61 protein-coding genes (1 of these 61 cut by a window edge) are annotated in these 54,306 nt (G+C 61.7%); 34 read left to right on the top strand and 27 right to left on the bottom strand.

Annotated elements, in window-relative coordinates:
- Positions 1-648: 648 nt before the first annotated feature.
- The 5 genes from B7Y43_RS07685 to sucC all read right to left on the bottom strand — a co-directional run bounded on the left by B7Y43_RS07685 (position 649) and on the right by sucC (position 5,599).
- A complete protein-coding gene (locus tag B7Y43_RS07685) occupies positions 649-2,265 on the bottom strand; it encodes a hypothetical protein (RefSeq protein ID WP_374131041.1) in 1,617 nt (538 codons plus the stop codon).
- Between the two features lie 190 nt (positions 2,266-2,455).
- Positions 2,456-3,385 carry an electron transfer flavoprotein subunit alpha/FixB family protein gene (locus B7Y43_RS07680; RefSeq protein WP_374131040.1) on the bottom strand — a complete coding sequence of 310 codons (930 nt, stop codon included), beginning with the start codon at positions 3,383-3,385 and terminating at the stop codon, positions 2,456-2,458.
- Positions 3,382-4,131, bottom strand: coding sequence for an electron transfer flavoprotein subunit beta/FixA family protein (locus B7Y43_RS07675; RefSeq protein WP_374131039.1), 750 nt, complete (start codon positions 4,129-4,131; stop codon positions 3,382-3,384). Before B7Y43_RS07675 ends, B7Y43_RS07680 begins: the two co-directional genes overlap by 4 nt.
- A gap of 16 nt (positions 4,132-4,147) precedes the next feature.
- Entirely contained in the window at positions 4,148-4,390 is a 243-nt protein-coding gene (locus B7Y43_RS07670; protein ID WP_374131038.1) for a DUF1515 family protein, read from the bottom strand.
- A 9-nt stretch (positions 4,391-4,399) separates the two neighbouring features.
- Positions 4,400-5,599, bottom strand: a complete 1,200-nt coding sequence (gene sucC, locus B7Y43_RS07665) for a succinate--CoA ligase subunit beta (RefSeq protein ID WP_374131037.1) — start codon at positions 5,597-5,599, stop codon at positions 4,400-4,402.
- A 119-nt stretch (positions 5,600-5,718) separates the two neighbouring features.
- Here sucC and B7Y43_RS07660 point away from each other — a divergent pair, with 119 nt between their 5' ends.
- Positions 5,719-6,231, top strand: coding sequence for a beta-carotene hydroxylase (locus B7Y43_RS07660; RefSeq protein WP_374131036.1), 513 nt, complete (start codon positions 5,719-5,721; stop codon positions 6,229-6,231).
- A 171-nt stretch (positions 6,232-6,402) separates the two neighbouring features.
- Here the strand turns inward: B7Y43_RS07660 and B7Y43_RS07655 are convergent, their stop codons facing one another.
- Positions 6,403-6,909: a nucleotidyltransferase domain-containing protein gene (locus B7Y43_RS07655; protein ID WP_374131035.1), complete on the bottom strand. Its 507-nt coding sequence runs from the start codon at positions 6,907-6,909 to the stop codon at positions 6,403-6,405.
- Between the two features lie 48 nt (positions 6,910-6,957).
- On the bottom strand, positions 6,958-7,893 hold the full coding sequence (locus B7Y43_RS07650) for a ribose-phosphate pyrophosphokinase (RefSeq protein ID WP_374131034.1): 936 nt from the start codon (positions 7,891-7,893) through the stop codon (positions 6,958-6,960).
- A 102-nt stretch (positions 7,894-7,995) separates the two neighbouring features.
- Here B7Y43_RS07650 and gltX point away from each other — a divergent pair, with 102 nt between their 5' ends.
- The 10 genes from gltX (at position 7,996) to B7Y43_RS07600 (ending at position 16,547) form a co-directional block, all read left to right on the top strand.
- Positions 7,996-9,327, top strand: coding sequence for a glutamate--tRNA ligase (gene gltX, locus B7Y43_RS07645; protein ID WP_374131033.1), 1,332 nt, complete (start codon positions 7,996-7,998; stop codon positions 9,325-9,327).
- A 108-nt stretch (positions 9,328-9,435) separates the two neighbouring features.
- Positions 9,436-10,092: an energy transducer TonB gene (locus B7Y43_RS07640; protein WP_374131032.1), complete on the top strand. Its 657-nt coding sequence runs from the start codon at positions 9,436-9,438 to the stop codon at positions 10,090-10,092.
- Positions 10,093-10,191: 99 nt separating this feature from the next.
- Positions 10,192-10,539, top strand: a complete 348-nt coding sequence (locus tag B7Y43_RS07635) for a hypothetical protein (RefSeq protein WP_374131031.1) — start codon at positions 10,192-10,194, stop codon at positions 10,537-10,539.
- An 8-nt stretch (positions 10,540-10,547) separates the two neighbouring features.
- Positions 10,548-11,540, top strand: coding sequence for a bifunctional diaminohydroxyphosphoribosylaminopyrimidine deaminase/5-amino-6-(5-phosphoribosylamino)uracil reductase RibD (ribD, locus tag B7Y43_RS07630; RefSeq protein ID WP_374131030.1), 993 nt, complete (start codon positions 10,548-10,550; stop codon positions 11,538-11,540).
- An 11-nt stretch (positions 11,541-11,551) separates the two neighbouring features.
- Positions 11,552-12,190 (top strand): riboflavin synthase, encoded by a 639-nt coding sequence (locus tag B7Y43_RS07625; RefSeq protein ID WP_374131029.1) that lies wholly within the window; start codon positions 11,552-11,554, stop codon positions 12,188-12,190.
- A 43-nt stretch (positions 12,191-12,233) separates the two neighbouring features.
- Entirely contained in the window at positions 12,234-13,535 is a 1,302-nt protein-coding gene (gene ribB, locus B7Y43_RS07620; RefSeq protein ID WP_374131028.1) for a 3,4-dihydroxy-2-butanone-4-phosphate synthase, read from the top strand.
- 49 nt (positions 13,536-13,584) lie between these two features.
- The gene (ribH, locus tag B7Y43_RS07615) at positions 13,585-14,004 is read left to right on the top strand and encodes a 6,7-dimethyl-8-ribityllumazine synthase (RefSeq protein ID WP_374131027.1); all 420 of its coding nucleotides are present in this window, start codon (positions 13,585-13,587) and stop codon (positions 14,002-14,004) included.
- Between the two features lie 4 nt (positions 14,005-14,008).
- A complete protein-coding gene (locus B7Y43_RS07610) occupies positions 14,009-14,434 on the top strand; it encodes a hypothetical protein (RefSeq protein WP_374131026.1) in 426 nt (141 codons plus the stop codon).
- 10 nt (positions 14,435-14,444) lie between these two features.
- Positions 14,445-14,987 carry a GNAT family N-acetyltransferase gene (locus tag B7Y43_RS07605; protein WP_374131025.1) on the top strand — a complete coding sequence of 181 codons (543 nt, stop codon included), beginning with the start codon at positions 14,445-14,447 and terminating at the stop codon, positions 14,985-14,987.
- A 189-nt stretch (positions 14,988-15,176) separates the two neighbouring features.
- Positions 15,177-16,547, top strand: coding sequence for a cytochrome P450 (locus B7Y43_RS07600; RefSeq protein ID WP_374131024.1), 1,371 nt, complete (start codon positions 15,177-15,179; stop codon positions 16,545-16,547).
- A 189-nt stretch (positions 16,548-16,736) separates the two neighbouring features.
- Here the strand turns inward: B7Y43_RS07600 and B7Y43_RS07595 are convergent, their stop codons facing one another.
- Positions 16,737-17,828 (bottom strand): alkene reductase, encoded by a 1,092-nt coding sequence (locus B7Y43_RS07595; protein ID WP_374131023.1) that lies wholly within the window; start codon positions 17,826-17,828, stop codon positions 16,737-16,739.
- Between the two features lie 119 nt (positions 17,829-17,947).
- Between B7Y43_RS07595 and B7Y43_RS07590 the strand changes: the two genes are divergently transcribed.
- Positions 17,948-18,862: a DMT family transporter gene (locus B7Y43_RS07590; protein ID WP_374131022.1), complete on the top strand. Its 915-nt coding sequence runs from the start codon at positions 17,948-17,950 to the stop codon at positions 18,860-18,862.
- Between the two features lie 26 nt (positions 18,863-18,888).
- Positions 18,889-19,554: a COQ9 family protein gene (locus tag B7Y43_RS07585; RefSeq protein ID WP_374131021.1), complete on the top strand. Its 666-nt coding sequence runs from the start codon at positions 18,889-18,891 to the stop codon at positions 19,552-19,554.
- On the opposite strand, the gene B7Y43_RS07580 is transcribed toward B7Y43_RS07585, so the two are convergent.
- Positions 19,539-20,441: a PhzF family phenazine biosynthesis protein gene (locus B7Y43_RS07580; RefSeq protein ID WP_374131020.1), complete on the bottom strand. Its 903-nt coding sequence runs from the start codon at positions 20,439-20,441 to the stop codon at positions 19,539-19,541. The genes B7Y43_RS07585 and B7Y43_RS07580 overlap by 16 nt on opposite strands.
- Before the next feature lie 41 nt (positions 20,442-20,482).
- Here B7Y43_RS07580 and B7Y43_RS07575 point away from each other — a divergent pair, with 41 nt between their 5' ends.
- From B7Y43_RS07575 to ssb, 4 genes are read left to right on the top strand one after another with little or no spacing between them, the layout of a single operon-like run.
- Positions 20,483-20,782, top strand: coding sequence for a helix-turn-helix transcriptional regulator (locus B7Y43_RS07575; protein WP_374131019.1), 300 nt, complete (start codon positions 20,483-20,485; stop codon positions 20,780-20,782).
- A gap of 57 nt (positions 20,783-20,839) precedes the next feature.
- Positions 20,840-21,100 carry a FeoA family protein gene (locus B7Y43_RS07570; RefSeq protein ID WP_374131018.1) on the top strand — a complete coding sequence of 87 codons (261 nt, stop codon included), beginning with the start codon at positions 20,840-20,842 and terminating at the stop codon, positions 21,098-21,100.
- Complete coding sequence (locus B7Y43_RS07565) at positions 21,097-22,962, top strand: ferrous iron transporter B (RefSeq protein WP_374131017.1); 1,866 nt, start codon at positions 21,097-21,099, stop codon at positions 22,960-22,962. The genes B7Y43_RS07570 and B7Y43_RS07565 overlap by 4 nt, the downstream gene beginning before the upstream one ends.
- 10 nt (positions 22,963-22,972) lie before the next feature.
- Positions 22,973-23,521 (top strand): single-stranded DNA-binding protein, encoded by a 549-nt coding sequence (gene ssb / locus B7Y43_RS07560; RefSeq protein ID WP_374131016.1) that lies wholly within the window; start codon positions 22,973-22,975, stop codon positions 23,519-23,521.
- Positions 23,522-23,708: 187 nt separating this feature from the next.
- On the opposite strand, the gene B7Y43_RS07555 is transcribed toward ssb, so the two are convergent.
- Both B7Y43_RS07555 and B7Y43_RS07550 read right to left on the bottom strand, forming a co-directional pair.
- A complete protein-coding gene (locus B7Y43_RS07555) occupies positions 23,709-25,454 on the bottom strand; it encodes a carbamoyltransferase (RefSeq protein ID WP_374131015.1) in 1,746 nt (581 codons plus the stop codon).
- Between the two features lie 205 nt (positions 25,455-25,659).
- Positions 25,660-25,839, bottom strand: coding sequence for a hypothetical protein (locus B7Y43_RS07550; RefSeq protein ID WP_374131014.1), 180 nt, complete (start codon positions 25,837-25,839; stop codon positions 25,660-25,662).
- 53 nt (positions 25,840-25,892) lie between these two features.
- On the opposite strand from B7Y43_RS07550, the gene B7Y43_RS07545 reads away from it, so the two are divergent.
- The 5 genes from B7Y43_RS07545 (at position 25,893) to B7Y43_RS07525 (ending at position 31,443) form a co-directional block, all read left to right on the top strand.
- Positions 25,893-27,047 carry a type III polyketide synthase gene (locus B7Y43_RS07545; RefSeq protein ID WP_374131013.1) on the top strand — a complete coding sequence of 385 codons (1,155 nt, stop codon included), beginning with the start codon at positions 25,893-25,895 and terminating at the stop codon, positions 27,045-27,047.
- On the top strand, positions 27,044-27,736 hold the full coding sequence (locus B7Y43_RS07540; RefSeq protein ID WP_374131012.1) for a methyltransferase domain-containing protein: 693 nt from the start codon (positions 27,044-27,046) through the stop codon (positions 27,734-27,736). The genes B7Y43_RS07545 and B7Y43_RS07540 overlap by 4 nt, the downstream gene beginning before the upstream one ends.
- Positions 27,715-28,833: an NAD(P)/FAD-dependent oxidoreductase gene (locus tag B7Y43_RS07535; RefSeq protein WP_374131011.1), complete on the top strand. Its 1,119-nt coding sequence runs from the start codon at positions 27,715-27,717 to the stop codon at positions 28,831-28,833. Before B7Y43_RS07540 ends, B7Y43_RS07535 begins: the two co-directional genes overlap by 22 nt.
- A 13-nt stretch (positions 28,834-28,846) precedes the next feature.
- Entirely contained in the window at positions 28,847-29,257 is a 411-nt protein-coding gene (msrB, locus tag B7Y43_RS07530; protein ID WP_374131010.1) for a peptide-methionine (R)-S-oxide reductase MsrB, read from the top strand.
- 77 nt (positions 29,258-29,334) lie between these two features.
- Entirely contained in the window at positions 29,335-31,443 is a 2,109-nt protein-coding gene (locus B7Y43_RS07525; protein WP_374131009.1) for a transglycosylase domain-containing protein, read from the top strand.
- Here B7Y43_RS07525 and B7Y43_RS07520 read toward each other — a convergent pair.
- Genes B7Y43_RS07520 through B7Y43_RS07510 form a run of 3 tightly spaced genes read right to left on the bottom strand, consistent with a single transcriptional unit; the run spans position 31,419 to position 33,123 of the window.
- Positions 31,419-32,093 (bottom strand): M48 family metallopeptidase, encoded by a 675-nt coding sequence (locus B7Y43_RS07520; RefSeq protein ID WP_374131008.1) that lies wholly within the window; start codon positions 32,091-32,093, stop codon positions 31,419-31,421. The two genes, B7Y43_RS07525 and B7Y43_RS07520, sit on opposite strands and share 25 nt — an antisense overlap.
- Positions 32,090-32,524: a YcgN family cysteine cluster protein gene (locus B7Y43_RS07515; protein ID WP_374131007.1), complete on the bottom strand. Its 435-nt coding sequence runs from the start codon at positions 32,522-32,524 to the stop codon at positions 32,090-32,092. The genes B7Y43_RS07520 and B7Y43_RS07515 overlap by 4 nt, the downstream gene beginning before the upstream one ends.
- Entirely contained in the window at positions 32,521-33,123 is a 603-nt protein-coding gene (locus B7Y43_RS07510) for an SCO family protein (protein WP_374131006.1), read from the bottom strand. Before B7Y43_RS07510 ends, B7Y43_RS07515 begins: the two co-directional genes overlap by 4 nt.
- Before the next feature lie 85 nt (positions 33,124-33,208).
- Between B7Y43_RS07510 and B7Y43_RS07505 the strand changes: the two genes are divergently transcribed.
- On the top strand, positions 33,209-33,826 hold the full coding sequence (locus B7Y43_RS07505) for an ankyrin repeat domain-containing protein (protein WP_374131005.1): 618 nt from the start codon (positions 33,209-33,211) through the stop codon (positions 33,824-33,826).
- Here the strand turns inward: B7Y43_RS07505 and B7Y43_RS07500 are convergent.
- Both B7Y43_RS07500 and B7Y43_RS07495 read right to left on the bottom strand, forming a co-directional pair.
- Positions 33,821-34,501: an HAD family phosphatase gene (locus B7Y43_RS07500; protein ID WP_374131004.1), complete on the bottom strand. Its 681-nt coding sequence runs from the start codon at positions 34,499-34,501 to the stop codon at positions 33,821-33,823. The genes B7Y43_RS07505 and B7Y43_RS07500 overlap by 6 nt on opposite strands.
- Positions 34,498-35,166, bottom strand: a complete 669-nt coding sequence (locus B7Y43_RS07495) for a YggS family pyridoxal phosphate enzyme (protein WP_374131096.1) — start codon at positions 35,164-35,166, stop codon at positions 34,498-34,500. The genes B7Y43_RS07500 and B7Y43_RS07495 overlap by 4 nt, the downstream gene beginning before the upstream one ends.
- A 21-nt stretch (positions 35,167-35,187) precedes the next feature.
- Here B7Y43_RS07495 and B7Y43_RS07490 point away from each other — a divergent pair, with 21 nt between their 5' ends.
- On the top strand, positions 35,188-35,736 hold the full coding sequence (locus tag B7Y43_RS07490) for a thiamine phosphate synthase (protein WP_374131003.1): 549 nt from the start codon (positions 35,188-35,190) through the stop codon (positions 35,734-35,736).
- Positions 35,737-35,740: 4 nt separating this feature from the next.
- On the opposite strand, the gene B7Y43_RS07485 is transcribed toward B7Y43_RS07490, so the two are convergent.
- Entirely contained in the window at positions 35,741-36,469 is a 729-nt protein-coding gene (locus tag B7Y43_RS07485; RefSeq protein ID WP_374131002.1) for a hypothetical protein, read from the bottom strand.
- Between the two features lie 200 nt (positions 36,470-36,669).
- Between B7Y43_RS07485 and B7Y43_RS07480 the strand changes: the two genes are divergently transcribed.
- The 4 genes from B7Y43_RS07480 to holA are packed head-to-tail and all read left to right on the top strand — an operon-like array spanning position 36,670 to position 41,165.
- Complete coding sequence (locus B7Y43_RS07480) at positions 36,670-37,104, top strand: DUF3576 domain-containing protein (protein WP_374131001.1); 435 nt, start codon at positions 36,670-36,672, stop codon at positions 37,102-37,104.
- Between the two features lie 10 nt (positions 37,105-37,114).
- Positions 37,115-39,637 (top strand): leucine--tRNA ligase, encoded by a 2,523-nt coding sequence (gene leuS / locus B7Y43_RS07475; protein WP_374131000.1) that lies wholly within the window; start codon positions 37,115-37,117, stop codon positions 39,635-39,637.
- A complete protein-coding gene (gene lptE / locus B7Y43_RS07470) occupies positions 39,634-40,149 on the top strand; it encodes an LPS assembly lipoprotein LptE (protein WP_374130999.1) in 516 nt (171 codons plus the stop codon). The genes leuS and lptE overlap by 4 nt, the downstream gene beginning before the upstream one ends.
- Positions 40,146-41,165, top strand: a complete 1,020-nt coding sequence (holA, locus tag B7Y43_RS07465; RefSeq protein WP_374130998.1) for a DNA polymerase III subunit delta — start codon at positions 40,146-40,148, stop codon at positions 41,163-41,165. Before lptE ends, holA begins: the two co-directional genes overlap by 4 nt.
- Before the next feature lie 136 nt (positions 41,166-41,301).
- On the opposite strand, the gene B7Y43_RS07460 is transcribed toward holA, so the two are convergent.
- The 6 genes from B7Y43_RS07460 to B7Y43_RS07435 are packed head-to-tail and all read right to left on the bottom strand — an operon-like array spanning position 41,302 to position 47,038.
- Complete coding sequence (locus B7Y43_RS07460; RefSeq protein WP_374130997.1) at positions 41,302-42,213, bottom strand: ParB/RepB/Spo0J family partition protein; 912 nt, start codon at positions 42,211-42,213, stop codon at positions 41,302-41,304.
- On the bottom strand, positions 42,210-43,001 hold the full coding sequence (locus tag B7Y43_RS07455) for a ParA family protein (protein ID WP_374130996.1): 792 nt from the start codon (positions 42,999-43,001) through the stop codon (positions 42,210-42,212). Before B7Y43_RS07455 ends, B7Y43_RS07460 begins: the two co-directional genes overlap by 4 nt.
- Positions 42,998-43,612 carry a 16S rRNA (guanine(527)-N(7))-methyltransferase RsmG gene (gene rsmG / locus B7Y43_RS07450; RefSeq protein WP_374130995.1) on the bottom strand — a complete coding sequence of 205 codons (615 nt, stop codon included), beginning with the start codon at positions 43,610-43,612 and terminating at the stop codon, positions 42,998-43,000. Before rsmG ends, B7Y43_RS07455 begins: the two co-directional genes overlap by 4 nt.
- Complete coding sequence (gene mnmG, locus B7Y43_RS07445; protein ID WP_374130994.1) at positions 43,609-45,447, bottom strand: tRNA uridine-5-carboxymethylaminomethyl(34) synthesis enzyme MnmG; 1,839 nt, start codon at positions 45,445-45,447, stop codon at positions 43,609-43,611. The genes rsmG and mnmG overlap by 4 nt, the downstream gene beginning before the upstream one ends.
- Before the next feature lie 57 nt (positions 45,448-45,504).
- Positions 45,505-46,800 (bottom strand): tRNA uridine-5-carboxymethylaminomethyl(34) synthesis GTPase MnmE, encoded by a 1,296-nt coding sequence (gene mnmE / locus B7Y43_RS07440; protein ID WP_374130993.1) that lies wholly within the window; start codon positions 46,798-46,800, stop codon positions 45,505-45,507.
- Between the two features lie 4 nt (positions 46,801-46,804).
- The gene (locus tag B7Y43_RS07435) at positions 46,805-47,038 is read right to left on the bottom strand and encodes a DUF6489 family protein (protein ID WP_374130992.1); all 234 of its coding nucleotides are present in this window, start codon (positions 47,036-47,038) and stop codon (positions 46,805-46,807) included.
- A gap of 29 nt (positions 47,039-47,067) precedes the next feature.
- Between B7Y43_RS07435 and B7Y43_RS07430 the strand changes: the two genes are divergently transcribed.
- On the top strand, positions 47,068-47,580 hold the full coding sequence (locus tag B7Y43_RS07430) for a methylated-DNA--[protein]-cysteine S-methyltransferase (RefSeq protein WP_374130991.1): 513 nt from the start codon (positions 47,068-47,070) through the stop codon (positions 47,578-47,580).
- On the opposite strand, the gene B7Y43_RS07425 is transcribed toward B7Y43_RS07430, so the two are convergent.
- The 4 genes from B7Y43_RS07425 to hemE all read right to left on the bottom strand — a co-directional run bounded on the left by B7Y43_RS07425 (position 47,577) and on the right by hemE (position 51,206).
- A complete protein-coding gene (locus B7Y43_RS07425; protein ID WP_374130990.1) occupies positions 47,577-48,272 on the bottom strand; it encodes a YjbE family putative metal transport protein in 696 nt (231 codons plus the stop codon). The two genes, B7Y43_RS07430 and B7Y43_RS07425, sit on opposite strands and share 4 nt — an antisense overlap.
- An 18-nt stretch (positions 48,273-48,290) precedes the next feature.
- Complete coding sequence (gene rho / locus B7Y43_RS07420) at positions 48,291-49,547, bottom strand: transcription termination factor Rho (protein ID WP_374130989.1); 1,257 nt, start codon at positions 49,545-49,547, stop codon at positions 48,291-48,293.
- A gap of 154 nt (positions 49,548-49,701) precedes the next feature.
- On the bottom strand, positions 49,702-50,157 hold the full coding sequence (locus B7Y43_RS07415) for a CopD family protein (protein ID WP_374130988.1): 456 nt from the start codon (positions 50,155-50,157) through the stop codon (positions 49,702-49,704).
- Positions 50,154-51,206 (bottom strand): uroporphyrinogen decarboxylase, encoded by a 1,053-nt coding sequence (gene hemE, locus B7Y43_RS07410; protein ID WP_374130987.1) that lies wholly within the window; start codon positions 51,204-51,206, stop codon positions 50,154-50,156. The genes B7Y43_RS07415 and hemE overlap by 4 nt, the downstream gene beginning before the upstream one ends.
- A 278-nt stretch (positions 51,207-51,484) precedes the next feature.
- On the opposite strand from hemE, the gene B7Y43_RS07405 reads away from it, so the two are divergent.
- The 5 genes in view from B7Y43_RS07405 to dnaQ are tightly spaced (at most 38 nt apart) and all read left to right on the top strand, a layout consistent with a single transcriptional unit that may run on beyond the window.
- Positions 51,485-52,300, top strand: a complete 816-nt coding sequence (locus B7Y43_RS07405; protein WP_374131095.1) for a pyruvate, water dikinase regulatory protein — start codon at positions 51,485-51,487, stop codon at positions 52,298-52,300.
- 38 nt (positions 52,301-52,338) lie between these two features.
- Entirely contained in the window at positions 52,339-52,893 is a 555-nt protein-coding gene (locus tag B7Y43_RS07400) for a nucleoside triphosphate pyrophosphatase (RefSeq protein WP_374131094.1), read from the top strand.
- Positions 52,890-53,699, top strand: coding sequence for a shikimate dehydrogenase (locus tag B7Y43_RS07395; protein ID WP_374130986.1), 810 nt, complete (start codon positions 52,890-52,892; stop codon positions 53,697-53,699). The genes B7Y43_RS07400 and B7Y43_RS07395 overlap by 4 nt, the downstream gene beginning before the upstream one ends.
- A complete protein-coding gene (gene coaE / locus B7Y43_RS07390) occupies positions 53,696-54,289 on the top strand; it encodes a dephospho-CoA kinase (protein WP_374130985.1) in 594 nt (197 codons plus the stop codon). The genes B7Y43_RS07395 and coaE overlap by 4 nt, the downstream gene beginning before the upstream one ends.
- An 8-nt stretch (positions 54,290-54,297) precedes the next feature.
- Positions 54,298-54,306, top strand: the beginning of a protein-coding gene (gene dnaQ / locus B7Y43_RS07385) for a DNA polymerase III subunit epsilon (RefSeq protein WP_374130984.1). It continues 681 nt past the right edge of the window; only the first 9 of its 690 coding nucleotides appear in the window; the start codon lies at positions 54,298-54,300; its stop codon lies off the right edge, out of view.

Here is a 54,306-nt window from a genome sequence, read left to right as displayed (position 1 = left end):
ACGAGTGTGAAGTTGCGGAAACTGCGGGTTGCCATCGCTTCGCTTGGCGGCGCCGAAAAGCCACGCAGTCCGGGCGGCGGGCAAGGGAGCGGCAGCAGCGATCATGGAGACGATGATGGCATGAATTGGGGGCTAGAGGACAGTGACTTGATCGGGTCAGCACGTGGCCCCCGGCTTCTGGGGAGGGGAGGGAGTTACCAGCCGGGCACAAGGCCGGGAAATGATCGGGTTTATGGCGGCTAATGTCCAGAAGGCCGGCATGCAAAAAACCGTCCGCGTGTCTGGCAATCCCGCTGTCTCATAACCAGTGCGGACGCGAATGTTCCCTAATGGTCGCACTGACCATGCGTATTTTCAGGAGGGCAGCACTTCAGTGAAGCGAGCAGGTTGTCCCGCTTCGGGGATAAGGCGATCGACGGTGTGAAAGAGCGAACGGAAGTGTAGCAGGACTCGTTGTTGTAGGACAGAAGTGGCGGGTTTCGCCCAGGCCCTGTCGCTTCGTGGTCCTCGTTACCGGCCCAAATAATTGTCGTTCGTTTACCCGGCGAAATAGACCGTCATGGCCAGCCATTCTCGCTGGGGAATTAAGTATTGTGTCCCCGTAATTTGTGTCCCCGTAATTTGCCGCTGACTACGCCGAATTCGTTCTTAGCGGGTTGAGCAGACCGACGCAGGTGACTGGGGAGAAATGTCGGACGAGGTTCTACGCGGGTTGGACAACTGATTTCCTTTGACCTGCGTTAGCGGAGGCGGTTCGATGTTCAGTCTCTGCATGGCAACGAAGAGCGCCTGTCGCCGGTCCCAATCAAATCGGTCGCGTGACGCATTCCACATCGACAAAAGTGCGGGCATTGCCAATTCTCGTCCAGCAACACCAACGCGGCAAATTGCCTCGATCCCCGCATTGTTTACGTTGCCGCCTGACGCGCGCGGGTTGATGAGGAAGGGCATGGCTTCGACGCCCAGATCACCAAGTCGTCGGATAAGGGTTTCCGCTTCCCAGAGCCAATGTTCATCATCAGCCTTGTTATAAACCCCAAGAATGCGCGGTTTGAGTTGTCGGAAGATTTCATCCGGCAATCGGGCGAGCAGGCCTGCAAGTATTCTACCACTCTCACGCGCCTTGCCGCGGTGCGTTCCGGTGATCGCTGCCGATTTTTCCACGCCAATCATGATCATCGTCGATTTTTGCGAAAGTATACCCGAGTCTCGTGCGAGCACTCCAACATCCCAATCTGGATTATCCAACAAAGGGTCTGCAATCATCGCATCCAGATTGGCGAGCTGGCGTTGAAGTGTTTCGCTTTCGATCTTCTCCATACGGGCAAGGATTACAGCCGGAGGCGACCCCGCCTTTCGTTCCGACTTCGCAACAGGTCGTAAACCTAACGCACGTGCTAAGGTGAATAAATCTCGGCGGTACCGTGTCGATCCAGAGACTATCGGCGTAAAATCATCCCGCAATAAGACCCACACACAATCCCAGCTGGGCGCGCCCGAGTTTAATGCACAGCCCATCACTGGCATCGGAATCCAGTAAAGCGGCGAGGCGGTTCCCCCGCGCAGTTTCACTCTCTTGCCATCGGGTGTTTCGATCGTTGTTGTTGCATTCTGAATCGGGAGAAATGCTACCTTCGAGTGGGATTTTTCTACTTTGATCCGAATAACAGGCATCTTGGGAGCTTCCGGCATACTGATAGTGCAGAATCTTCTTTCGAAGCCCGTGCCCCCGAGTGCTTCTCCATCGTGGAACCCGAATGTGTAGATTCTTGCCGCGCTCAGCGACGAGTTACCCCTTACTGCATCGCATAGGGCTCGATCGATCAGCCGCGTCGAACGCACTTCCTCCGGTTGTTTCTCATTCGCCAAATAAGCGGCCTCCAAGGCGTAGTTCTGCGTGTACCATTCAGGAGAACCATCTTTATCGAAAACGAGAGCCTGCCGGTTGGAATTGAAGGGAACATGAACTTGCGCGTTTGCAATATCGTAGGCAGCGCGCAGTGTTTTCAAAGTAAAATGATCATATGCCGCAAAACCGAAATTCGTGACGTAAACGATGAGCGGCAGCAGAATCCAAGCACGGTAAACCCTGCCCGTCAGTGCTTCTATTGCGATGCCAATGAGCCCGGCATTTATGAGAATCACCGACCAGAACATGGCCAGCATCAACATCATAAAGATCCCGGTCGCCGGCGATTTCTGAAGCAGAAATACGATCCCGGTGGCAACAAAGAACAGGAGCGAGTTGGGAAGTGCGCGACGCATAAGCGCTTCAATGCATGAAGAAATATAAAGACAATGATAATTGAAAACTGAGCGATGGGTCGACATCGCCCGAAATAATGCCTCTACAAAGCAATCGGACCTTCAATCGATATGCTGGTTTGCAACAAGCCCAAAAAAAGGGCGCCGCGATCTCTCGCAACGCCCCTTCTAGATTCGAAAATGTTAGCGTTTACAGCTTTCCCGTCAACTCCGGCACAATCTTGAACAGATCACCGACCAGCCCGTAATCCGCCACCTGGAAGATCGGCGCATCCTCATCCTTGTTGATGGCGATGATGGTCTTTGAATCCTTCATCCCCGCCAGATGCTGGATCGCACCCGAAATGCCGACCGCGATGTACACTTCGGGGGCGACGATCTTGCCGGTCTGGCCGACTTGATAGTCGTTGGGGACATAGCCCGCATCGACCGCCGCGCGGCTCGCGCCGACGCCGGCGCCGAGCTTGTCGGCGAGCGGTTCGATAATCGTCGTGAAATTCTCACTATTTTGCAGCGCCCGACCGCCCGAGACAATGATCTTGGCACTCGTCAGTTCGGGGCGTTCCGACTTGGCGATTTCCGAAGAGATGAAGGTCGACACACCCTTTTCCCCCGTCGAGCCGACCGCTTCGATCGCGGCCGAACCACCCTCGGTCGCGGCCTTGGCAAAGGCGGTGCCGCGCACCGTCAGCACCAATTTGGCGTCGGACGATTTGACCGTGGCGATCGCGTTGCCGGCATAGATTGGCCGGGTGAAGCTGTTGTTACCTTCAACCGACAGGATGTCGCTGATCTGCATCACGTCGAGCAATGCAGCCACGCGCGGCGCGATGTTCTTGCCGGTCGAGGTGGACGGCACCACGAACGCATCGTGATGACCCATCAGCTCCGCGACGAGCGGCGCGACATTTTCGGCGAGCGCATGTGCAAAAGCCGCATCATCGGCGACATGGACCTTGCCCACGCCAGCGATCTTTGCAGCCGCTTCAGCGACCGCGCCAACGGCTTGCCCGGCGACCAGCAGGTGGACTTCACCCAGCTGGCTGGCAGCGGTGACTGCCGACAGCGTGGCATCCTTGACGGTGGCGCCGTCATGTTCGACCCAAACCAACGTCTTCATGCGACCACTCCCAATGCCTTCAGCTTGCCGATCAGTTCATCGACATCGGCGACCTTCACCCCTGCACTGCGCTTGGCAGGTTCCTCGACCTTAACAGTGGTGATGCGTGGGGCGATATCGACACCGTAATCCGCCGCGGTTTTCTGCGCGAGCGGCTTGGCCTTGGCCTTCATGATGTTGGGCAGGCTGGCATAGCGCGGTTCGTTGAGGCGCAGGTCGGTGGTGACGATGGCGGGGAGCTTGAGCTCGACCGTCTCCGATCCGCCGTCAATCTCACGCGTGACCTTGACGGTGTCGCCGGTCACTTCGACCGCGCTGGCAAAAGTGCCCTGACCCCAACCGGTGAGCGCGGCGAGCATCTGGCCCGTCTGGTTGTTGTCATCGTCGATCGCCTGCTTGCCCAGGATGATCAGCCCCGGCTGTTCCTCATCGGCAATCGCCTTCAGCAGCTTGGCGACGCCGAGCGGCTCGACCCGATCTTCGGTGACGATCAGGATCGCGCGGTCGGCGCCCATCGCGAGCGCGGTGCGCAGCGTTTCCTGCGCCTTTTGCTCGCCGATCGAGACCGCGACGATTTCGGTCACGACGCCCTTTTCCTTCAGGCGAATAGCTTCCTCAACCGCGATCTCGTCGAACGGGTTCATGCTCATCTTGACGTTGGCAAGATCGATACCCGTGCCGTCCGCCTTCACGCGGGGCTTTACGTTATAGTCAAGCACGCGCTTGACGGGGACCAGTACTTTCATGTGCTTCCTCTTCGTATCAGTTCGTCAGTTCGAGACGACGCTCGATCCGGTCAAGACGGCGATTGATATTGTCGATTGAAATCTGTTGCGCAGCATCCGCCGCCGACAAATTGGTCAAATGCTGCATGATCGACACCACCGATCCTTCAAGTGTCGTCATCCGCGCCGACATTTCGTCGAGCCGACGCTCCATGCGGTCAAGCGACGCCTGAAAGCGCTTCATGTGCTCGAGCAGCAGATTCTCGACATTGTCGTTCATCGCTGCCTTTTACGCTGCCTTCTGCACTTCGGCGACGATTTTCCGTGCGGCATCGCCCAGATCATTGGCGGGGACGATCGCGAGGCCCGAATTGGCCAGGATGTCCTTGCCTGCTTCGACATTGGTGCCTTCCAGTCGAACCACCAAAGGCACCGACAAATTCACTTCCTTGGCCGCCGCGACGATGCCCTCGGCGATGATGTCGCACTTCATGATACCGCCGAAGATGTTGACGAGGATGCCCTTCACGTTCGGGTCGGCAAGGATGATCTTGAACGCCGCCGTCACCTTTTCCTTGTTCGCGCCGCCGCCGACATCGAGGAAATTGGCGGGGAACATGCCGTTGAGCTTGATGATATCCATCGTCGCCATCGCGAGCCCGGCGCCGTTGACCATGCAGCCGATGTCGCCGTCGAGCTTGATATAGGCGAGGTCATATTTCGACGCTTCGAGTTCGGCGGGGTCTTCCTCGGTCTCGTCGCGCAGCGCCATCAGGTCCTTGTGGCGGAACAAGGCATTGGCATCGAAGCCGACCTTGGCATCGAGCACCAGCAATTGGTTGTCCGTGGTGACGGCCAGCGGGTTGATTTCAATCTGCGCGGCATCGGTGCCGATAAACGCGTCGTAAAGCTTCGATGCCGTGTTCGACGCCTGCTTAGCGAGATCGCCGGTCAGGCCGAGCGCAGCGGCAACGGCGCGGCCGTGATGCGGCATGAAGCCAGTTGCGGGATCGATGTCGAGCGTCTGGATCTTTTCCGGCGTGTCGTGCGCGACGGTTTCGATGTCCATGCCACCTTCGGTTGAGACGACCATGCCGATCCGCCCACTCGCGCGGTTAACAAGCAGCGCCAGATAAAATTCCTTGGCGATATCGACGCCATCGGTGACGTAAAGCCGGTTGACCTGCTTGCCATGTTCACCGGTCTGGATCGTCACCAGCGTGTTGCCAAGCATGTCGGTCGCCGCCGCACGGACTTCATCCGCGCTGCGGGCGAGGCGAACACCGCCCTTGGCTTCGGGTGGCAGCTCGACAAATTTGCCCTTGCCGCGACCACCGGCATGGATTTGCGCCTTTACGACATAAAGCGGCCCGGGCAGCTTCTTGGAGGCCTCCACCGCTTCCTCGACACTCATCGCGGCAAAGCCGGCGGGGACGGGGACGCCATAGGTGGCGAGCAGTTCCTTGGCCTGATATTCGTGGATGTTCATAAGGGCCAGCGCCTTTGCAAGGATCGGGAATCGGGTTGCCTTAAGCACAGTGTGAAGACCAAATCCAGATATGCCTTCGTCCTATCGCCTTCTGCGCGCGCCGGGCATATAGTTGGCGCATGTCGATCATCGCCGGTTTCGCCCTGTTCTTCGCCACCATCCTGGGGATGGAGGTGTTCGCCTATGTCGTTCACCGTTGGGTGATGCATGGCTTTGGCTGGTTCCTGCATGAAAGCCATCACCAGCCCCGCACCGGCTTCTGGGAGCTCAACGACTGGTTCTTCGTGATCTTCGCGACGCCGTCGGTTGTGCTGCTGGTGTTGGGGACGAGCGGCACAACGGGTGACTGGGCGACCTGGCTTGGCGCCGGGATCGCAGGCTATGGCGCGATCTATCTCGGCTTTCACGACATCATCGTCCATCGCCGATTCGAAACCGGCTATGTGCCGCGCTGGAATTACATGAAGCGGATCGTGCAGGCGCACCGGCTGCACCATGTCGTGGAAACCAAGCACGGCACGGTGAGTTTTGGCTTCATCTACGCCCCCAAGCCCGAAGCGCTGAAGGCCGAGTTGAAGCGGCGGCAGATGGCGGGGGTTCGCGTCTCGCGGGGGGCATTGGAGAAAATATAGCCCGCTAGTTTAGGGTCTGATGACTTTGGATTGGACCAACCCAAACCCCGTTCGCTCTGAGCGAAGTCGAAGCGCGTGGGCTTCGACTTCCCCCGGACCTGATCCGGGGCCGAACGGGTATGCGGTTGAAGCGACCTTACCTTATCACGCTTTAGTACGCGGCGGTCCGGGTCAGTCCCTAAAGCGGCTGGGTCGAGCAAGGCCGAAATGGGCGCAAAGCGCAGCGACATCGTGGCGATCGACATCCCTCGGCTCGAACCCATTTCTAAAGGCCAGCACGAACGGCGCAGCCACGCATCGCAGCTTGACGCCATTTATGGTGCCGCTGCCGCAAAGGGCGCCGACAGGGTACATCGCATTATCTTTGGGATCGCCCAGAATTCCATTGCCTTCACCATCCGGGACAAAGCCATGAAGATCGACTGAATGCCCCGATTCATGGTGAAGCACCCAGTTCCATTCAGGGTCGCCAGCCCGCGCCACGCGCACAAACCCCTCAGGGTGCAAGGCGTGCTCGAAGGCCGCCAAATCGGCAAAGTGCACGGCTAGGTCGAGATCGCTATGCTCGCGCGTTTGTTTGCCCAAAAGCGCATCGACGCCCCATCCGCCGTCGATCCAGAAGGCGAGATTAGCGCGATCAAAACATTGGCACAGATGGATAACGTCCTCTGCTTTCACGGTCTGGCCTCTTCGCGGTGCGGCTAACGCAGCCTTGGCCGCGGGTAATCAGTCAAACAAGCTCGACACGCTCGATTCATCGGCGATCCGCTTGATCGCTTCGCCCAGCAGTGGCGCGATCGTTAGCAGCCGGATGCGATCGGCCCCCTTGATCACGTCATGCTGGCCGATCGAATCGGTGATGATCAGCTCGCTCAGCGCCGATCCCTCGACGCGGGCGACCGCGCCACCCGACAGCACGCCGTGGGTACAATAAGCGATGACGCCCGCCGCCCCCGCTTCTTTCAGCGCAGCAGCGGCATTGCACAGCGTGCCTGCCGAATCGACGATATCGTCGATCAGGATGCAGAAGCGTCCCTCGACATCGCCGATGATGTTCATGACTTCGGATTCACCCGCGCGCTCGCGACGCTTGTCGACAATGGCGAGCGGGGCGTTGTTGAGCCGCTTGGCGAGCGCGCGCGCGCGGACCACGCCGCCGACATCGGGGGAGACGACCATCAGGTTGCGATCACCATAACGCGCCTCGATATCCGCCGCCATCACGGGCGCGCCGAACAAATTATCGGTCGGGATGTCGAAAAAGCCCTGGATCTGCCCGGCATGGAGGTCCACCGACAGCACCCGGTCCGCACCCGCCACGGTGATGAGATTGGCAACGAGCTTGGCCGAAATGGGCGTGCGCGACCCGGATTTGCGGTCCTGCCGGGCATAACCAAAATAGGGGATCACCGCGGTGATCCGCCGCGCCGATGCACGCTTCAGCGCATCGATGCAGATCAGCAATTCCATGAGGTTGTCGTTTGCGGGATAGCCAGTCGATTGCAGCACGAACACATCCTCGCCACGGACATTTTCGTGGACTTCGACGAACACTTCCTCATCGGCAAAGCGGCGCACACTGGCCTGGGTCAGCGGGATATCGAGATAGCTCGCCACGTCGCGCGCCAGCGGCATGTTCGAATTGCCGGTCATCAGCTTCATCTGGCGCACCCCATCATAACAGATTTGTGACCCCTTAGAGCGCGTGTCCGCCAACGCAAAGGGGGCATTGCCGCTTGCGGCCTCGCTGCCTAGAGCACGGCTATGACCGTCACCACCCGTTTTGCTCCCTCGCCCACCGGCACGCTGCATGTCGGCAATATCCGCCCCGCGCTGCAGAACTGGCTGCTGGCCAGAAAACTGGGCGGGCGCTTCATGCTGCGGATCGACGATACCGATGCCGAACGCAGCGAGGAACGCTTTGTCGAGGCGATCCGCGCCGATCTCGCCTGGCTGGGGCTGGAGCCCGATGGCGAGGAACGGCAGTCTGAGCGGTTCGACCTGTATCAGGCGCGGTTTGATGCGCTGCTGGCGGCGGGTCGGGTCTATCCGGCTTATGAAACCGCACAGGAGCTTGATCTCAGGCGCAAAATCGCCGCTGGGCGCGGGCTACCGCCCGTCTATGACCGGGCCGCGCTAAAGCTGAGCGATGCCGACCGCGCGAAACTGGAGAGCGAGGGCGTCCGCCCGCATTATCGCTTCAAACTCGATCATGACACGCCGATCGAGTGGGACGATTTGATTCGGGGGCACCAGAAGCTTGACCCAGCGACGATGAGCGATCCGGTCATCCGCCGTGCTGACGGGACCTGGCTCTATATGCTCCCCTCGGCGATCGACGATGCCGATATGGGCGTCAGCCATGTCGTGCGCGGCGAGGATCATGTCTCCAACACCGCGCTGCAATTGCAGATGTTCGCGGCGATGGGCGTCGCACCGCCGCAGTTCGCGCACGCGGCCTTGCTGGTCGGCACCGAAGGGAAGCTATCGAAGCGGCTCGGTTCGATCGGGGTCGAGGCATTTCGCGAAAACGGTATCGAGCCCGAAGCCATCATCGCGCTGCTTGCCCGGCTGGGGACGAGCGATCCGGTCGAGCCATTGTCCGACCGCGCCCCGCTGATTGCCGCGTTCGATCTCGCCCGCTTCGGTCGCGCGCCCGCACGCTTCGATGATGGCGAGCTGGAAACACTCAACGCCAAGATTATTCACCAGCTCGATTTTGCGCGAGTTGCTGATCAGTTGCCACCCGGCATGGACGCGCCGACATGGCAAACGATCCGCCCCAACATAAAGATCATCGCCGAGGCGGCGGATTGGTGGCGCGTGATTGAGGGCCCCGTCGAAACCATGTCAGCCCCGGAAGACCAGGCCTTCTTGGCTGAGGCCAAGGCGCTGGCCGCCGCACTGGATTGGGCTGGTGACCCCTGGCACGCGCTGACCGCCGCGCTCAAGGTCAGCAGCGGGCGCAGCGGCAAGGCGCTGTTCCTCCCGCTCCGTCGCGCGCTGACCGGGCTGGATCATGGCCCAGACATGGCGGCATTATTGCCGCTGATCGGGCGCGACCGGGCTCTAGTGAGGCTATCCAGCAACGGCTGAGTGCGTAGCTGACGCTACGGAACGCTAGCTTGCAGCCATTCATGTTATGTTGTACCATCACTGAACCGGACGATTGATCCGGATAGCGGAGAAGATGGAGAACAGGCCATGTATGCTGAACGAAATGACCGGCCCGGCGCGATCAAGCCCGGCAGCCTGGCGATGGCGATAGCGATCAACGCGGGCGTTTTGAGCGCGGTGCTGCTGGCAGCGCCCGAGATCATCAAGATCAAGCCGCCGGTGCCCATTGAGATCATCAACATTCCGATCGAGCCCCCACCGCCGCCAGAGCCCGTCCAGCCAAGAGCGAAGACCGATCCCGCGCCCCAACCGAAACCGATCCTCGCCGACCCCATCATCAAGATCGATCGCCCCGTGGACGTCACCTTCCCCGGCACGACCATCATCCCGACCGGACCGACCGGCACCAGCGAGGGTACAGGCGTCATCATCGATCCCCCCGCGCCGCCGCCGGTGTTGATCGAGCCCAGCATCGATGATCGCTACCGCAGCAGCTTCCAACCCGCCTATCCGCCCGCCGAACAGCGCGCCGAACGCAGCGGTTTTGTCGTCGTTCGCGTGCTGATCGGCATTGATGGCCGCGTGAGCGCTGTCGAACGCGTCAGCGCGACCTCTGACGATTTCTTCGAAACAACCCGGCGGACCGCGCTCGGCAAATGGCGTTTCAAGCCTGCGACGCGCGGCGGCGCGCCGGTTGAACGCTGGCGCGTGATGCGGGTGACGTTCCAGATTGAAGAGGCTTGATCACCGCCACGGCATTGGGCGCGCGACGGGCATGAGCGGGCACGACAGGAGATAGGCGGGGGGCTGGCCTTGGCGGCTTGCCCGCCCTATCTTGCGGCCATGAACTATTTCGCTCGTTTCTCGCCCTTGCGCGGCATTCGCGATCTGCGGCTTTATCTGGCGCAGCGTCGGCCTTTTGAGCTTGGCTTTCTGGCGCTGTCGGTCGTGGTCACATCGGCGGTCGTGGCGGGCTTTGCCCATGATTCGCACGCTGACCGGGTGTATCGAAAGAACATCATCTATGTCGAGCAATGGCCCGCCAGCCGGAGCGATGCCGAGATCGCGGCGCAGCAGAAGATCGACCAGGTCATCGCGCACAAAAAGCAGGCCGAGTTGGAAAAACTGCAGAAAGAACGCCAGGCCGAGTTCAAACGGCTCGATGACAAGCTGAAGGCGATGGGCATCTGACCAGCCCATTGGCCAGCGCGACCGCCGACGACGCCCGCTGGATGGGCGCAGCGCTAGCCTTGGGCGCGCGCGGACGCGGGCGGACAGCGCCCAACCCCAATGTTGGTTGCGTCGTCGTCAATCAAGGCCGGGTGATCGGACGGGGCTGGACCCAGCCCGGCGGCAGACCCCATGCTGAGGCGATGGCGCTCGACGAAGCGGGCCCTGCAGCAAGCGGCGCCACCCTGTACACAACGCTGGAGCCCTGCGCGCATCAGTCGTTACGGGGGCCGACATGCAGCGATCTGCTGATCCAGCACCGCGTGGGGCGTGTCGTCATTGCGCTGGGTGACCCCGATCAACGGACCAATGGCGATGGCATTGACCGGCTGCGATCGGCCGGAATCACCGTGGTGACGGGTGTCCGTAGCGATGACGCGTGGCGATCCATGGCTGGCTTTCTGACGCGCCAGGCGCTGGGGCGGCCGCAGGTAACCCTCAAGCTCGCCACCTCGCTCGACGGGCAAATCGCCATGGCCGATGGCAGCAGCCGCTGGATCACTGGCCCAATGGCCCGCGCCCATGGGCATTTGGAGCGATCCCGCCATGAAGCGATTCTTGTCGGGCGCGGCACGCTGGAGGCCGATTCGCCGGCGCTGGACGTGCGGCTGCCCGGGCTTGAAGCGCATAGCCCGCGCCGATACCTGCTCAGCCGTCGCCCGGAAGACGGCCAGCGCGAGAATGGGCAATGGACCGTCATTACCACCCCAGCAGCGATTGCCGATCTGGAGGGCGTGAACGACCTGCTGGTTGAAGGGGGCGCGCAAACAGCCGCCGCTTTCCTGGCGGCCGATCTAGTCGATCGGTTGCTGCTGTACCGCGCGCCGATCCTGATCGGGGCGGGCAGAGCGGCGCTCGGCGATATCGGGCTCGCTACATTGGAGGCGGCACATGGCCGTTGGCGACGCCACGATGCGCGCGAGCTTGGCAGTGACCGCCTCGAAGTCTACGAGCGTGGGTGAGGATAGGGCAAATGTTCACAGGCATCATCACCGATATCGGCACGATCGACTTGGTCGAGCGACGCGGCGACACGCGAATCGTCGTCCGATCGACTTACGATATGGCGACGGTCGATCTGGGGGCGTCGATCGCCTGTTCGGGCGTGTGTCTGACGGTCATCGACAAATCGGGTCCAGGGGTGCCCGGCTGGTTTGCGGTCGATGTGTCGGGCGAAACCGTCAGCCGGACGGCACAAGGCCAATGGACAGAGGGGCGGCGGCTCAATCTCGAACGCGCGTTGAAGATTGGGGATGAGCTTGGCGGGCATATCGTCACCGGCCATGTTGATGGCATTGGCGAAGTCGTGTCGATCGTGCCCGAGGGTGGCTCGCACCGCGTTGATATCCGCTGCCCGGCGGAAATCGCGCCGTTCATCGCGGCCAAGGGATCGGTGACGGTCGATGGCGTCTCGCTGACGGTCAACAGCGTCGCCGACCATGAAGGGGGAAGCGCCGTCTTCGGACTCAACATCATCCCGCATACCTGGCAGGTGACGGCGTTCGGCGACATGGCTGTCGGCAATGCGGTCAACCTGGAAATCGATGTGTTGGCCCGCTATCTGTCGCGCATGCGCGAGCGGGTCGTCATCGACAAATCGCTTTTGATGTGATGATGGGCTTGACGATCACATTGTGATGTGATTATCTCCGCCCATGAGCACGCAATTAATCGACAAACTTCGCAGCCTCGTTACCGATGGGGGCATGTCGCGGTCCGGCCTGGCCCGCGCGGCCGGCCTTCACGCCAATACGCTGCGCGATCTTGAATCGCCCGACTGGAACCCGACCGCGGATACGCTGCGCAAGCTGGAGACCTTCGTCTTCAGCAATGACGACACGCCCGCCTTGGTGCCGATCGAGGAGATTATTGACGAAGCGCGCAATGGCCGGATGTTCATCCTGGTCGATGACGAAGACCGCGAGAATGAGGGCGATCTCGTCATCCCCGCGCAGATGGCGACACCCGATGCGATCAATTTCATGGCGACGCACGGGCGCGGGCTGATCTGTTTGTCGCTCAGCAAGGCGCGGGTCGATGCGCTTGGCCTCGAACTGATGAGCCGCGCCAATGGCACCCGCCACGAAACCGCCTTCACCACCTCGATCGAGGCGCGCGAAGGGGTGACGACGGGCATTTCCGCCGCCGACCGTGCGCGCACCATTTCGGTTGCGATCGATGCATCGAAGGGCAAGGGCGATATCGTGACACCGGGCCATGTCTTCCCGCTGGTCGCGCGCGAGGGCGGGGTGCTGGTGCGCGCCGGCCATACCGAAGCGGCTGTCGATGTCGCGCGGCTCGCCGGGCTCAATCCATCGGGCGTGATCTGCGAGATCATGAAGGACGACGGCACAATGGCGCGGATGGACGATCTTGTGTCGTTCGCGCGGCTGCATAACCTGAAAATGGGCACAATTCGCGACTTGATCGCCTATCGCCGCAAGCATGACCATCTTGTCGAGAAGCGCGCCGAGATGAGCTTCCACAGCCAATGGGGCGGCAGCTGGCAAGCAATGACCTTTTTCAACAAGGCCAGCGGCGACGAGACGATCGCGTTGGTCAAGGGCCGGATCGATCCCGATGCGCCCACGCTGGTTCGGATGCACACCGCTTCGTGGTTCGTCGACATGTTCGGTGAGGTATCCGAGCGATCGGGGCTGCTCTCACGCTCGATGGAAGCGATTGCCGAAGCCGGATCGGGCGTCATCGTCGTCATCAACCGGCCGATGAAGGACAGCGTGTCGCGCTTCATCCGGCTGCGCGCCGAGGGCAAGGGCGCGGGCGCGCCAGAGGTCGAGGAATTGCGCGATTACGGCGTCGGTGCGCAGATTCTGGCCGAACTTGGCGTGCAGGACATGATATTGCTGACCAATACCCACCACACGCTGGTGGGGCTGGACGGCTATGGCCTGAGCATTGTCGGCGAACGGCCAATCCCGGGAACGGGCGGCGAATAACAACATGTCCTTCCGGCCCCGGTCGGAGTGGATCGAGCAGGAATTGCAGATGGCCAAGATTCTCATCGTCGAAGCGCGCTTTTATGATCACCTCAACGATATGCTGCTCGACGGCGCGCGCGCAGCAATCGAATCAGCCGGCCACGCGCATGAAACGATTACCGTGCCCGGCGCGCTCGAAGTGCCCGGCGCGATCGCCTTTGCCGCCGAAACTGGCGGCTATGACGCCTTTGTCGGGCTTGGCGTCGTGATTCGCGGCGAAACCTATCATTTCGAAATCGTCGCCGGCGAAAGTGCACGCGGGCTGATGGCGCTCAGCATGGACGGCCTTGCCATCGGCAATGGCATCTTGACCGTTGAGAACGAAGCCCAGGCGCTGGCGCGCGCGCACCCCGCCGACAAGGACAAGGGCGGCGAAGCGGCCAAGGCAGCGCTGGCCATGATGGCGCTGAAGGCGCGCTTTGGCTGACGCAATGCGCAACCCGCCCCCGCCGCCACGCTATCGTATTTTTGAACGCGATCGGCGGCTGGTGGTGGTGGATAACTGGGCGGACGGGCAGCCTGAACGGCAGATGATGATACCCGTCCATAGGGAGCGCGCCAAAACAGCGCCCGGCAAGCTGGAACGCATCGCCTTTGACGGGCGCACCGCCTTCACCACGCACCGGTTCTATGATGTCAAGGGGCCGCGCACCCTCATCCTAGATCCCGGCAGCGTGACGACCGTCAATGGGATCAAGGTCGCGCTGGCCTGCGCCGCCGCCGTCATCGCGACCCTTGCTATGGTATCGCCCTTGTTGCTGTTGCCGCTGCTGTTCCTGACGAACCGCAAGCTTCGCGACGAAATTCGACGAGCATCGACCGCCTGGCTCGATAAATTCGGCCATCGCCCATCGTGAGGACTGAACAATGACTGGCCCAACATTGTTCACCGAACGCTTGATTCTCCGACCGGTCGCTGCAGCCGATCTCGAAAGCTGGATAAGCTTCCACGGGGATCAGCAGACGATGCGCTTTCTTGGCGGAGTCCAGCCGCGCTCGATCGCGTGGCGCGGGCTCTGCACGATGGCGGGCGCTTGGGATATTCGCGGTTTTTCGATGTTCTCGTTGGTCGAGCGCGAGACGGGACGCTGGATTGGTCGGGCCGGACCATGGTGCCCTGAAGGCTGGCCAGGCAACGAGATCGCCTGGGGGCTGACGCGCGAATTCGTCGGAAAGGGCTTCGCACATGAAGCTGCTGTTGCGTCGATCGATTACGCGATTGAGGTGCTCGGTTGGGATGAGGTTATCCACACGATCTCGCCCGATAACGCCCCATCGATTGCCCTTGCCCGCAAACTGGGCGCAACCAACCGGGGCCCGACGCGACTCCCGCCGCCGCATGACACCAACCCGATCGACGCCTGGGGGCAGTCGGCGGCCGAATGGCGCGCGCGGCGGGCAAGCCGCTAGAACAAGATTGGTATCGCTTGAATAACCCCACCCATTCGGGCTGAGCGAAGTCGAAGCCCAATCACAGCGCCTGGGCTTCGACTTAGCTCAGCCCGAACGGCATTGGGCGATATCGGCCAATATCGGCTACGCTGGCGTTTGCGCAAAGGCTTACTTATACTGATGTAAGTAACGACACCGGAGACCCCCATGGCGCTCGCCCATACCTTCAAGGCCAATCCGCATTGGCTGAAGCCGATCCCGCAAAGCGCGATCGGACATATTCCGGGCGAGGACGGGCTGCCTTTGGTCGGCAATACCTTCAAGATGCTGCGCGATCCGGTGGCGTTCGGGCGGCGGATGATTGCGACCTATGGCCCGGTGTTCCGCAACAACGCCTTTGGTGGGCCGCAGGTCAATATGGTTGGGCCGGACGCTAACGAACTGCTGCTGTTCGATCGCGACAAGCTGTTTTCGTCTGAACAAGGCTGGGGGCCGCTGCTCAATCTGCTGTTCCCGCGCGGGTTGATGCTGATGGATTTCGACAAGCATCGCGCGGATCGCAAGGTGATGGCGGTTGCCTTCAAGCCTGAACCGATGCGGCATTACGCACAGGCCCTGAATGAAGGCATTTCGCGGCAAGTAAGCAGTTGGGGCAACAAGCCAATAAAATTTTACGATGCAGTGAAGGAACTGACGCTTGATCTGGCGGCGGAGAGCTTTCTGGGGATGGATCTGGGGCCAGAGGCAACGCGGATCAACAAGGCGTTCGTCGATGAGGTACAGGCAAGCGTCGCGGCGATCCGTCTGCCTCTTCCTGGCACGATGATGACCAAAGGGGTGAAGGCGCGCAAATATCTGGTCGATTTCTTCTTGGCGGAGATTCCCAAACGGCGCGCCGGGACCGGACAGGATTTCTTTTCGCAATTCTGCCGCGCAACCGATGAGGACGGCAAGCCGCTGTCGGACATGGCGATTGCTGATCACATGAACTTTTTGATGATGGCAGCGCACGACACCATCACTTCCTCCGCTACCAGCCTGGTGATGCTGCTGGGCCGCAATCCCGAATGGCAGGAGAAATTGCGCGCCGAGATCGCCGAGCTGGGCCTGAACGATGATGCTGGCCTTGCCTTTGGGCAGCTTGACCGGCTGGAATTGACCGACTTCGCGTTCAAGGAAGCGCTGCGGCTGATCCCCCCGGTGCCCTCCTTGCCGAGGCGGGCGCTGAAGCCGTTCAGCTTTGGCGGCTATGATATTCCCGCCGGCGCTTTTTGCAGCATCGCGGTGGCCTATACCCACAAAATGCCCGAAATCTGGCCCGAACCCGAAAAATTCGACCCCATGCGCTTTTCGGCCGAGCAATCGAAGGGGCGACACAAATATGCCTGGGTGCCGTTCGGCGGCGGCGCACATATGTGCCTGGGGCTGCACTTCGCGACGATGCAGATCCGCATCCTGATGGTGCAGTTGCTGCGCCGCTACCGAATCGAACTGGACGAGGGCAGCGGCGCGGAATGGCAGCCCTGGCCGATTCCGCGGCCCAAGGATGGGCTGCCGCTGCGCTTTTTGCCTTTGTAGAATTTGGTTCGCGCGGAGGCGCGGAGACGCAGAGGGGCTGGGTCATTGGCGCGCAGCGCGCTTCTCAACAGGGGAATGAAAGACTGCGTCGCCTTTTGGGGAGGTGCAGGCTTTTCCTTCTCCGCGCCTCCGCGTCTCCGCGCGAACAAAACCTTCTTCTTCTCTGCGTCCCCTGCGCGAACCAAAAACCTATTCAGCGGCAACCGACTCCAGTGACGGGTAATCGATATATCCCTCAGGCCCCTGGCTATACCAGGTGCGGAAATTGCCCTCGTTGAGCGGCGCGCCGGTGCGTAGCCGCTCGGGCAGATCGGGATTGGCCAGAAAGGTGCGGCCAAAGCTGACGGCGTCCGCCACGCCGGAATCGATCACCGCCTGTGCCGCTTCGGCGGTGACATAATCCGAATTGACCACCAGCGGGCCAGCAAAGGCTTCCCGAATGACAGGCGACAGCCGGGGGACATCGGTGCGACCAAAAGTGCCGTCGGGGCCGGGTTCGCGCAATTCAAGAAAGCCGATGCCGATCTCGCTCAGGATCTTGGCGGCGGTCGTGAACAGCGGCGCCGGATCGCTATCATCAACGCCCTGCGAATCGCCGTTGGGCGACAGGCGAACCGAGGTACGATCCGCACCCGCGACCGACGCCACACGCTCAGTCACTTCACGCAGCAAGCGCGTGCGGTTCTCGATCGACCCGCCATAGATGTCGTCGCGGTGATTGGCGCCGTTGCGCAGGAACTGATCGATCAGATAGCCATTGGCGCTGTGAATCTGGACGCCATCAAAGCCGGCAGCCATCGCATTGCGCGTCGCGCGTTCATAATCGGCGATCACGCCGGGGATCTCCTCAAGGGTCAGCGGCCGGGCAACCTCAAAATCCTGGCGACCCTCATAAGTATGCGCCTGACCTGCGGTTGCGGTGGCCGACGACGAGACTGGCTGCTCGCCGATCACTGAACTGTGCACTTGCCGGCCCATATGCCAAAGCTGCGCAATGATCCGCCCGCCCGCTGCATGCACACGCGCGATCACTGGCTTCCAGGCATCGGTCTGCTCGTCGGTCCAAAGCCCCGGTGCGAACGGCCAGCCGAGCCCCTGACGGCTGATGCCGGTCGCTTCGGAAATGATCAGCCCTGCCGAGGCGCGCTGCGCATAATAATCGCCCATCACCGGCTGCGGGACATGGCCCTTGGTTGATCGACCCCGCGTCAGCGGTGCCATCAGGATGCGATTGGGCGCGGCAATGGCGCCAAGCTGGATAGGATCGAACAGGCTGGGCATGAAGGACTTCCCTGATTGAGCCCTTAAAAGGGCGACGGGACCGAGATAGAACGCTATGCGCCGCAATGCACCATCCTTGGTGCCCAAGAAAATCTAGCCCCCCCAAAAAACAAGCGATCATGGCCGAAGCTACCGCCCTTGTCCCGCCCGCCGCGCCCCCCGCTTCCGCGTTTGTGGCGCTGTTGATCGGCAATGTTGCGCTCGCCTTTGGCCCCTGGTTTGTCCGGATGGCCGATACCGGGCCGGTGGCATCGGCCTTCTGGCGGATCGCGCTCGCCGCGCCGGTGCTGGTCGCCGCCGCATGGGCAACCGGCTGGCGACCAGTGCAGATTTCGCGATCGATCTGGCTGGTGGTGTTCCTGTCGGGGATGTGCTTCGCCGCCGATCTCGCCAGTTGGCATATCGGCATTTTGCGCACCACGCTCGCCAATGCCACCTTGTTTGGCAATTCGACGATCCTGTTTTTCCCGATTTACGGCTTTCTGATCGCCCGCGCCCTGCCCAGCCGGAGCCAGGGCATTGCGCTGTTGCTGGCCGCGATCGGCGCGGCATTGCTGATGGGGCAATCCTATCGTCTTGATCCGCGCCATCTGGGTGGCGATCTTTTCTGTCTGCTGGCGGGAATTGTGTACACCGCCTATTTCGTGCTGATGGCGCGCGCGCGTGAAACAATGGCCCCCTTGGCCGCACTTGCGATGTCGACCATCGCAAGCATTGCCCCGCTGTTGATAGTTGCGATGCTGCTGGGCGAAAAAATCCTGCCCGATCATTGGGGCGTCCTGATCGGCCTGACCTTTTGCAGCCAGGTATTGGGTCAGGGGATGATGATCTACGCCCTCGGGAAATTATCGCCCCTGGTGATCGGCATCGGCCTGCTGATTCAACCGATCGTGGCAGCGGCGGTGGGCTGGATCGCCTATGGCGAACAATTGGGCCCAGCTGATCTGATCGGCGCGATCTTAGTGGCGATCGCGCTGGTGCTGGTGCGGCGGCCCGTGCCCGCGCCGCTTGGCTTGGCCCCGGCGAGCAGCTAATCAGCCCAATCTGGAGGAGATCACCCATGCCTGCCGCTGCTGCGACTGATGCAACCATCGACGAAATCCGCGCGACGCTTGCGCCGCTGATCGCCGATAATGCTGCTTTTGACGGCTGGACCAACGCCGCGCTTGATGCCGCTGCTGATGCGGCGGGGATCGATCCCGATATCGCCGCTTTGGCCTTTGGCGGCGGCGCCGTCGACATGATTGATGCCTGGTTCGCTGATGTTGACCGGCAAATGACCGAGGCGGTGCCCGCGGTTGCACTTGGCCGGATGAAGGTGCGCGCAAAGATTACCGCTTTGGTCGAAGCGCGACTGGCTGCAGTGGCCGATAATCGCGAATCACTGCGCCGGGCGATGGCGATTCTGGCGATGCCCCAAAATGTGGTACGGGCGGGCAAGCTTGGCTGGCGCAGTGTTGATACGATGTGGCGGCTCGCTGGCGATACTGCGACCGATTACAACCATTATACCAAGCGGGCGATCCTCGGTGGCGTCTATGCGGCCACCGTCACCGTCTTCCTCGACGATGAGAGCGAGGATTGGGCCGATACCCGCGCCTTCCTGGCCCGACGGATCGAGGGGATCATGCGCTTTGAAAAGGCCAAGGCCGGCTTCACCGCGCGCACGGTCAATCTGCCAAGCTTCAGTCGGTTTATCGGCCGGTTGCGCTATCCTGCGGTGTGATCGTCCCAGCACCCGCTGAACATCGGGATGCAATTGCCAGCGACAGTGGCGACGATTCCCGCCGATGTTTGGCGCGCGGTGAGGTGCAACACGCTTGGACGGCCCATCTCGGCCCCCTGGCGGGAGGTGAAACGAGCCTCCTCAACGCCATCGATCGATACCAGAAATGCCGCGAGCGCGGCGTTGGCGCTGCCGGTTGCGGGATCTTCGTAAGTCCCCGCCAGTGGCGCAAACATGCGGGCATGAATTTGGTCTGCGTTGCGTGCATAAATCAGCAGCGACAGCCTGTCGCCGCTGCCCGCCATCTGCGCGCGTGTTTCGCGGAACCGGGCGATGTCGGGCACGGCTTGCGCGATCCCGTCCGGCGTTACGGCGGCGGCGACAAAGTTCATGCCGACCGAAATCTCGGTTGGCGGGTGCGGGTCGCCGAGCACCGATTTCGTCGGCAATCCAAGACAGGCAGCGATGGCCGCCGGTTCAAGGATGGCAGCGGTCGTCAGCGGTTGTGGAGCCGCGATGCGGGCGCCCGTTACTCGTCCGGTCGCGCTGCGCTGGAGCGCCGCCTCGACCAGGCCGGCGGTCAGTTCGAGCTTCAGGCTCGCACCGCGATAATCGCGACGACGGGCGAGCACACAGGCCGTGCCAATGCTGGGATGGCCAGCAAACGGCATTTCCGCGCTGCGATTGAAGATACGGACTCGCGCATCATTGGCGGGATCACTCGGCGGCAGGACAAAGGCGGTCTCGCTGAGGTTGAGTTCGGCAGCGAGCGCCTGCATCGTCGCGCTGTCCATGCCCGATGCATCGCTGAAAACCGCGAGTGGATTGCCGCCGAAGCGCTGATCGGTAAAGACATCGACGGTTTCAAAATCGTAGCGCGGCATCATAATCTCCGTGATGACGCTTCGTTAATTCGCCAAGGAACGAAATGCAAGACGCCGACCTGTTTCGCATCTTGGGCAATCCGAGCCGACTAGCGATCCTGGGCTGGCTTAAAGACCCGCGCGCCCATTTCCTGCCGCAGGTCGATGGTGACCTGGTCGAGGACGGCGTGTGCGGACAACGAATCGCTGATAAACTCGGCATCAGTGCATCGACATTGAGCGAGCATATGCGCCAGCTGGTCGGCGCGGGGCTGGTAGCGCAAAAACGCATCAAGCAATGGACATTCTATAAGCGAAATGATGCCCGGCTGGCCGAAATCGCTGCCTTGGTCGCGACATTATAAGGCGGGTCGCCGCCAGGGGTTATTGATAATCAATCGCAATACGCCTATCTGCAAGCGATGCAGAGTCGCGTCAGCCTCGAACAGCTTGCCCTTCGTCAATGTGCGACAGTGGCGTCGGTCGATTGGGCGCGGTTGGCAGTGCCCGAAGCGCGCCGCCTGCGCGAACTTGGCTTTGACGAAGGCGTCGGTGTCGAAGTGCTGCACCGCGCGCGGCTGGGTGGCGGACCGATTGCGTGCCGGATCGGCCGAATGACAGTGGCGCTGCGGCGCGCGGTCGCTGGCGCTATCCAAGTCTCCCCGCTTCACCCCGCCGAATGACTCCTGCCCCGCTGGTCGCGCTGGTCGGCAATCCCAATGCCGGCAAAAGCGCCCTGTTCAACGCGCTGACCGGTGCGCGGCAAAAGGTCGGCAATTATCCTGGCGTCACGGTCGAACGGCATTCTGGGCGGCTCGCGCTGCCCGATGGCCGGCCGGTCGAGCTGGTCGATCTGCCCGGTGCCTATTCGTTGGATCCCGGCAGCCCCGACGAGCGCGTCACGCGCGACGTGGTGACCGGTGCACAAGCGGGTGAACGGTTGCCCGACGCGCTGATCGTGGTGGTCGATGCCGCCAATCTCGACAATCATCTGCGCTTTGCGCTGCAGTTGATCGCGCTCGGGCTGCCGGTGGTGGTTGCGCTCAACATGATCGATCTCGCCGAGCGTGACGGGTTGATGCTCGACGCGGCCGCCTTGTCACGGGAGCTCGGCGTGCCAGTGGTGCCGACGGTCGCGGTCAGAAAACGCGGGCTGGATGAGTTGAAGACACAGGTCGCCGCGATGGTCGATCACGGTCCGCTCATGCGCCTGCGCGCCAGTGACGGTAGCGTGCAGGAGGATATCGTCACGCTGCAACGCCGCGCGCGGACGATCGCGGTTGCAGCGACGATATCCGAAACCCCCACCCGCCGCTGGACCCACACGCTCGATTCGATTGCGCTGCACCCGGTTTGGGGGATGATCCTGCTGGCGACGATTTTGTTCCTGATGTTCCAGGCGGTGTTCAGCTGGGCGAAGGTGCCGGCCGATGCAATCGATGCCGGATTCAGCGCGCTCGGGGCAGCGATCACCGCGCGCTTCGGTGAGGGGTTCTTTCAGTCGCTGATCGTCGATGGCGCGATTGCGGGCGTGGGCGCGGTGCTCGTCTTCCTGCCGCAGATCATGATCCTGTTCTTCTTCATCCTGCTCTTGGAGGCGAGCGGCTATATGGTTCGCGCTGCCTTTCTGATGGACCGGGTGATGGCGAGTGTTGGCCTGTCGGGCCGCGCCTTCATTCCTTTGCTGTCGAGCTTTGCCTGCGCTGTCCCCGGCATCATGGCGACGCGGACGATCGAAGACGAGAAGGACCGGCTGACGACGATTCTAATTGCGCCGCTGATGACCTGCTCGGCGCGGTTGCCGGTCTATACGCTGATCATTGGCGCGCTGATCCCCAATACGCCGGTGCTGCCGTTTGTCGGGCTGCAGGGCGTGGTGATGTTCGGGCTCTATATCTTCGGCGTGATCGGCGCGTTCGTGGCGGCGCTGGTGCTGCGCAACACCGTGACCCAGGGCGCTTCATCGGGCTTCATGATGGAAATGCCCAAATATCAGATGCCGCGCGCGCGCGACATTGCGCAGGGGCTGTGGAGCCGAGTCGTCATCTTCCTGCGCCGCGCAGGCACGATCATCCTCTATTCAACGGTCGCGCTCTGGCTGTTGCTGAGCTTTCCCAAGCCGCCGGTCGGCAGCCCGATTTCGCCGGTCAATTATTCAATCGCTGGCCGCATCGCCAATGGCCTCGCGGTGGTGCTGAAGCCAATCGGTTTCGATCGTGACATCGCGCTGGCCTTGATCCCGGCGATGGCCGCGCGCGAGGTCGCGGTCGCAGCGCTCGGCACGGTCTATGCGATCGACAACCCAGACGCCGAATCAGGACAGAAAGCGCTTGCTGCCAATCTGAAGACGCACTGGTCGCTGCCGACCGCGCTTGCCTTCCTGATGTGGTTTGTCTTTGCCCCGCAATGCATCTCGACCATCGCCGTCACCCGGCGCGAAACCAATAGCTGGCGTTGGCCTGCCTTCATGGTTGGCTATCTGTTCGTGCTGGCTTACATCGCTGCTGGAGCGACCTATTGGGGCGCCATCGCACTCGGGCTTTAGGAACAAGAATATGGCGGGCAGCGTCAACAAGGTGATCATCGTCGGCAATCTGGGACGCGACCCGGAAAGCAAAACCTTCCAGAATGGCGGCAAGGTGGTGAACCTGCGCATCGCCACGTCGGACACGTGGAAGGACAAGAATAGCGGCGAGCGCAAGGAAGCGACCGAATGGCATTCGGTGGCGATCTTCAACGAAGGCCTGGCCAATGTCGCTGAGCGCTATCTGCGAAAGGGCTCGAAAGTCTATATCGAAGGCGCGCTCAAGACCCGCAAATGGCAGGATGCCAGCGGCAATGATCGTTATTCGACCGAAATCGTGCTCCAGGGTTTCAACTCGGTGCTGACAATGCTCGATGGTGCGCCGGGTGGCGGCGGCGGATCGGGCGGCGGATCAGGCGGCGGTGGCGGCGACTGGGATGGCGGCCGCGATGACTTTGGCGGCGGATCAAGTGCCCCCCGTGGCGGCGGTGGTGGCAATCGCGGTGGCGGTGGCGGCTTTGGCGGCGGCAACAGCGGCGGCGGCTTCCCCGATGATCTGGACGACGACGTGCCGTTCTAGAGTCTGATGACTTTGGATTGGACCAACCCAGACCCCGTTCACCCTGAGCGAAGTCGAAGGGCATGCGAAGCGCGTGGGCTTCGACTTCGCTCAGCCCGAACGGGTATGAGGTTGAAGCGACCTAACGTCATCACGCTCTAAGCGACCAGGCCCGCCAAACCAAGGGAGGGCCGGCCATTGCGCCGCGTCAGGTGCTGGTGCGCTCGATGATCCAATCGCCAATCACCAGTAGGTCCATCCTGGTGCGGAGGAAACAATCAAGCGCCTCGTGCGGCTCGCAGACCACCGGTTCATTTTCATTGAACGATGTGTTGAGCACCATCGGCACCCCGGTCATGTCGCAAAAAGCAGCGATCAGCCGATGGTAGCGGGGGTTGGTGGCGGCGTGAACCGTCTGCAATCGCCCGGAACCGTCGATATGCGTGACCGCCGGAATGCGCGCCCGTTTGTCTTCGCGAATCTGGAAGACCTGCATCATGAAGGGGACGGTATCGTCCTCCTCAAACCAATCGGCGACGCCCTCAGCAAGCACTGACGGTGCAAAGGGGCGAAAGCTCTCCCGACGCTTAATCTTCAGGTTGAGAATATCCTTCATGTCCGCCCGACGCGGATCGCCCAAAATGGAGCGATTCCCGAGGGCGCGGGGGCCCCATTCCATGCGACCCTGGAACCATCCGATCACCTTGCCGTCGGCAATCGCCGACGCCGTATGGTCGCAAAGTGCCGCCTCATCCTCGAAATGCGATATGGCGCATCCGGCCTCGGTGATCGCGGGCGCACGCTCGGTCAGTAGCGCGGTAATCGCCTCCACGGGTGCAGACGGTCCCCAATAGGCGTGGTCCATGACGAACGATCTGGCATTGCCGGCCGCATGCCAGTGCGCAAAGGCAGCACCAATCGCCCCGCCAGCATCGCCCGCCGCCGATTGGACATAAACGCGCGTATAGGCTGTCCGGCGCCGAATCTTGCCATTGGCGACAGAATTGTTGGCGCATCCGCCCGCAAGCGCGATTGACGTGGTACCGTGGCGCGGCTGGACGGTGTCGAGCAGGTGAAAAAACGCTTCCTCATAAATGGCCTGGACGGATCGCGCGAGATCGCGGTGCGACTGGCGCAGCTGTTCATCCTTGCCGCGCTGCGGGCCGAGCAACTCTTCAAGCGCCCCCGAAAACAAATCCCCGACCATGGGAATACCGCCACCCCATTGATAGGGAACGCCTTCCTTATGGTGGCGAAAATACCGCAAATTGAGCGCGAAACTGCCGTCATTTTTCAGCTTCACGATGTCGCGGAGCTTAGCGACCTGGGTAGGCGCGCCATAAGGGGCGAGGCCCATCACCTTATATTCGTCGCCATAATGCGGAAAACCGAGATACTGGGTCAGTGCCTGATAGAAAACGCCAAGCGAATGCGGGAAAAAGACGCGTCCTTCGATATCGATCTTGGACTCGCTCCCGCGCGCCCAGGCCGCACTGCTGAAATCGCCAAATCCATCGACCGAAATCACCGTCGCGTCGCGAAAGGGCGAAACATGGAAGGCGGAGGAAAGATGCGCCCGATGATGCTCGATCGGTGCCATCACGCCCTTGAAACCGGGGCCAACCTCATGCGCGAGAAAATCGGCGATGCTCGCGCGCTTGCCGCGATTGCGTAGGCGATCCAACACAAAGCCAGGATTGGGCCGGGTGCGGGCGACAAAAGCCAGCTTGCGCAGCATATTGGCGCGATTGTCCTGATTATAGGCGACCACATCAACATCGGCGAGCGTCACCCCGGCTTCGCGCAGGACATAGGCAATCGCCTGCGCCGGAAAGCCAGCCCAATGCTTGATCCGACGGAACCGCTCCTCCTCAGCGGCGGCAACCAGCTTGCCATCGCGGACCAGACAAGCCGAAGAATCACCATGAAAAGCGTTGAGGCCAAGAATAATCAAACGCTTTTCCTAAGTCAGGTCATGATGAGCAGGTGACTTTTCAGCGCCGCTAACATGATTGATTACAGGTCGATTATTATAGGATTGCGGCCGACAGCGTCAACGCACTGGCCAGGTCACGTGAAAGTGGCCCCGACAATGGAAAGTTCGGCGGTGGACCCAGCCATGGGGTCACGGTTTCAATGGCAGTATAATGACGCCCGGCTTAGCGCAGCCGGGCAATAGCCAGGCCGTCCGCTTTGGCGCGATCCTTGACCGATTCCTCGCTGCGGGTGAGCGCCTTGGCAATCGCCTTCAGCGCCATGCCCTTTTTCGCGAGCAAATGGAGCTTTTGGATCTCGTCCTGCGTCCAGGGCTGACGATGCCGTTCGAATCGTTCTGCCATGCCCTCTCCCGCTTTTGTCGCTTCATCCCTACATGACGCACATAGGGCCGGACATGATCTGCCGCTTCTTGATCATGATTCCCGCCCCCTGGCAAAAGCTATTCCGCTTCAGCCGCGATGACGAAGGTTCTGGCTTGGCCGTTTCCGCTTATCTCAATGCCCTGGGCACGGCGGTGCCATCGCATGATATCCATCAGGCGTTTATCGGCTGGGCCCGCGCACAGATCAGCGATCCGCGCCAGCGCAAGCTGTTCGATCGCATGGCGGCGCGCGCGGCGATCGGTCATCGCTGGTCAGTGCTACCGCGCGGCGTGGATGGCGGTTCGCCGGTCGATGCCGGTGGCTTTTATGATGTACCGGTGATGCCGGGAACCGGCGCGCGGATGGCAATTTATGCGGAAGCTGCCCCGCTGCTTGGGCTGTCCGCGATCGAAGCGCTGTCGCGGGAGATACCGATCACGGGCATCACCCATCTGGTCGTGGCCAGCTGCACTGGCTTTGTCGCGCCGGGCATCGACCAGATCATCGCTGCCCGGCTGGGGCTGGCCCCGTCGGTGGAGCGGCTGCTGATCGGGTTTATGGGCTGTTATGCCGCCGTCGCCGCGCTCCGCACCGCACGCCACATCGTTCGCTCCGAACCGGCGGCGCGCGTGCTGGTGTTGTGCGTTGAGCTATCGACCCTGCATTTGCAGGAAACCAGCGAGATCGAGCCCTTGCTGGCGATGCTGCAATTTGGCGACGGTGCTGCGGCAGCCTTGGTGACGGCGGACCCAATTGGGTTCGAGATCGGCCAGCCCTTTGCGACGACCCTGCCGCGATCAGTCGAATTGATCCGCTGGGACATTACCGATCAGGGTTTTGCCATGCATTTGTCTGGCGAAGTGCCGGCCCGGATTGCCGCCGGACTCGCCGATCCAGCATTCGCCCGGGCCGCCACTGGCGGCCGCGCCCCGGCGGAGATTGATGGCTGGGCGGTGCATGCCGGCGGACGATCGATCCTTGATGCGGTCGAACACGCGCTGGCGATTGATCCGGCGCGGCTGCTCGCCTCGCGGCAGGTGCTGGCAGACTATGGCAATATGTCGTCGGCAACATTGATGTTCGCGCTGGCTGGCCTGCTGAGCGGGCCAGCGATCGACGACGGCGTCGCGCTGGCATTCGGGCCCGGGCTGGCGGCGGAAGGCTTTGGCTTCAGGCGGGCGGCATGAGCAAACTCCGCCACCGCGCCATCGCTGAGGAGCTGATGGATGCTGACGATCTGACCGCCGAGACCTATGCGGCGGTGGTCAGCGATCTGGCGCGGGTGAACGCCGTGACGATGGCAGCGCGACCAACGCTGGCCTTTCTCAACCGGGCGACCAAGGGCCAGACTCGACTGAAACTGCTCGATGTCGGCTTTGGCGATGGCGATATGCTCCGCCGGATCGCTGGCTGGGCCGCGCGACGCGGCATCCAGGCAGAACTGGTCGGGGTGGATCTTAACCCACGCAGCGAGATGGCTGCGCGGGCGCATACCCCCGCCGGGTTGCCGATCCGCTATGTTACGGGCGATTATGCTGATCAGGCCGGTGGCGATTGGGACGTTGTGATCAGCAGCCTGGTCGCGCACCATATGACGCCACCGCAACTCGTCGCGTTTCTGCGCTTCATGGAAGCAGAGGCGCGGCGCGGCTGGTTCGTCAACGATCTTGAACGCCATGGTTTCGCCCATTGGGGTTTCCCGGTGCTGGCGACGCTGATGCGCTGGCACCCGATCGTCAAACATGATGGCACCTTGTCAATCGCGCGATCCTATCGCGCCGCCGAATGGCCGATCATCCTGAGAAACGCCGATATCGATTCCGCGACTGTCGCGCGCTATTTTCCGTTCAGATTATGCGTCGAACGCCAGCGCTGATCATCGGCGGCGGGCCGGCCGGGACCGCGACCGCGATCCTGCTCGCGCAGGCAAAGCTGCCGCACCTGCTGATCGAGCGCACCGCGACGACCGGCGACGCATTGTGCGGCGGCTTTCTCAGCTGGCGCTCGCTCGACTCACTGACGGCACTCGGCATCGATCCCGACACGTTGAACCGGGCGACCCTGACGACCGCGCGGCTGTTCGTGGGGGGCTCGGTCGCAAAGGCCGCCTTGCCACGCCCGGCGCGCGGTGTGTCGCGCCACCGGCTCGATAGCGTGATGATGGCGCAGGCGATCGGGCAGGGCGCCACTGTCGAACGCGGCGCAGACGCCCGCGCGATTGAGGGCGGCACGGTGCGCCTCAACGATGGCAGCGCGATGTCGGCAGCGGCGATCTTTCTCGCGACCGGCAAGCGCGATTTGCGCGGCCTCGCTCGCCCACCAGAGGCGCAACAGGCCGATCCGTCGCTCGGGCTGCGGGTGCGGCTCAGCGCGTCACCAACGCTGCACCGGCTGCTCGACGGCGCGATTGAGCTGCATCTGTTCGATCGCGGTTATGTCGGGATCAATCTGCAGGAGGATGGCAGTGGCAATCTTTGCCTGGCGGTGCATCGATCGCGATTGATCGAGGCGGGCGGTCCGGAGGCCCTGCTTCGCGCGCTGGCAGGCGAATCGTCTGCACTCGCTGACCGGCTCGCCTGGCGCGCGCCGGGGTCAATCGATGCGGTGGCTAATGTGCCCTATGGCTGGCGGATGCGAACGGGCAGTGTCGGCCTGTTTCGGCTCGGCGATCAGGCCGGCGTCATCCCGTCGCTGGCTGGCGAGGGGATGGGGATCGCCATCGCCAGCGGCATCCGTGCAGCCCAGGCCTATGCCCAGGGCGGGCCGGACGCCGCGCCCGGCTTTCAGCGACGACTGGCGCGCGATCTGGTGCGGCCTTTGGGGGTAGCCGGGCTGATCCGCGCTGCGGCCGAGCACCCGGCGGCCGCCCGCCACCTGATCGCGCTGGCGAAAAAGGCACCGATCATGATCGATATCGCCGCCCGGCTCACCCGGATCGCGCATTCCCCGATTGACGCGCCGCAGCCAGCATAAGATGCTGGTGGCCATGGACCATATCACGCTTTCCGAATCCGAATGGCGCAAGCAGCTGTCGCCTGAGGCCTATCACGTGCTGCGCGAGGCGGGCACCGAGCGCGCCTTTACCGGTCGGTATAACGACAACAAGGCTGACGGCATTTACCACTGCGGCGGCTGTGGGCTTGCGTTGTTCGACAGTGCCGACAAATATGATTCGGGATCAGGCTGGCCGAGCTTCAATCAACCTATCGCCGCGGCGCATGTCACCGAACACCGCGATACGAGCTATGGCATGATTCGAATCGAAGCATGCTGCGCGCGATGCGATGGCCATTTGGGTCATGTCTTCCCCGATGGCCCCCCGCCAACCGGCCTGCGTTACTGTATGAATTCGCTCTCGCTTGATTTTCGGGCGCGTGACGGTGGCGCGCCCCGCTGACCGCTTGTGAGTGGACAGGATAAGCGGTATTCCCCCGCTTCTTCATGGCAAACTGGTCCCTTTCCCGCATCCCGCCCATGTGGCGCCGCCGTTTTGTGCTGGCGGTGCAGATTTGCGGCGGGCTGTTTGCGCTGGGGCTGATCGGGCTGATCACCGCCGTTTATGTCGCCAAGGCGCAATTGCCGAGCTTTGACGAGCTGAAATCTTCCCCCAATGGCCAAACCATCCGGGTGCATGCCGCCGATGGCACGGTGATCGTTTCGCTGGGGCCAAGCTATGGCGACTGGCTGCCTTATGATCGCATCCCCGCCGTGATGCGCGATGCGACCGTATCGGTTGAGGATCGACGCTTCCGGTCGCATCCCGGCGTCGATCCGGTTGCCTTGCTGCGGATCACGCGCTTTGCCATCGTCAATCGCGGCAATGGACGGCGCTTGCAGGGTGCATCGACGATCACCCAGCAAGTCGCGCGGACGATCTTTCTGTCCAATCGCTATACCTTTGGCCGCAAGCTGCGCGAAATGGTGCTGGCGCTGGCGCTGGAGCGGCAATTCACCAAGGACCAGATCCTCGAACTATACCTCAACAAGGTCTATTTCGGCGGCGGCGCTTACGGCATCGATGCCGCATCGCGCCGGTTTTTCGGCCATGGGGCGGATCGTTTGAGCCTGTCCGAAGCCGCAGTGATTGCCGGCCTGGTCAAGGCGCCATCGCATTATTCCCCCACTGCCGATGCAGAGGCAGCGATTGGGCGGGCCGGGGTCGTCATCGGCATCATGCAGGAAACCGGCGCGATTACGGCCGAACAGGCCGCCGCAGCCGATCCGTCATCGGTCAAGCTCGCCCCCGAACCAAAGCAGAATAGCGTCCGCTACTTCACCGATTGGGCGCTGCCCCAGCTGGAAACGCTGATCGATGAAACGACCCGCCCGCTTGAAGTGTGGACCACGCTCGACCTTCCGATGCAGCGCGCCGCCGATGAAGCGATCCGCGGTGCCGCGCCAAAAAATGCGCAGGGCGCGCTGATCGCGCTCGATCGTGACGGCGCGGTACGATCGATGGTGGGCGGCAAGGATTATGTCGCCTCTATTTATAACCGATCGACCCAGGCGGTGCGCCAGCCGGGATCATCGTTCAAGCTGTTCGTCTATCTTGCCGCCCTGGAAGCCGGCCACCGCACCGAAGAGATGGTGACCGACGAACCCGTCACCATCAATGGCTGGAGCCCGCGCAACAGCTCAGGTCGCAACGCCGGCGACGTCACGTTGCGCACGGCCTTTGCTTATTCGATCAACACCGTTGCAGCTAAATTGGGCCAGGAAATCGGCTTTTCAACCATCGCGGACATGGCCCGACGCTTTGGTATCACCACGCCTGTGGATACCCATCCCGCGATGGTGCTGGGCACCGCCGATGTCCGGCTGATCGACATGACTCGCGCCTTTGCCTCGGTCGCGAACAAGGGTGTCGCGGTAACGCCCTATGGCATTACCAAGGTGACCGCCAATGGCGTGACCATCTATGCGCATGAAGTCGATCGTTCGCAGGTGCTGGTCGCGCCCAGCGTCGCGGCACAGATGACCGATCTGCTGCAGACCGCCGTCAATACCGGAACCGGCCGCGCCGCGCAGATCGGTCGTCCGGTCGCTGGCAAGACGGGCACGACGACATCGAACAAGGATGGCTGGTTCCTGGGCTTTTCGAGCGGGCTGACAACGGGCGTCTGGATGGGCCGTGACGATGCCCGCACCGTCCCCGGCCTGCAGGGCGGCACCGCCCCCGCGCGCGCTTTTGCTGCGTTCATGAAAGTCGCGGTTGCCCGCCGCCCGGTTGAACAGTTCGAAACCGCCGTCACCCTGCCAGAAGAGGGTTTGGCCTTTGATGAACAAAGCTATTTCGGTGCACCCGACAACGGCTTGTTCATTGATGCCGATGGCAATCCAGTCGACCCAGCGGACGCGCCGCCGCGCGATGGCAGCCTGGTCAATCCCGATGGCGGGCCGATTGACGACAATGGGGCGCCCGTCGATGAAGGCGATCGCCCGCCGGCTCAGCAGCTCGATCAGGCCTGGCTAGACCGTGTTCTTGGCCGATCATCCGGGCCACGCCCGGCGCAGCCTCCGGCACCCGCACCAACCCGAGCCCCACCGCCAGACCGGACTCAGGAGTCGCGACCCAACCAGTGAAGCGCGGCGCCGTGGCGGCGCAGCCAGATCCGCGCGGTTGCCGCATCCTCGCCGACCAACCGATCGACCAGCGCGTGAAAAGCGGGACTGTGGTTCATCTCAACACGGTGCGCCACTTCATGCGCCACCGTCGCTCGCCGCACCCGATCGGGCATCAGGATCAATCGCCAGCTATAGCGGATCACGCCGCTTGACGCGCAACTGCCCCAACGACCGCGCGGGTCACCAATCGCAACGCGGCTCACTGAAACACCCAGCCGCGCGGCAAATTCGTCGGTTTCGCGGGTGAGCAAAGCAAGCGCTTCACGCCGCAACCAGGTGGCGATCCGGCGCGGCAGCCCCTCGATCGGGCCGCCGCAATGAAGCGCGTCGTCAAGCCGGACAATCCGCCGGGGGGCAGCACCGTCCCAGCAAATCGTGACCATAGCATCGCCGATCGGCAGGATTGCGCCGGGCACAAAGGGGCGCGGCACCGGCAGTTTCGCGCACTGTTCAGCGATCCATTCGCCATGGTCCTCTGCCCAGCGTAACGCCGGGGCAAGTGCCGCGCGTTTCGGAATTGTCAGGCGGACCTTGCCGGTTGCAGGATCGACGCTCAACCGGGCCCGGCGCGCGCGCGGGTGGCGGACAACGTCAATCCCGCCGCTCATAATTCCTGATCGATCAGATGATGCTCTAGCTCGCCTGCATCATCTTCCGATATCGTCCGCCCGCGTACCGACATGCCGGCCCGGTGAATCGAATCGCGATCACCCGATACCAGATAATGCCAGGCTGGCAGCGGCAGGCCATCCTCACGCAGCCGATAGGCGCAGCTGCTCGGCAGCCAATCAATCTCCGCCAGCTTTGCAGGGGTCAACCGAACACATTCGGCGACATAGGCGTGGCGATGCTTGTAATTGGAACATTGGGCGGTGGTGCGATCGAGCAGCCGACACGAGACATTGGTGGGCAGCAGCTCACCCGTCTCCTCATCCTCCAGCTTGTGGACGCAGCATTTGCCGCAGCCGTCGCACAGCGCCTCCCACTGGGCACGATCAAGCTTGTGCAGCGGGGTATCTTCCCAGAATTTGCCCGTCATCGTGCCCATCGCTCAATATCGGCGACCATATCAGCCGGGGTCTTGTCCTGCGGCAACAGCGCAAGCGGCTTGCCGTCAGGACTGAACAAATAGGCCTGGCGGCTGTGATTGACGATGTACCCGCCATCGGGCCGCTTCGCCTCGGCCTGGGAATAGATCGCGAATTCATCCTTCACGGCCTTGATCTCGGCGGGGCTGCCGGTGAGCCCGACCAACCGGGGATGAAAGGCGGTGACGAATTGCTTCAAGACCGCCGGCGTATCGCGCTCTGGATCGACGGTAATGAAGATCGGTACGATGCGCGCCGCCAGCGCTGGATTGCTCTTTTCCAGGCTGTGCATGGCAAGCGCGATATTCTGCACATCAACCGGGCACACATCGGGGCAATAGGTATAGCCGAAATAGATGATCCGATATTGGCCAGCGAAGTCGCGATCACTCACGCTTTTGCCATCTTGATTGGTCAGCATGAACGGCCCGCCGATCCGGGCACCGGCAAGCGGTGGCTGGGCATTTTGCGCTGCGGGCTTTGTCGGCGAACAAGCAGCCAGCACCCCGGCAAACAACAGGAGGGAGATTAGACGCAATTTCTCGTTCATGGCGGAGCCAGCCATGATCTGTTATCAGGCGGGGTGCAAGTGGTGCAGCGCACCATGACAAAGGCAACAGGGATTTGATGCAATCATGATGGCAATGGTTCGGTTGGCGGCGCTGGCGATGCTTGTGATGATGTCCGGCGTTGCGCTGGTTAGCCCAGCGGCGGCGCAGTTATCGCAATCACCGGGGTCTAAATTCCTGTCAGCGGTGAAGGAAGAAAAGAATAACGAAGTGGTTGCAGCCCTGAGCGTTGGCGGCGCGACGGTCGTCAACACCCGCGATTTTTCTAGCCGCGAAACCGCCCTCCATATCGTCGCCAAGCGCGGTAACCTGCTGTACACGCGATTTTTGCTGCAAAAGGGTGCTGACCCGAATTTGCGCGACATTAAGGGCAATACCCCGCTGATGGTTGCCGTTAGCGGTGGCTTTGCCGATTTGATTGCACCGCTTGTTGCCGCCAAGACCAATGTGAATCAGGGCAATGATAGCGGTGAAACCCCGTTAATCCGTGCCGTGCAGCGCCGCGACCTGGCCATGGTCCGCGAATTGATCGCGGCGGGTGCAGATCCGGATCAGGCCGATTCGCTCGCGGGGAAATCAGCCCGCGCCTATGCCGATGAGGATACCCGCACGCCGGCGTTGGCCCGGCTGTTCGTCGACATTCCCAAGCGCCAACGCCGCGCTGTTTCCGGGCCGACCCTATAGCGGCAACGCTGGCCCGGTGATGATCCGGGCAACCTCGCCAAAATCATGCGCGATGTCGTGAACACCGATCTGACGCAGGACCCGTTCATGATCGCGCGCGCAGTGCATGCCCGCGCATAGCCCGATGACATGCGCCCCAGACGCCACAGCGGCAGTGGCACCAACTGGCGAATCCTCAAGAATAACGCAGTGCTCGATCGCCACGCCAAGCGCGCTGGCCGCGTGGAGATACAGATCGGGCGCAGGCTTGCCACGGCTGACATGTTCCCGGCCGCTGAAGATCATCGCGCCGAAATCATCGCGCAGCCCGATATGCTCCAAATGGCGGCTGATCCAGCGGGTCGAACTCGACGACGCGATCGCGCGCGGCAAATGAGCGGGCAGTGACTGAACAAAGCCGATTGCACCCGCGACCGGATCAATCCCCTCTGCCATGACGCGCGCATCCTCGGCCGCGCGGGCGGCGTGAAAATCGTCGGGCAACGACCTGCCGATCCATTTTTCCACAGCGGCATGAAAGTCCTGGTCTGCCAGTCCCATGAACTGGGCCATGGATTGCTCAACCGTTGTCGGATGCCCGGCGCGGCTCAAATAATCGGCGATCTGGCGATTGCCGACATATTCGCTGTCGATCAGCACGCCGTCAAAATCGAAGATGATACCGGCGAATTTCATCCACGTTCCCCAAACAGCGCACTGCCAACGCGGATATGCGTGGCCCCGATCGTAATTGCCGTTTCATAATCGCTCGACATGCCCATGCTGAGCCCGGCAAGCCCATGATCGCGCGCCAGTTTGGCGAGCAGGGCGAAATAGGGCGCGGGTTCGATCATCGCCGGGGGAATGCACATCAACCCCGCCACCGGCAGTTCAGCCGCGCGCGCCTGTGCAATGAGCGCGGCGAGCGCGGCGGTTGGTACCCCGCCCTTTTGCGGCTCATCCCCGATATTAACCTGCAGGAAGCACGCCGGGCGTCGGCCCGATTTGTCCATCGCGCGTGCCAAAGCCGTTACCAGCGAAACCCGGTCGACCGAATGAATCGCATCGAACAGCGCCACGGCCGCCTCTGCCTTGTTCGATTGCAGCTGGCCAATCAAATGCAGCGCAAGCCCGGGCGTCTCTTCGCATAAGGCTGGCCATTTTTGTTCAGCTTCCTGGACCCGATTTTCGCCAAAGACGCGTTGGCCAGCTGCAATGAGCGGGCGCACCGCATCAGCAGGATGCGTCTTTGATACCGCGATCAACATGGTCGCGTCGGTGGGTCGCCCGGCCTGCGCCGCGGCGCTCGCCATCGCGGCGCAGATCTGGGCAAGGCGGTGGTTGGGGTCGCTGTCGTGCATCGCCGTGCTATAGTCAGGGTGATGCGCACCCGTCACCCCAAGATTCCCACCCAATGGCTGATGACGGATGAGCGGATGGCGGATGGCCTTTGGGCGGCGCTTGACCGGGTGCCGCGGGGCGGCGGCATCATCTTTCGGCATTACAGCCTGGATCGTCAGGCGCGCCGGGCATTGTTCGACGATGTACGCCGAATTGCGCGGCGGCGGCGGCTGACCTTATTGGTGGCCGGGAATGACGGATGGGGCTGGGGTAGCGATGGCACGCACGGACGATCGGCGCGGCAACGTCACGGGATCAAAAGCTGGCCCGCCCATAATGCTCGGGAAATCATCGCCGGGCGGCGCGCGGGTGCCGATATGATCCTGGTCTCGCCGATTTTTGCCACCCGGTCGCATCCGGGCGCTGCGCATCTGGGGATTGTGCGCGCCGCCGCGCTCGCAAAGCTTGCGCCGGGCCGCGCCATTGCGCTGGGTGGTGTAGGACACCGCCAGGCAAGACGTCTGGCACAAGCAGGATTTCAGGGTTGGGCCGCAATCGACGCGTGGCAATCAATCGAGAAAAACGCCTAACGGCTTAGAAGCGCAGCGCCGTGCCGATATACACAGCCTGACTATCGCGCCGGTTATCAGTCAGCCGTTCAAGCCGGTTATTATTTTCGCGCTTGTACCGCAGGCCAGCCGTCAGATCGATCTGGCGCGACAGCGAATAAGAGCCGCCAACGTCAATCGCCATGCTGGGATCATCCGACACCAGCTTGGGCGAGTCGGCAAGCGGGCGATCAGCCGTCGCCCTGATCCGCGCCGATGCGCGCGTACCGGTATAGCTGAGGCCCAACCCCACTGATTCGCGGCTACCCGGTACCCCGCCTAAATCAATCCGCGCGACATCACCTGACAGGGCAAACCGCTTCCACCCCACCGAAACGCCAAGATTATAAGCGATTGGCACCAGGCCAATACTCGAATCAGGCGTAAGCTCGACAGCGCCGACGCGCTGAGACTGACGCGAGGCAAGCGACGTGCGCGCGCGCACTGCGACGGTCACCGGGCGGCTGCTATTGCGGCGCGATTCGGAGGGCGTGAAGCGGAAATCGCGTTCATCCAGGCCACTGCGCGCCAACAGCGCGGCAAGTTTTGGATCGGCGGACGCCGGCGTAAAGGTGGAAATGCTGCGGCTTGTCAGCGCAGGATCGCTCGGCGACAGGCGATAGCCCGAATCCGGCGCGCCGAACGCTGGCGCAACCACACCGGCGACGATAAGCGCCCCCAGCAGCTGTGCAGCGATGATTCGACGCTTGATCACAAAAACCCCTTCACGCTCCATATAGCGGGTATCATGTTTCTAACCAGCCATGCCACAGGCGGAAATCACTTTATGGAGAGAGTGTTGCATGTTGCCCACAACTTTGCCTGGCGCGCTGCCGCACGGCCCGTGCTTGCGGCTGGCGCGATACCATCTATAGATGCCGTCCAGACCCATTTTATTCGTCCAGGGAATAGCCGATGACCCGCCTGTTGCGCACCGCGATTGTGGTTTCGCTCGTCCTGCCGCTCGTCGCATGCGGCGGCGGCAAGGACCGCCCCCGTACTGATCTTGCCGCCTCGCAAGTCACCACGATTGGCGTCAACAGCTATTTGTGGCGCGCCTCGCTCGACACGATCAGCTTCATGCCACTGCTGCAAACCGATTCAAATGGCGGCGTGATCGTTAGCGACTGGTATGCCAATCCAGCCTCCCCCGCCGAACGCATGAAGGTGACGATTTCGATCCTTGATCAGGATCTGCGCGCCGATGCGCTGCGCGTCGCGGTGCTGCGCCAAATCAACCGCAATGGCCAATGGGTCGATGCGCCGGTGCGCGCGGCAACCGCGCAGAAACTGGAAGACATCATCCTGACGCGGGCACGCGACCTGCGGCGCGCCGCCATCTCCGGCTAAAGGAACGATCATGGCGTCGCGCTTCAACGCGCTGAAGGCGGACGCGGCCTGGCAAGCGGTCTGGGATGAACGCCAGACCTTCGCCGTCAAGGCCGGGGCCGCAGCGGGCGACGATCATCGTCCGCGCTCTTATGTGCTTGAGATGTTTCCCTATCCGTCAGGGCGCATCCATATGGGGCATGTCCGCAATTACACGATGGGCGATGTCCTGGCGCGCTACCGCCGAATGATCGGCCATGATGTGCTCCATCCCATGGGGTGGGACGCGTTTGGCATGCCCGCCGAAAATGCCGCGATGGAAAAGGGCGTCCACCCCGGCGATTGGACCCGCGCCAACATCGCCAACATGAAACGTCAGCTCAAGCAATTGGGCTTCGCGCTTGATTGGTCGCGCGAGCTGTCGACCTGTGAGCCCGATTATTATGGGCATGAACAGGCGCTGTTCCTTGATCTGTTCGCAGCCGGGCTGGTCTATCGGCGGGAATCGGCGGTCAACTGGGATCCGGTCGACATGACCGTGCTCGCCAATGAGCAGGTGATTGACGGGCGCGGCTGGCGGTCGGGCGCCTTGGTCGAGCGCCGCAAACTCAGCCAATGGTTTTTGAAGATCACCGATTTTGCCGACGAGCTGCTCGACGGTCTCGGCACGCTTGATGCCTGGCCCGACAAGGTCAAGCTGATGCAGGAAAACTGGATCGGCCGCAGCCAGGGGCTGGCCTTTCGCTTCGCCTTGTCCAATGGCGATGCGGTCGAAGTGTTCACCACCCGGCCCGACACGATTTTCGGCGCGAGCTTTGTTGCCGTCGCCGCCGATCACCCGATCGCCCAGGCCGCCGCACAACAAGACCCGCAAGCCGCCGCCTTTATCGAGCGGTGCCGGTTGGGCGGCACCACTGCGGCGGAGATTGAAACCCAGGAAAAGCTGGGCTTCGATACCGGGCTGACGGCGACGCATCCCTTTGATCCAACGTGGCAATTGCCGGTTTACATCGCCAATTTCGTGCTGATGGATTATGGCAGCGGCGCGGTTTTCGGCGTGCCCGCGCATGATCAGCGCGATCTCGATTTCGCGCGCAAATATGCACTGCCCGTCACCCGCGTCGTCTCCGACGGCGATCAGGACTCACCGATATTTGCCGGCGACACCGCCTATACCGGTCCCGGCACGCTGGTAAATTCGCATTTCCTCGACGGCATGGATATCGAGGATGCCAAGCGCACCGTGATCCAGCGCGCCGAGGGTGAAGGCTGGGGCACCGGGCGCACGATCTTCCGCCTGCGCGACTGGGGCGTCAGCCGCCAGCGTTATTGGGGCACCCCCATCCCGATCATCCATTGCGATGCCTGCGGTGCGGTGCCGGTGCCGCGCGATCAGCTGCCGGTCGTGCTGCCCGACGATGTCAGCTTCGACATTCCCGGCAACCCGCTCGATCGCCATCCAAGCTGGAAGCATGTTGCCTGCCCCAGTTGTGGTGCCGCCGCCCGGCGCGAGACCGATACACTGGACACCTTCGTCAATTCATCCTGGTATTTCATCCGCTTCGCCAGCCAGCCAAGCGACAAGCCGTTCGACAAGGCAGAGGCAGAGGCCTGGCTGCCGGTTGGCCAATATATTGGCGGTGTCGAGCATGCGATCCTCCACCTGCTCTATGCCCGCTTCTGGACGCGCGCGCTCAACCATATCGGCCAGCTCAATGTCGTGGAGCCCTTTGCCGGGCTGTTCACGCAAGGCATGGTGACGCACGAAACCTATAAGTCCGCCGAAGGACTTTGGCTTTCGCCCGAGGATGTCATTGCAGCGGATGGCGGACTGGTCACGCGCGACGGCGGCGCGCCCGTCACCGTCGGCCGCGTCGAGAAAATGTCCAAATCCAAGAAGAATACCGTCGATCCCGAGCCGATCGTCGCGCAATATGGCGCGGACGCGGTGCGCTGGTTCATGCTGTCGGACAGCCCGCCCGAACGCGATCTGCCCTGGAGTGAATCGGGGATTGAAGGCGCATGGCGCTATGTCCAGCGGCTCTGGCGGCTGTTGCAATCGGAAAGCGGCGGCGACGGCCGCGATGTCGCGCTTGATCGCAAGCTGCACCAGACAATCGCGGGCGTGGCGGGCGATATCGAGGCGCTCAGCTTCAACAAGGCGGTGGCGCGGCTGTATGAACTGACCAATGCGATTGATCGCGCTGCGCCATCGGCGTCGCGCACCGACGCCATTCAGGGGCTGCTGAAATTAGTGTCGCCAATGGTGCCGCATATCGCCGAGGAAGCCTGGGCGGCGATGGGCGGCGAAGGCCTGATTGCCGATGCGGCATGGCCAGTCGTTGACCCGGCCTTGCTGGTGGTGGATGAGGTAACAATCGCCATCCAGATCAACGGCAAGCTCCGCGATACGCAAATTGTCGCCAAGGGCATGTCACGCGAAGCGGTAGAGGCAATGGCGATGGCCAATCCGCATGTGCAGCGGATCTTGGCAGGTGCCACACCGAAAAAGGTAATCGTCGTGCCTGATCGATTAGTGAACCTCGTCGCATGAGGCGGCTGCTCACCCCGGCATTACTGCTGGCGCTGCTCGCGGTACCAATGGCGGGCTGTGGCCTGCGCCCGCTTTATGCTGGCGGCGGCGGCGGGCGGGTTGCGGTGGCATTATCGCAGGTTGAAGTCGCGCCGATCGCGGGCAAAGCAGGCTATCTGGTCGGCAACGCCATTCGCGATCGGCTGGTCAGCAACAAGGGCAATCCGCCGCTCTATCGCCTTGAAATCAAGCTGGATGACAAGATTATCGGGCTGGGCGTGCGCAGCGACGACACGATCACCCGCGAACGCCGCACGCTGCGCGCGCGTTATCAGCTGATCGATCTGGCCAATGGTGCGGTGCTGCTTGATGCGACCGCTGGGTCTGATGCCGGTGTTGACGTCGTCGGTTCCGAATATGCGACAATTGCGGCAGAGGATACCGCGCTGGAGCGGCTTTCGGCGATCGTCGCCGACCAGATTGTCGCTCGCATGGCGCTATATGCAGAACGGACGAGCCAAGCCGGATCGTGAAGGCGACCGCCAACCAACTGCGTCAAGCGCTGGACAGCGCCAATCCGGCGATCCGTTTCTATCTGCTGCACGGACCCGATGAATCGGGCGCGCGCGATCTTGCGCTGCGGCTGGCGCGCGCGATGGGGACAGATGCCGAGCGAGTCGATCTGGACGGCGCCAGCCTGAAGGCCGATCCCGGCCGCCTCGCCGCCGAAGCCGCCTCACTCTCGCTGTTCGGGGGCGCCCGGCATATCCGGGTGACCGCGCTTGGCGAGGAAAGCCTTGATGCCGTGGCGATGTTGCTCAGCGCGGCGCGCGCAGGGAATCCGGTGGTCGCGATCGCCCCAACGCTGAAGACCGCCGGCAAGGTCGTCAAACTCGCCTTGGCTGCGGATAACGCGCTGAGCTTTGCCTGTTACCCGCCCGAAGCGGCCGATGCTGACCGCCTTGCCGCCGCCATCGCCAGCGAACATGGGCTGCGCACAACCGGTGGCACCGCCAGCCGCCTGTTTGCCGCCAGCGGGGGCGATCGCGCGGTGTTGACGCGCGAAATTGAAAAGCTGGCGCTTTATCTCGACGCCGCGCCCGAACGTCCGGCAACGCTCGACGATGCCGCGATCGACGCGGTCGGTGCCGATTTGGGGGAAGCCGAAATGGCCCTCGCCATCGAAGCCGCCATTGGCGGCGATGCGGCACGATTGGGCAGCGAGCTCGCGCGCCTCAATGAAGCAGGGGTGTCGATGGTGCCCTTGGTGCGCGGCTTGGTGCGTCGGCTGATGACGCTTTCAGAATTACAGGCAGAGGTGGCTGCCGGCGCATCAATCGCCAGCGTGATTGAGGGGCCACGCGTCTTCTTCAAGGAAAAGGCCGCAACCGGTCGCGCGCTCCGCCACTGGACGCCGCAACGCCTGAGCGGGGCGATTGACCATTTGCGCCAGGCCGAACGTGGCATGATGGGCGCCGCAACCGCCGGCAGCATCATTGCCGAAGCAGCCTGTCTCGCTGTGGCGCGCGCAGGGCGATCCGCGCGTTAGAGTTTGATAACTTTGGTTTTGACCAACCGAAACTCCGTTCGCCCTGAGCGAAGTCGAAGAGCATGCGAAGCGCTTGGGCTTCGACTTCGCTCAGCCCGAACGGGTATAACGCTGAAGCGACTAACGTCATCACGCGTTAGAGCTTGTCGCCGCTCAGCCTCTGGCAAATCATGTCGAGTTGATCGAGCGTCGAATAGCCAAGCGTCAGCGTGCCGCCCTTTGCGCTGAATGCGATCCGGACGGACAAGCCGAGCAGATCGGCGAGCTGATTTTCCAGCGCGGCAATATCGTGATTGGGCCCTTGATCAGCTGATCGGTCTCCTCGACCCGTCGCCGGCTTGGCGGCACGGGCCAGCTTTTCGGTTTCGCGCACCGATAATTGCTTCGCGATCACGTCGCGCGCCAGGGCTTCGACATTCGCTGCCCCGATCATCGCGCGGGCATGGCCCATGCTCAGCTGGCCTTCGACGACCAGCGTCTGGACCGGCGCGGGAAGTTCAAGCAAGCGCATCAGATTGGCGACATGGCTGCGCGACTTATGGACGATCTTGGCCAGCGCTTCCTGGGTATGGCCATAATCGCCCACCAGCCGGGCATAGGCTTCCGCCTCTTCGATGGCGTTCAGATCCTGGCGCTGGATGTTCTCGACAAGCGCCACTTCGAGTGTCTCGGCGTCGTCGAAATCACGAATGATCACAGGGACTTCATGGAGCCTCGCGCGCTGGGCCGCACGCCAGCGCCGCTCCCCGGCGACGATTTGAAATCCCTTGCCCAGCGGGCGGACGACGATCGGCTGGATCAGCCCGCGCGCGGCGATGGAATTGGCAAGCTCGTCAAGCGCTGCTTCGTCAAAGCGGCGGCGCGGCTGACCGGGGTGCGGGGTCAGTGAACCAACCGGCAACATCCGCAGACCAGGTGTGGTCACAGCACCGGGGGCGACGGGCTCTTCGCGTTGGATATCGCCCATCAATGCGCTCAGCCCACGGCCGAGGCCAGGCCGCGCCTTGCGCATGGACGGCACGGTTGCAGTAGTGGCTTCCTCGGTCATGCGGCTTGGGCATCCCTGGGTGCAGGCTTGGGCAAGCGCGCGATCAATTCGCGGGCGAGCGCAATATACGCTTCCGAGCCCGGGCAGCGGTGATCATAGATCAGGGCGGGCAGTCCGTGGCTGGGGGCTTCCGACAAGCGGACATTGCGGGGAATGACCGTATCGAAAACAACCTTCCCCAATACCGCGCGGACATCTTCAGAAACCTGCTCGGTCAGGCGGTTACGGCGATCATACATGGTGAGGGCAACACCCAGGATCGACAAGCCGGGATTGAAACGCGTGCGGATCCGCTCGACGGTGTTGAGCAGCTGGCTTAACCCCTCAAGCGCGAAAAATTCGCATTGCAGTGGCACCAGCAATGAATCCGCGGCGACCATTGCATTCATCGTCAGCAACCCAAGCGATGGCGGGCAATCAATCAGCACGACATCCCAACGATCGCCCGCGCGCGAAAACACCTTGTCGAGCCGGTGGGTGCGTTCATCAAATTCAACGAGCTCGATTTCCGCGCCCGAAAGATCGACGGTTGCGGGGACGATATCAAGATTGGGCACGCGGGTGGCGATGTAGCTGTCCTCGAGCGCAGCCTCCCCGATCAACAGATCATAGGAAGAGCGGTCTCGATCAGCGCGGTTAATGCCCAGGCCGGTCGAACAATTGCCCTGCGGATCAAGGTCAATCAGCAGAACATGCATCCCCGTCGCCGCCAGCGCAGTGCCGAGATTAATCGCGGTCGTCGTCTTGCCGACGCCACCCTTCTGATTCGCAATCGCAATGCATTTCATCGGCGGGCGATACCCTTTGCAGTGATGATCAGCGAGCTTGGTTCGGTAATGCTCTGTTCCACGTGAAACGATCCATGCCACGTCCGGCGGGCAGCTTCCACCTCTTCCGACGCGCGCGGCCCTTTTGGCAACAACCAGAGTGTCTTTGTTGTGGACAAATGCGCGCCTGACGCCAGCAATTCAGGGAGTGCGGCAACCGCGCGCGCGGAAATAACCGCACCAGCGCCGCGATATTGCTCTGCACGCGCCGTGACGACGGTCACTTGATTGCTTAGGCCCAGGGTATCAACCGCCGCTTCCAGAAACAGCGCCCGCTTGCGGCGGGGCTCGATCAAGGTCACAGGCCGGTCGCTCAACACCGCCACCACAAGCCCCGGAAAACCAGCGCCGCTGCCGATATCAATCCATGGACCTGGGTGTTTGGCGGCGAGCGGAATCAACTGGGCCGAATCGACAATATGGCGGGTCCACAACGCATCAAGGCTCGATGCCGAAACAAGATTCTGTATGCCAGCTTCCGCCGTGATCAGCTCGGCAAAGCTCGCAAGCGATGTTTCACGTGAAACATCAAAATGCGTTCGGACCCAATCCCTGGCATCGTCTTCGGTCATGCCGCGATCCGCCGGGCATGCAGCAATATCGCCGACAAGGCGGCGGGCGTAATCCCGCGTATCCGCCCCGCCGCTGCCAGTGACGCGGGCGCCGCCACCGTCAACCGCTCGACCATCTCGATCGACAGCCCAGGAATAGCGGCGAAATCCAGCGATCGCGGGAGCATCATCGATTCATCCCGCCGCAGCTGTGCAATCTCACTATCCTGCCGCTCTAGATAAGGCGCGTAGCGAGCATCTTCGACAATTTCTGCTACCAGCGCAGGATCGAAACAGGCTGAAACAGCAGGGGCCACCTGCGCTATTGTAACGCCCGGAAACCGCAACCAGTCATAGGCGGATCGCTGCGCCCCATCATCGACAATCGCCGCGCCGCGCGCGATGAGCATTCTGCTTGGGAGCACTTCCTGAAGCGCCAGCCCGATCTCCGACCGCGCAGCCTCGCGCGCGGCGACATGAGCACGACGCAAAGGCCCCAAGCTCCCAGCTGCGGCCGCGATCCCACCGAGCCGTGTCTCGGCATTATCCGCCCGCAACCGCAGGCGATATTCAGCCCGCGCCGTCAGCATGCGATAGGGCTCGGTAATGCCATGAAGGACCAGATCATCAATCATGACGCCAAGATAGCTGCTCGCCCGATCAAGAATGACCGCCGAAGCCCCAAGTGCATGACCAGCGGCATTAAGCCCGGCCAGTAACCCCTGCCCCGCCGCTTCCTCATACCCCGTCGTGCCATTGATCTGGCCGCAGCAAAATAGCCCCGGCAGCGCCCTGAGCTCGAGCGAGGGATCAAGCGCACGCGGATCGATATGGTCATATTCGACGGCATAGCCGGGCGTCGCGATCTCGGCCTGCTCAAGCCCGGCGATGGACTGGATCATCCTGTGCTGCACGTCGGCTGGCAATGATGTTGAAATGCCGTTGGGATAGACCAAGTGATCATCAATACCCTCTGGCTCCAGGAATATTTGATGACCATCACGATCGCCAAAGCGGTGGATCTTGTCCTCGATTGAGGGGCAATAGCGCGGACCCGCTGCCCCGATCGCTCCGCTAAACAAGGGAGAGCGATCAAGTGCGCCACGGACAATGTCGTGGGTCGTGGCATTGGTCCGGGTGATGGCGCAGAATAGCTGTGGCAATTGGCGCGTGCCGCTCATCGGCGACATGGTCCAGCCTTCGGAATCCGACGGCTGCTCATCGAGCACCGCCCAGTTGATCGTCCGCCCATCCAGCCGCGGCGGCGTTCCCGTCTTTAGCCGCGCCATTGGGAGATCGAGCCCACGCAGCTGCTCCCCCAGCGTCGTCGCAGCGCGCTCGCCCCAGCGACCGCCCTCATCCCGGCTTTCCCCGCAAAACAGGCGGCCACCCAGAAAGGTCCCCGTTGCGAGCACAACCGCCCGCGCCGTCAGCTCACGACCATCCGCCAGTACAACGCCGTGAAGCCTCCCGCCGGTAACGCGCAAAGCAGCGGCCTCTCCAGGGACGATTTCAAGCTTATCCTGGTCCGCCAGCATCTGCTGGATCGCCTGCGCATAAAGTCGACGATCGGCCTGGACTCGTGGTCCCTGAACCGCTGTCCCCTTGCTGCGATTCAGCATCCGGTAATGGATACCGGCAGCATCGGTCGCCCGCGCGATGAGCCCGTCAAAGGCATCAACCTCGCGCACCAAATGGCCTTTGCCGAGCCCACCAATCGCTGGATTGCAGGACATCGCGCCAATCCGCGCGGGATCAAAGCTGACTAATGCGGTACGTGCGCCTCTTCGCGCAGCGGCGGCCGCTGCTTCGGTGCCCGCATGGCCCCCACCCACCACGATGACATCATAATCCATAGGCTATGTCCGCTAAGTGGTGCGGGCGCGCGAGTCAAAAGCGTTCCACGTGAAACATCACTTGCCGATGCAGAATCGCCCGAACAGCGCATCAAGCATCGCTTCAACATGGGTAGCGCCGGTAATCTGGTCGAGCGCCAACCGCGCACGGCGAAGCTGCTCAGCGATGATGAGCAAGTCGTCCGCCCTTGCTGCCTGGACAAGCGCCTCATGGCAATCGCAGCACAGCAATCGCTGTCGCTGATTCAGCGCGATCTGATCCTCGCGCGGCAACAGCTTCACGGCAGCGTCGGCAATGGCCGCCCACAAAGCCGCTATACCATCTCTATTATGCGCCGATATCGCAAGGCGGCCCGGTGGCGGCAGTGGGCGCTCATCAGCGCGTGGCCAAAGCCATAGAGTTGGGCAAACCCCGCCGACAGGAGGCGAGTCATCGCCAAGCCAAACCAGAATATCCGCTGACGCCATCGCTTCACGGGCGCGCTCAATCCCAATCGCCTCAATAGGATCGTCGGTCGCCGCCGCGAGCCCGGCCGTGTCAGTCAGCACATAGGCAATGCCATCCCGGATGATGGCAGCCTCAATCCGGTCGCGCGTCGTGCCGGCAATCGACGACACTATTGCGGCCTCACGCCCAACCAGCACATTCAACAGCGTTGATTTGCCACTGTTCGGCGGCCCTGCCAGCACGAGCCGGACTCCGTCGCGCAGCCGCTCAACGGGCGGGACAGCGAGAATCGATGCCAGATCCCCGGCCAACGCACTCACCAATTCGCGGATCGCATCGATCGGCGTCTCATCGACATCATCCTCATCAGAGAAATCCAATATCGATTCGACCTGCGCCGAAATCATCACCAGTCGCGATGACCAGCCCGTGACGGCGCGGCTCACCACGCCCTCAACAGCCGCCATCGCCGCCCGTCGCTGGCCCTCGGTTTCCGCCGTCAGCAAATCGCCCAGTCCTTCGGCGCCCGCCAGATCGATTCGCCCCGCGATCAGGGCGCGCCGCGTAAATTCTCCAGCGACAGCGGGCCGCAGCCCCTCCACCCCCTGCAGCGCATCAGCAACCGCTGCTATCACGGCGCGGCCGCCATGGAGGTGGAACTCAACCATATCCTCACCCGTCGCGCTCGCCGGACCAGGAAAGGCAATGACAATGGCGCGATCGAGCAACAACCCGCTCAGCGGATGGCGCAAGCTGCGCAGCGCCGCCTGCCGCGCGGGCGGCAACACTCCCGCGATCAACGAGCCCGCTGCCAGTGCCTCAGGGCCACTGATCCGCATGATCGCAATCGCTGCCGGCGGTGCGCCGCTTGCGACGGCAAAGATCGTGGACATATCATCCGTCATCGGCTCAGCCCTTGGGCTTGGTCGACCCATCGAACAATTGGCGCCAGAAATTCATCCCCGCCTCACCCATCGGCGCCCAGCTCCGCATCATCGATTCGAGCATTTCCGGCTTGATATGGCCGTCCATCGAATCGGTCAGCGCGGTGATATATTTTTCATGCACCGGCGAAAAATCCGGCAGCCCCATCAGGCGGCGAGCTTCTTCTGGCGTGCATTCGACTTCAACGTTGATTTTCATGGCCTGTCCAACTTTGCTTGAGCAACGCTGTGCTGCTCGGCATAACGCATGACATGTATGCGCTTGATCACGCCAGTATCGCAACGCCGATCGGCACAGTTCAGGTGGCAGCGCTTGGCGACGCAATCGCCTCCATCACTATTGAGACCGGCCAGCCCGTTTCACGTGGAACGTCAGATGCGGTGCGCCGCGCCGCGATCCAGATTGAACAATGGTTCGTTGGCGAGCGCGACGAATTCGATCTGCCCTTGGTGCCGCTGGACAGCGACCGCGGCACGGCGCTGCGGCACGGGATCATGATGATCGGCTATGGTGATATCATGAGCTATGGTGCGCTTGCACAAAAAATTGGTTCCGGCCCGCGTGCGGTCGGCCAGGCCTGCGCGCGCAATCCCTTGCCAATCATTGTGCCGTGCCACCGCGTCGTCAATGCCAGTGGTGCACTGGGGGCTTATTCGGGTGGCGGCGGATCGGTCACCAAACAATGGCTGTTGGCGCATGAGCAACGCCATCGTAGTCAACCGAGCGATCGTCTGCTTTAAAGAACCGCCCGCATCATCGGCTCAACATCGAACCAGCCTTCATAAATCATTCGACCAGCGACATAGACGATGACCAACAGGCCAATCCAGGCGATCCAACGATAACGCTCGATATATTTGGCAATAATGTTGGCGGCGATTCCCATCAGCGCGACAGACAAGATGAGTCCAACCACCATGATGCCAGGATGCGCGCGCGCGGCCCCCGCAACCGCCAGCACATTATCAAGGCTCATCGACACATCGGCGGCAGCCACCGCCCAGGCGGCGGCAAGAAAACTCTTCGGTGGGCGGATCCCGCCCAGTTCATCCTGCGCATCGTGCTTATGATGTGGCCGGAGCTCGCGATACATTTTCCAGGCGACCCACAGCAGCAGCAGGCCACCCCCGAACACCAGGCCATAATGCTTGAAGCTCTCAAGCCCATAGAGCACCGCGACCGCGAAGATAATGCGCAGCACCAGGGCCGCGAAAATACCGATCGCGATAACTTGTTTGCGCTGCGCTGCCGGCAGTCCCGCGGCTAAGGCGCCGACGATGATGGCATTGTCGCCTGCCAAGGCAACGTCGAGCAGAACGACGGTGCCAAAAGCAGCGAGCGCGGACGCCGAGCCGAAATTAGCAAAATCAGCAAGGATGTGCGTCCACAGATACTGCAACGACATCGGTTCAACAGCAAGCAGCGCCAACATCGCCAATACCCCGATTGATTACTGATTCATTGAATCGAAGAAATCTTCATTGGTCTTCGAATCTTTCATCTTGTCGAGCAGGAATTCCATCGCATCGATCGTCCCCATCTGCATCAGGATCCGACGCAACACCCACATCTTGGACAATTTGCCCTTATCGACCAACAGCTCTTCCTTACGCGTGCCCGATTTACCGACATCGAGCGCCGGGAAGATCCGCTTGTCAGCCACCTTGCGATCAAGCACGATTTCCGAATTGCCGGTGCCCTTAAACTCTTCAAAGATCACTTCGTCCATCCGGCTGCCGGTATCGATCAGCGCGGTGGCGATGATCGATAGCGACCCGCCTTCCTCAATATTACGCGCGGCACCGAAAAAGCGCTTCGGCCGCTGCAACGCATTGGCATCAACACCACCGGTCAGCACTTTCCCCGATGACGGCACCACGGTGTTGTAAGCACGGCCCAATCGCGTGATCGAATCGAGCAGGATGACGACATCCTTTTTATGCTCCACCAGCCGCTTGGCTTTTTCAATAACCATTTCCGCGACTTGGACATGGCGTGAGGCTGGCTCATCAAAGGTCGAAGAAATCACTTCGCCCTTTACGCTGCGCTGCATGTCGGTCACTTCCTCGGGCCGCTCGTCTATCAGCAGCACGATCAGGAACACTTCAGGGTGGTTATCCGTAATCGCCTTGGCAATGTTCTGCAGCAAGACCGTTTTACCGACGCGGGGGGGCGCAACGATCAACGCGCGCTGCCCCTTACCCTGCGGGCTGATAATGTCGATAACCCGCGCCGACTTGTCCTTGATCGTTGGATCCTGGGGATCAAGCGTCAGCTTCTCATCGGGATAAAGCGGGGTGAGATTGTCGAAATTGACGCGGTGGCGAACCGCATCGGGATCATCAAAATTGACCGAGGTCAGCCGAACCAGGGCAAAATAACGCTCGCCGTCCTTGGGCCCGCGAATTTCACCCTCGACCGTATCGCCCGTACGCAGACCGAATTTGCGCACCTGATTGGGTGAGATATAGATATCATCCGGTCCGGCCAGGTAATTGGCCTCCGGGCTCCGCAAAAAGCCAAAACCATCGGGAAGGACTTCAATCGTCCCCAGCCCCATGATTTGTTCGCCATTCTCCGCCTGAATTTTCAGAATGGCGAACATCAAATCCTGCTTGCGCAGCGTCGATGCACTCTCGATGCCCAGCGATTCGGCCATCTCGACCAGCTCGGCCGGTTTCTTCTTTTTCAGGTCTGCAAGATGCATGGCGAGCGTTCCGGTCGTAACGGTTTGGGGAGGAGCGTCAGTCTGCGAAACGAAAACGCGACGATGCTGGGAGGAAGGGCCGACGCACGGCACGAAACCGCGCGTGGTGACTGATGGCGGGGTAAGCGCCACCGTCGCTCAAGTCAAGTCAGCTTCAAAAAGGCTGGACGATGGCCAGCACCACAATGATCGCCGCAGCCACGCCGGGTACTTCGTTCAACAAACGCAGCTGTCGACCGGTAAGCGCCTGTTTTCCTGCAGCAAGTTTTTTCGAATAGCCAGTGATATAGCCGTGATACCCCGTCAGGCCGAGCACCAGCAACAGTTTGGTATGCAACCAACCAAGCCCAGTCACGCCACTAAACAGGCCAAGCTGCGCGGCCAAAGCCAAACCGAGCACCCAGACGATCAGCATCGCCGGCGTCAAAATGATCGAGCGCAATTTCTGTTCGCGCTCAACCCAAAGGGCGGCCTCGGCAGAGCCGGGCGCCGCTTCCTGATGATAGACCAGAAATCGCGGCAGCATGAACAGCCCCGCCATCCAAAAAATCACGAAAACAAGATGGGCTGCCTTCACCCATAAATAGGCATTACCAAGCCAGCCGATCATGCTTTCGGTCCCCTCACGCGCGCCAGCAACTGATCGACATGGGCGATCGGCGTATCCTGCAAAATGCCGTGGCCAAGGTTGAAGACATGGGGCCGCTCGGGAAAGGCGGCAAGCACCCGATCAATGGCGATCTCGAGCGTTTCACCGCCGGTGATCAACGCCAGCGGATCAAGATTACCCTGCACCGGCATGCCAGCGGGAATAGTGTCATTGGCCCAGACCGGATCAAGCGTCTCATCAAGGCCAAGCGCATCAACCCCCGTCTCCCGCGCATAGGCCGCAAGTTTTGCGCCTGCGCCCTTGGGGAAGCCAATCACGGGCGTATCGGGATAGCGGGCATGCAGTGCCGCTGTAATCGCGGCATTTGGGGCAATCACCCAGCGTTCAAACTGTGCAGGCGACAAACTGCCGGACCAGCTGTCAAAAAGCTGGATCGCTTCGACGCCTGCCTCAATCTGTCGGCCGACATAGTCAACCGTCAGCGCGGCGATGGCATCGATAATCTCGCCAAAGGCCTGGGGATCACGATAGGCAAAACGCCGGGTTTCAGCTTGATCCTTGCTGCCATGGCCAGCGACCATATAGGTCGCAACCGTCCAGGGGCTGCCCGCAAAGCCGAGAAACGTCGTCTGGGGATCAAGCATCGCTGCAACTTTGCGCACGGTCGCATAGACGGGATCCAGCCGCTCAGGGACAGCTTGCAGCGCCGCCAGAGCGGTATCGATCAGCGGGGGTGCGAGTGCAGGCCCTTCGCCAGCCCCGAAACTGAGATGCTGTCCCATTGCCGATGGAACCATCAAGATATCCGAAAACAGGATCGCCCCATCAAAACCAAAGCGCCGGAGCGGCTGAATGGTGACCTCTGCAGCGGCATCACTATCGTTGACAAGATCCAGAAATCCGCCTTTTTCTGCCCGCAACGCGCGATATTCGGGCAAATAGCGACCGGCCTGACGCATCAACCAGATCGGCGGTATCGGCTGGCGTTCCCCGCGTAACGTTGCCAGCAATGGCTTTTGATCAGACAGCGTCTCTCTCCCGTTCTTCATAAAGAAAGAATCTATAAAAGGATGTTGATGTGATGGCACCGTTGATAGCGGGGCTTATGGCGCAATCCCGATAATGCCAACAGGCGCGTGCCGCCAATCAGCGTAAATACCCTTATACGGGAAGAGATCATGCACCATATCCACAGCATGTGGATCGATTGCCAGCCTGTCGATAGTTTTGTGGAGCAATCGGCGGTGATCCACAGCCGCGCTGGCGCTTGGCGCTGGCAGCGGGTTGCGCTAGCATTTTTACCTATGTTTTCCACAGACTCCCCCCGCTGATGCGGCTTCATGTCCATTTGCTGTCAGATTCGACCGGCGAAACGCTGGAGAATATCGCCAAGGCAGCGCTTGCCCAATATGACGATGTCGAAACGATCCGCCATTTCTGGCCGATGGTGCGCAGCGAAGCGCATCTTGAACGCATCATTCAGGAAATTGCCCAAAATCCGGGGCTAGTGCTGTTTACGCTGGTCAATTTGCAAACGCGGCGCACGCTGGAAACCAAATGTCGCGCGCTTGGCCTATCGGCGGTGGCGCCACTGGATACGGTCACCGATGCCTTGTCGGGGTTGCTCGGCCAACAAGCCAAGGCGCGCCCGGGCCGCCAGCATATGCTTGATGCGGCCTATTTCGCGCGGGTCGAGGCGATTCAATATACCATTGCGCATGACGATGGCGTGGGGTCGGAAGAATGGGAGGAGGCCGACATCGTCCTGGCTGGCGTGTCACGATCATCCAAAACGCCAACCGCCATCTATCTCGCCAATCGCGGCTATAAGACCGCCAATATCCCGATTGTGGTTGAAGTACCCCCGCCCCCCGCCTTGTTTACGCTTAAAAACCCATTGGTTGTCGGGCTTACCACCAGCGCTGATCGCTTGATTCAGGTGCGCCGCAACCGGCTTTTGTCGCTCAATCAGGCGCCGGAAACGAGCTATGTCGATCCCGAAGCCGTCACGCATGAAGTCACCTTTGCGCGCCGGATGTTTGCCGACAATGGGTGGCCAGTGATCGACGTCACCCGCCGGTCGATTGAGGAAACAGCGGCTGCGATCATCGCCTTGGTCAATGATCGGATCTCAAACGAGTGACCCTCATTCTTGCATCACAAAGCAGCTCACGCCGCGCCATGCTTGATGCAGCGGGCGTCGATTATACGGCCCTGCCCGCGCATATTGATGAGGAATCGACCAAAGCAGCGCTGCAGGCTGCAGGCAGTCCCGCGCGCGACATTGCGGATGCCCTTGCTGAATTAAAGGCGCTGAAGATCTCGCAGGCCAATCCTAATGCATTGGTGCTGGGGAGCGATTCACTCATGGTGCTGGCCAATGGCAGGATTCTCGACAAGCCCGTCAGTCGCGACCAGGCGGCAGAGCATCTAATCGCGATGTCCGCCGGCACGCATCAATTGATCAGTGCTGCGGTGATCGCCGAACAAGGTCGGGCGGTATGGCGCATCGTCGAAGCAGCGCGCCTGACCGTCCGATCATTGTCGCCCGCGACGATCAATGCCTATCTTGATCACGAATGGCCGGCGATTGCCGGGTGCGTCGGTTGTTTTCGGATTGAGGGGCTTGGCGTGCAGTTGTTCGATCGGATTGAGGGCAACCACTTCACGATTCTGGGCATGCCGTTAGTCCCCGTTCTGGGATATCTGCGGCTGCGGGGGGCATTGCCGCTATGACTCAGCCCTATGCAGAGGTGATCGGCGATCCGATTGGTCATTCCAAATCACCGATCATTCACGGTTTTTGGCTGAAGGCGCTAGGGCATGATGCGGCTTATCGCGCCTGCCACGTCTTGCCCGACGGCCTTGCTGACTATTTCGCGACGCGTCGATCCGATCCGGCCTGGCGCGGGTGCAACATTACCGTGCCGCATAAGATCGCCGCGCTGGATCATGTCGCCGATCCAGGCAATATCCGCTCGACCATCGGCGCGATCAACACCGTTGCCCGCGACGAACAAGGCATATGCTTTGGCACCAACACCGATGCTGCCGGCTTTTATGCGCCGATTGCTGAGGTCGACCTGACCGGGGCGCCCATCGTGGTGATCGGCGCTGGCGGTGCGGCGCGCGCGGTGCTGTTTGCGCTGTCGCGGCTGGGCGTCGGTCCGGTCACGGTTTTGAATCGAAATGTGCTCAAAGCTGCCGCATTGCTGGCGCGGTTCGGGCTGAAGGGGGCAGCATTGCCGCTCGATAGCGCGCTGCCGCCTGCGAACTTGGTGGTCAATGCCAGCACATTGGGCATGGTCGGCCAGCCGCCACTCGTCATCGATCTTGATCCGCTGCCAGAGGATGCCATCATTTATGATCTGGTTTATGCGCCGCTTGAGACGCCGCTGTTGAAAGCCGCGCGCGCACGCGGCCTCGATAGCGTTGATGGGCTGGAGATGTTGATCAGCCAGGCGGCCTTGGCGTTCGAGATCCTGTTCGGAATCGAACCACCGCGCGATGAGGATGAATCGCTACGGGCACTGCTTACATGATCACCATCGGGCTCACCGGATCGATCGGGATGGGCAAATCGACGGTAGCGGCGATGTTCGCTGATCAGGGCGTGCCGGTTTTCGATGCCGATGCCGCGGTGCACCGGCTGCAGGGGCCGGGCGGTGCGCTGATTCCGGCTATTGAAGCGGCTTTTCCCGGCACAACCGGCCCCGATGGGGTTGATCGAGCGCGGTTGGGCGCGGCTGTTTTTGGCAACGATGCGGCCATGCAGCGGCTGGAGGCGATCGTGCATCCCGCCGTTGGCGCGGAACGCGCAGCGTTTCTGGAGGCGAATGCGGTCGCGCCATTGGTCGTTTTCGATATTCCGCTGCTGTTCGAAACGGGCGGTGAGCAGCGCGTGGACAAGATCGTCGTGGTATCGGCGGCGCACGACGTACAGCGCGATCGCGTGCTCGCTCGACCAGGGCAGTCGCCGGATCGTTTCGCGGCTATATTGGCGCGCCAGACACCCGATTCCGAAAAGCGTGCCCGCGCCGATTTCGTGATCGCCACTGATGTGCCGATTGAGGAAACGCGATCAGCCGTCGATGCGGTCATCGCTTGCCTGTTGCGCTCAAGGGGTGAATAACATCGCTTATGCGCGAG

This window comes from Sphingomonas sp. 28-62-20, from assembly GCF_002281505.1.
Note: the sequence above shows the minus strand (reverse complement) of the source record. Positions and strands in the feature narration are given on the sequence as shown.

Excerpts from the sequence above, each read along its gene's own strand:
- B7Y43_RS07685 (WP_374131041.1), bottom strand. The coding sequence starts at position 2,265 with ATGCGTCGCGCACTTCCCAACTCGCTCCTGTTCTTTGTTGCCACCGGG.
- B7Y43_RS07680 (WP_374131040.1), bottom strand. The coding sequence starts at position 3,385 with ATGAAGACGTTGGTTTGGGTCGAACATGACGGCGCCACCGTCAAGGAT.
- B7Y43_RS07675 (WP_374131039.1), bottom strand. The coding sequence starts at position 4,131 with ATGAAAGTACTGGTCCCCGTCAAGCGCGTGCTTGACTATAACGTAAAG.
- B7Y43_RS07670 (WP_374131038.1), bottom strand. The coding sequence starts at position 4,390 with ATGAACGACAATGTCGAGAATCTGCTGCTCGAGCACATGAAGCGCTTT.
- sucC (WP_374131037.1), bottom strand. The coding sequence starts at position 5,599 with ATGAACATCCACGAATATCAGGCCAAGGAACTGCTCGCCACCTATGGC.
- B7Y43_RS07660 (WP_374131036.1), top strand. The coding sequence starts at position 5,719 with ATGTCGATCATCGCCGGTTTCGCCCTGTTCTTCGCCACCATCCTGGGG.
- B7Y43_RS07650 (WP_374131034.1), bottom strand. The coding sequence starts at position 7,893 with ATGAAGCTGATGACCGGCAATTCGAACATGCCGCTGGCGCGCGACGTG.
- gltX (WP_374131033.1), top strand. The coding sequence starts at position 7,996 with ATGACCGTCACCACCCGTTTTGCTCCCTCGCCCACCGGCACGCTGCAT.
- B7Y43_RS07640 (WP_374131032.1), top strand. The coding sequence starts at position 9,436 with ATGTATGCTGAACGAAATGACCGGCCCGGCGCGATCAAGCCCGGCAGC.
- B7Y43_RS07635 (WP_374131031.1), top strand. The coding sequence starts at position 10,192 with ATGAACTATTTCGCTCGTTTCTCGCCCTTGCGCGGCATTCGCGATCTG.
- B7Y43_RS07625 (WP_374131029.1), top strand. The coding sequence starts at position 11,552 with ATGTTCACAGGCATCATCACCGATATCGGCACGATCGACTTGGTCGAG.
- ribB (WP_374131028.1), top strand. The coding sequence starts at position 12,234 with ATGAGCACGCAATTAATCGACAAACTTCGCAGCCTCGTTACCGATGGG.
- ribH (WP_374131027.1), top strand. The coding sequence starts at position 13,585 with ATGGCCAAGATTCTCATCGTCGAAGCGCGCTTTTATGATCACCTCAAC.
- B7Y43_RS07610 (WP_374131026.1), top strand. The coding sequence starts at position 14,009 with ATGCGCAACCCGCCCCCGCCGCCACGCTATCGTATTTTTGAACGCGAT.
- B7Y43_RS07605 (WP_374131025.1), top strand. The coding sequence starts at position 14,445 with ATGACTGGCCCAACATTGTTCACCGAACGCTTGATTCTCCGACCGGTC.
- B7Y43_RS07600 (WP_374131024.1), top strand. The coding sequence starts at position 15,177 with ATGGCGCTCGCCCATACCTTCAAGGCCAATCCGCATTGGCTGAAGCCG.
- B7Y43_RS07595 (WP_374131023.1), bottom strand. The coding sequence starts at position 17,828 with ATGCCCAGCCTGTTCGATCCTATCCAGCTTGGCGCCATTGCCGCGCCC.
- B7Y43_RS07590 (WP_374131022.1), top strand. The coding sequence starts at position 17,948 with ATGGCCGAAGCTACCGCCCTTGTCCCGCCCGCCGCGCCCCCCGCTTCC.
- B7Y43_RS07585 (WP_374131021.1), top strand. The coding sequence starts at position 18,889 with ATGCCTGCCGCTGCTGCGACTGATGCAACCATCGACGAAATCCGCGCG.
- B7Y43_RS07580 (WP_374131020.1), bottom strand. The coding sequence starts at position 20,441 with ATGATGCCGCGCTACGATTTTGAAACCGTCGATGTCTTTACCGATCAG.
- B7Y43_RS07575 (WP_374131019.1), top strand. The coding sequence starts at position 20,483 with ATGCAAGACGCCGACCTGTTTCGCATCTTGGGCAATCCGAGCCGACTA.
- B7Y43_RS07570 (WP_374131018.1), top strand. The coding sequence starts at position 20,840 with ATGCAGAGTCGCGTCAGCCTCGAACAGCTTGCCCTTCGTCAATGTGCG.
- B7Y43_RS07565 (WP_374131017.1), top strand. The coding sequence starts at position 21,097 with ATGACTCCTGCCCCGCTGGTCGCGCTGGTCGGCAATCCCAATGCCGGC.
- ssb (WP_374131016.1), top strand. The coding sequence starts at position 22,973 with ATGGCGGGCAGCGTCAACAAGGTGATCATCGTCGGCAATCTGGGACGC.
- B7Y43_RS07550 (WP_374131014.1), bottom strand. The coding sequence starts at position 25,839 with ATGGCAGAACGATTCGAACGGCATCGTCAGCCCTGGACGCAGGACGAG.
- B7Y43_RS07545 (WP_374131013.1), top strand. The coding sequence starts at position 25,893 with ATGATCTGCCGCTTCTTGATCATGATTCCCGCCCCCTGGCAAAAGCTA.
- B7Y43_RS07540 (WP_374131012.1), top strand. The coding sequence starts at position 27,044 with ATGAGCAAACTCCGCCACCGCGCCATCGCTGAGGAGCTGATGGATGCT.
- B7Y43_RS07535 (WP_374131011.1), top strand. The coding sequence starts at position 27,715 with ATGCGTCGAACGCCAGCGCTGATCATCGGCGGCGGGCCGGCCGGGACC.
- msrB (WP_374131010.1), top strand. The coding sequence starts at position 28,847 with ATGGACCATATCACGCTTTCCGAATCCGAATGGCGCAAGCAGCTGTCG.
- B7Y43_RS07525 (WP_374131009.1), top strand. The coding sequence starts at position 29,335 with ATGTGGCGCCGCCGTTTTGTGCTGGCGGTGCAGATTTGCGGCGGGCTG.
- B7Y43_RS07520 (WP_374131008.1), bottom strand. The coding sequence starts at position 32,093 with ATGAGCGGCGGGATTGACGTTGTCCGCCACCCGCGCGCGCGCCGGGCC.
- B7Y43_RS07515 (WP_374131007.1), bottom strand. The coding sequence starts at position 32,524 with ATGACGGGCAAATTCTGGGAAGATACCCCGCTGCACAAGCTTGATCGT.
- B7Y43_RS07510 (WP_374131006.1), bottom strand. The coding sequence starts at position 33,123 with ATGAACGAGAAATTGCGTCTAATCTCCCTCCTGTTGTTTGCCGGGGTG.
- B7Y43_RS07505 (WP_374131005.1), top strand. The coding sequence starts at position 33,209 with ATGATGGCAATGGTTCGGTTGGCGGCGCTGGCGATGCTTGTGATGATG.
- B7Y43_RS07500 (WP_374131004.1), bottom strand. The coding sequence starts at position 34,501 with ATGAAATTCGCCGGTATCATCTTCGATTTTGACGGCGTGCTGATCGAC.
- B7Y43_RS07495 (WP_374131096.1), bottom strand. The coding sequence starts at position 35,166 with ATGCACGACAGCGACCCCAACCACCGCCTTGCCCAGATCTGCGCCGCG.
- B7Y43_RS07490 (WP_374131003.1), top strand. The coding sequence starts at position 35,188 with ATGCGCACCCGTCACCCCAAGATTCCCACCCAATGGCTGATGACGGAT.
- B7Y43_RS07480 (WP_374131001.1), top strand. The coding sequence starts at position 36,670 with ATGACCCGCCTGTTGCGCACCGCGATTGTGGTTTCGCTCGTCCTGCCG.
- leuS (WP_374131000.1), top strand. The coding sequence starts at position 37,115 with ATGGCGTCGCGCTTCAACGCGCTGAAGGCGGACGCGGCCTGGCAAGCG.
- lptE (WP_374130999.1), top strand. The coding sequence starts at position 39,634 with ATGAGGCGGCTGCTCACCCCGGCATTACTGCTGGCGCTGCTCGCGGTA.
- B7Y43_RS07460 (WP_374130997.1), bottom strand. The coding sequence starts at position 42,213 with ATGACCGAGGAAGCCACTACTGCAACCGTGCCGTCCATGCGCAAGGCG.
- B7Y43_RS07455 (WP_374130996.1), bottom strand. The coding sequence starts at position 43,001 with ATGAAATGCATTGCGATTGCGAATCAGAAGGGTGGCGTCGGCAAGACG.
- rsmG (WP_374130995.1), bottom strand. The coding sequence starts at position 43,612 with ATGACCGAAGACGATGCCAGGGATTGGGTCCGAACGCATTTTGATGTT.
- mnmG (WP_374130994.1), bottom strand. The coding sequence starts at position 45,447 with ATGGATTATGATGTCATCGTGGTGGGTGGGGGCCATGCGGGCACCGAA.
- mnmE (WP_374130993.1), bottom strand. The coding sequence starts at position 46,800 with ATGACGGATGATATGTCCACGATCTTTGCCGTCGCAAGCGGCGCACCG.
- B7Y43_RS07435 (WP_374130992.1), bottom strand. The coding sequence starts at position 47,038 with ATGAAAATCAACGTTGAAGTCGAATGCACGCCAGAAGAAGCTCGCCGC.
- B7Y43_RS07425 (WP_374130990.1), bottom strand. The coding sequence starts at position 48,272 with ATGTTGGCGCTGCTTGCTGTTGAACCGATGTCGTTGCAGTATCTGTGG.
- rho (WP_374130989.1), bottom strand. The coding sequence starts at position 49,547 with ATGCATCTTGCAGACCTGAAAAAGAAGAAACCGGCCGAGCTGGTCGAG.
- B7Y43_RS07415 (WP_374130988.1), bottom strand. The coding sequence starts at position 50,157 with ATGATCGGCTGGCTTGGTAATGCCTATTTATGGGTGAAGGCAGCCCAT.
- hemE (WP_374130987.1), bottom strand. The coding sequence starts at position 51,206 with ATGAAGAACGGGAGAGAGACGCTGTCTGATCAAAAGCCATTGCTGGCA.
- B7Y43_RS07400 (WP_374131094.1), top strand. The coding sequence starts at position 52,339 with ATGCTTGATGCAGCGGGCGTCGATTATACGGCCCTGCCCGCGCATATT.
- B7Y43_RS07395 (WP_374130986.1), top strand. The coding sequence starts at position 52,890 with ATGACTCAGCCCTATGCAGAGGTGATCGGCGATCCGATTGGTCATTCC.
- coaE (WP_374130985.1), top strand. The coding sequence starts at position 53,696 with ATGATCACCATCGGGCTCACCGGATCGATCGGGATGGGCAAATCGACG.